At 72.7% G+C, this 56,638-nt stretch carries 51 protein-coding genes and 1 pseudogene (1 of these 52 cut by a window edge); 32 read left to right on the top strand and 20 right to left on the bottom strand.

The genetic code is table 11. The features are described 5' to 3' along the window. The 4 genes in view from pcaB to E1211_RS00245 are tightly spaced (at most 3 nt apart) and all read left to right on the top strand, a layout consistent with a single transcriptional unit that may run on beyond the window. Window positions 1-386, top strand: the end of a protein-coding gene (gene pcaB / locus E1211_RS00260; RefSeq protein WP_132344079.1) for a 3-carboxy-cis,cis-muconate cycloisomerase. Its footprint begins 955 nt before the window's first position; only the last 386 of its 1,341 coding nucleotides appear in the window; its start codon lies off the left edge, out of view; the stop codon is at window positions 384-386. After that, window positions 383-1,153: a 3-oxoadipate enol-lactonase gene (gene pcaD / locus E1211_RS00255; RefSeq protein WP_132344077.1), complete on the top strand. Its 771-nt coding sequence runs from the start codon at window positions 383-385 to the stop codon at window positions 1,151-1,153. Before pcaB ends, pcaD begins: the two co-directional genes overlap by 4 nt. Window positions 1,154-1,156: 3 nt before the next feature. Further along, on the top strand, window positions 1,157-1,537 hold the full coding sequence (gene pcaC / locus E1211_RS00250) for a 4-carboxymuconolactone decarboxylase (RefSeq protein ID WP_132344075.1): 381 nt from the start codon (window positions 1,157-1,159) through the stop codon (window positions 1,535-1,537). After that, a complete protein-coding gene (locus tag E1211_RS00245) occupies window positions 1,534-2,319 on the top strand; it encodes an IclR family transcriptional regulator (protein ID WP_132344073.1) in 786 nt (261 codons plus the stop codon). The genes pcaC and E1211_RS00245 overlap by 4 nt, the downstream gene beginning before the upstream one ends. 38 nt (window positions 2,320-2,357) lie before the next feature. Here E1211_RS00245 and E1211_RS00240 read toward each other — a convergent pair whose 3' ends face one another. Beyond that, entirely contained in the window at window positions 2,358-3,110 is a 753-nt protein-coding gene (locus tag E1211_RS00240) for an aspartyl/asparaginyl beta-hydroxylase domain-containing protein (RefSeq protein ID WP_132344071.1), read from the bottom strand. 330 nt (window positions 3,111-3,440) lie between these two features. On the opposite strand from E1211_RS00240, the gene E1211_RS00235 reads away from it, so the two are divergent. The 3 genes from E1211_RS00235 to E1211_RS00225 are packed head-to-tail and all read left to right on the top strand — an operon-like array spanning window position 3,441 to window position 12,315. Continuing rightward, complete coding sequence (locus E1211_RS00235; RefSeq protein ID WP_207915109.1) at window positions 3,441-10,448, top strand: non-ribosomal peptide synthetase/MFS transporter; 7,008 nt, start codon at window positions 3,441-3,443, stop codon at window positions 10,446-10,448. A gap of 8 nt (window positions 10,449-10,456) precedes the next feature. Further along, entirely contained in the window at window positions 10,457-11,368 is a 912-nt protein-coding gene (locus E1211_RS00230) for a pyridoxal-phosphate dependent enzyme (RefSeq protein ID WP_207915107.1), read from the top strand. A gap of 38 nt (window positions 11,369-11,406) precedes the next feature. After that, window positions 11,407-12,315, top strand: a complete 909-nt coding sequence (locus tag E1211_RS00225) for a fatty acid desaturase (RefSeq protein ID WP_132344067.1) — start codon at window positions 11,407-11,409, stop codon at window positions 12,313-12,315. 11 nt (window positions 12,316-12,326) lie between these two features. On the opposite strand, the gene E1211_RS00220 is transcribed toward E1211_RS00225, so the two are convergent. After that, window positions 12,327-12,743 carry a hypothetical protein gene (locus tag E1211_RS00220; protein ID WP_132344065.1) on the bottom strand — a complete coding sequence of 139 codons (417 nt, stop codon included), beginning with the start codon at window positions 12,741-12,743 and terminating at the stop codon, window positions 12,327-12,329. Next, on the bottom strand, window positions 12,667-13,554 hold the full coding sequence (locus E1211_RS00215) for a hypothetical protein (protein ID WP_132344063.1): 888 nt from the start codon (window positions 13,552-13,554) through the stop codon (window positions 12,667-12,669). Before E1211_RS00215 ends, E1211_RS00220 begins: the two co-directional genes overlap by 77 nt. A 146-nt stretch (window positions 13,555-13,700) precedes the next feature. Between E1211_RS00215 and E1211_RS00210 the strand changes: the two genes are divergently transcribed. Together E1211_RS00210 and E1211_RS00205 are read left to right on the top strand one after the other, a co-directional pair. After that, the gene (locus E1211_RS00210; RefSeq protein ID WP_243709238.1) at window positions 13,701-14,834 is read left to right on the top strand and encodes an aldo/keto reductase; all 1,134 of its coding nucleotides are present in this window, start codon (window positions 13,701-13,703) and stop codon (window positions 14,832-14,834) included. Between the two features lie 98 nt (window positions 14,835-14,932). Next, window positions 14,933-15,535 (top strand): TetR/AcrR family transcriptional regulator, encoded by a 603-nt coding sequence (locus E1211_RS00205; protein ID WP_132344061.1) that lies wholly within the window; start codon window positions 14,933-14,935, stop codon window positions 15,533-15,535. Window positions 15,536-15,552: 17 nt separating this feature from the next. On the opposite strand, the gene E1211_RS00200 is transcribed toward E1211_RS00205, so the two are convergent. Beyond that, the gene (locus E1211_RS00200) at window positions 15,553-16,215 is read right to left on the bottom strand and encodes a TetR/AcrR family transcriptional regulator (RefSeq protein WP_132344059.1); all 663 of its coding nucleotides are present in this window, start codon (window positions 16,213-16,215) and stop codon (window positions 15,553-15,555) included. A 186-nt stretch (window positions 16,216-16,401) separates the two neighbouring features. On the opposite strand from E1211_RS00200, the gene E1211_RS00195 reads away from it, so the two are divergent. Next, complete coding sequence (locus E1211_RS00195) at window positions 16,402-16,998, top strand: DsbA family protein (protein WP_165947115.1); 597 nt, start codon at window positions 16,402-16,404, stop codon at window positions 16,996-16,998. A gap of 55 nt (window positions 16,999-17,053) precedes the next feature. Further along, the gene (locus E1211_RS00190) at window positions 17,054-17,596 is read left to right on the top strand and encodes a cupin domain-containing protein (RefSeq protein WP_132344055.1); all 543 of its coding nucleotides are present in this window, start codon (window positions 17,054-17,056) and stop codon (window positions 17,594-17,596) included. Window positions 17,597-17,602: 6 nt separating this feature from the next. Here E1211_RS00190 and E1211_RS00185 read toward each other — a convergent pair whose 3' ends face one another. Together E1211_RS00185 and E1211_RS00180 are read right to left on the bottom strand one after the other, a co-directional pair. Next, window positions 17,603-18,337, bottom strand: coding sequence for an ATP-binding protein (locus E1211_RS00185; RefSeq protein ID WP_132344053.1), 735 nt, complete (start codon window positions 18,335-18,337; stop codon window positions 17,603-17,605). Between the two features lie 157 nt (window positions 18,338-18,494). After that, window positions 18,495-19,025 carry a MarR family winged helix-turn-helix transcriptional regulator gene (locus E1211_RS00180; protein ID WP_132344051.1) on the bottom strand — a complete coding sequence of 177 codons (531 nt, stop codon included), beginning with the start codon at window positions 19,023-19,025 and terminating at the stop codon, window positions 18,495-18,497. A gap of 162 nt (window positions 19,026-19,187) precedes the next feature. Here E1211_RS00180 and E1211_RS00175 point away from each other — a divergent pair, with 162 nt between their 5' ends. The 3 genes and pseudogenes from E1211_RS00175 to E1211_RS00165 form a co-directional block, all read left to right on the top strand. After that, window positions 19,188-19,670 (top strand): phage holin family protein, encoded by a 483-nt coding sequence (locus E1211_RS00175; protein WP_132344049.1) that lies wholly within the window; start codon window positions 19,188-19,190, stop codon window positions 19,668-19,670. Between the two features lie 32 nt (window positions 19,671-19,702). After that, window positions 19,703-20,107, top strand: a complete 405-nt coding sequence (locus E1211_RS00170) for a ChaB family protein (protein WP_132344293.1) — start codon at window positions 19,703-19,705, stop codon at window positions 20,105-20,107. Window positions 20,108-20,322: 215 nt separating this feature from the next. Continuing rightward, window positions 20,323-21,849 (top strand): annotated as a pseudogene (locus tag E1211_RS00165) (metallophosphoesterase); the annotation flags it as partial. Window positions 21,850-21,969: 120 nt separating this feature from the next. Here E1211_RS00165 and E1211_RS00160 read toward each other — a convergent pair. From E1211_RS00160 to ccsA, 5 genes are read right to left on the bottom strand one after another with little or no spacing between them, the layout of a single operon-like run. Beyond that, window positions 21,970-22,860, bottom strand: a complete 891-nt coding sequence (locus E1211_RS00160; protein WP_132344047.1) for a cytochrome c-type biogenesis protein CcmH — start codon at window positions 22,858-22,860, stop codon at window positions 21,970-21,972. Beyond that, window positions 22,857-23,399, bottom strand: coding sequence for a TlpA disulfide reductase family protein (locus E1211_RS00155; RefSeq protein ID WP_165947114.1), 543 nt, complete (start codon window positions 23,397-23,399; stop codon window positions 22,857-22,859). The genes E1211_RS00160 and E1211_RS00155 overlap by 4 nt, the downstream gene beginning before the upstream one ends. Further along, window positions 23,396-25,330: a cytochrome c-type biogenesis CcmF C-terminal domain-containing protein gene (locus E1211_RS00150; RefSeq protein ID WP_132344045.1), complete on the bottom strand. Its 1,935-nt coding sequence runs from the start codon at window positions 25,328-25,330 to the stop codon at window positions 23,396-23,398. The genes E1211_RS00155 and E1211_RS00150 overlap by 4 nt, the downstream gene beginning before the upstream one ends. Further along, the gene (locus tag E1211_RS00145; RefSeq protein WP_132344043.1) at window positions 25,320-25,721 is read right to left on the bottom strand and encodes a cytochrome c maturation protein CcmE; all 402 of its coding nucleotides are present in this window, start codon (window positions 25,719-25,721) and stop codon (window positions 25,320-25,322) included. Before E1211_RS00145 ends, E1211_RS00150 begins: the two co-directional genes overlap by 11 nt. Next, window positions 25,718-26,473 (bottom strand): cytochrome c biogenesis protein CcsA, encoded by a 756-nt coding sequence (ccsA, locus tag E1211_RS00140; protein ID WP_132344041.1) that lies wholly within the window; start codon window positions 26,471-26,473, stop codon window positions 25,718-25,720. The genes E1211_RS00145 and ccsA overlap by 4 nt, the downstream gene beginning before the upstream one ends. A 134-nt stretch (window positions 26,474-26,607) precedes the next feature. On the opposite strand from ccsA, the gene E1211_RS00135 reads away from it, so the two are divergent. The 9 genes from E1211_RS00135 to E1211_RS00095 are packed head-to-tail and all read left to right on the top strand — an operon-like array spanning window position 26,608 to window position 35,309. Further along, window positions 26,608-27,639, top strand: a complete 1,032-nt coding sequence (locus E1211_RS00135) for a cytochrome c oxidase subunit II (RefSeq protein WP_132344039.1) — start codon at window positions 26,608-26,610, stop codon at window positions 27,637-27,639. Between the two features lie 15 nt (window positions 27,640-27,654). After that, the gene (ctaD, locus tag E1211_RS00130; RefSeq protein WP_132344037.1) at window positions 27,655-29,583 is read left to right on the top strand and encodes a cytochrome c oxidase subunit I; all 1,929 of its coding nucleotides are present in this window, start codon (window positions 27,655-27,657) and stop codon (window positions 29,581-29,583) included. 49 nt (window positions 29,584-29,632) lie between these two features. After that, window positions 29,633-30,256: a cytochrome c oxidase subunit 3 gene (locus E1211_RS00125; RefSeq protein ID WP_132344035.1), complete on the top strand. Its 624-nt coding sequence runs from the start codon at window positions 29,633-29,635 to the stop codon at window positions 30,254-30,256. A 1-nt stretch (window position 30,257) separates the two neighbouring features. Next, window positions 30,258-30,659 carry a hypothetical protein gene (locus tag E1211_RS00120; RefSeq protein WP_132344033.1) on the top strand — a complete coding sequence of 134 codons (402 nt, stop codon included), beginning with the start codon at window positions 30,258-30,260 and terminating at the stop codon, window positions 30,657-30,659. After that, the gene (locus tag E1211_RS00115) at window positions 30,656-31,516 is read left to right on the top strand and encodes a cytochrome c oxidase assembly protein (protein WP_165947113.1); all 861 of its coding nucleotides are present in this window, start codon (window positions 30,656-30,658) and stop codon (window positions 31,514-31,516) included. The genes E1211_RS00120 and E1211_RS00115 overlap by 4 nt, the downstream gene beginning before the upstream one ends. Next, window positions 31,513-31,902 (top strand): cytochrome c family protein, encoded by a 390-nt coding sequence (locus tag E1211_RS00110; RefSeq protein WP_132344029.1) that lies wholly within the window; start codon window positions 31,513-31,515, stop codon window positions 31,900-31,902. The genes E1211_RS00115 and E1211_RS00110 overlap by 4 nt, the downstream gene beginning before the upstream one ends. A gap of 4 nt (window positions 31,903-31,906) precedes the next feature. Continuing rightward, window positions 31,907-32,707 (top strand): c-type cytochrome, encoded by an 801-nt coding sequence (locus E1211_RS00105; protein WP_132344027.1) that lies wholly within the window; start codon window positions 31,907-31,909, stop codon window positions 32,705-32,707. 35 nt (window positions 32,708-32,742) lie between these two features. Then, on the top strand, window positions 32,743-33,570 hold the full coding sequence (locus tag E1211_RS00100) for a ubiquinol-cytochrome c reductase iron-sulfur subunit (protein ID WP_165947112.1): 828 nt from the start codon (window positions 32,743-32,745) through the stop codon (window positions 33,568-33,570). After that, the gene (locus E1211_RS00095; protein WP_132344023.1) at window positions 33,567-35,309 is read left to right on the top strand and encodes a cytochrome bc complex cytochrome b subunit; all 1,743 of its coding nucleotides are present in this window, start codon (window positions 33,567-33,569) and stop codon (window positions 35,307-35,309) included. Before E1211_RS00100 ends, E1211_RS00095 begins: the two co-directional genes overlap by 4 nt. Window positions 35,310-35,415: 106 nt before the next feature. Here E1211_RS00095 and E1211_RS00090 read toward each other — a convergent pair whose 3' ends face one another. After that, entirely contained in the window at window positions 35,416-37,032 is a 1,617-nt protein-coding gene (locus E1211_RS00090; protein WP_132344021.1) for an ADP-ribosyltransferase domain-containing protein, read from the bottom strand. Window positions 37,033-37,240: 208 nt separating this feature from the next. Between E1211_RS00090 and E1211_RS00085 the strand changes: the two genes are divergently transcribed. Together E1211_RS00085 and E1211_RS00080 are read left to right on the top strand one after the other, a co-directional pair. Continuing rightward, the gene (locus tag E1211_RS00085) at window positions 37,241-37,912 is read left to right on the top strand and encodes a macro domain-containing protein (protein ID WP_132344019.1); all 672 of its coding nucleotides are present in this window, start codon (window positions 37,241-37,243) and stop codon (window positions 37,910-37,912) included. Window positions 37,913-38,042: 130 nt separating this feature from the next. Then, window positions 38,043-38,624 carry a DinB family protein gene (locus E1211_RS00080; protein WP_132344017.1) on the top strand — a complete coding sequence of 194 codons (582 nt, stop codon included), beginning with the start codon at window positions 38,043-38,045 and terminating at the stop codon, window positions 38,622-38,624. A gap of 34 nt (window positions 38,625-38,658) precedes the next feature. Here the strand turns inward: E1211_RS00080 and E1211_RS00075 are convergent, their stop codons facing one another. The 4 genes from E1211_RS00075 to E1211_RS00060 form a co-directional block, all read right to left on the bottom strand. Next, entirely contained in the window at window positions 38,659-39,957 is a 1,299-nt protein-coding gene (locus E1211_RS00075; protein ID WP_132344015.1) for a vanadium-dependent haloperoxidase, read from the bottom strand. Window positions 39,958-40,135: 178 nt separating this feature from the next. Further along, entirely contained in the window at window positions 40,136-40,498 is a 363-nt protein-coding gene (locus E1211_RS00070; RefSeq protein ID WP_132344013.1) for a hypothetical protein, read from the bottom strand. Between the two features lie 105 nt (window positions 40,499-40,603). Then, a complete protein-coding gene (prfH, locus tag E1211_RS00065) occupies window positions 40,604-41,275 on the bottom strand; it encodes a peptide chain release factor H (RefSeq protein WP_132344011.1) in 672 nt (223 codons plus the stop codon). Continuing rightward, complete coding sequence (locus E1211_RS00060; protein ID WP_132344009.1) at window positions 41,272-42,459, bottom strand: RNA ligase RtcB family protein; 1,188 nt, start codon at window positions 42,457-42,459, stop codon at window positions 41,272-41,274. Before E1211_RS00060 ends, prfH begins: the two co-directional genes overlap by 4 nt. Window positions 42,460-42,727: 268 nt before the next feature. On the opposite strand from E1211_RS00060, the gene E1211_RS00055 reads away from it, so the two are divergent. The 4 genes from E1211_RS00055 (at window position 42,728) to E1211_RS00040 (ending at window position 48,080) form a co-directional block, all read left to right on the top strand. Further along, window positions 42,728-43,795, top strand: coding sequence for a hypothetical protein (locus tag E1211_RS00055; protein ID WP_243709237.1), 1,068 nt, complete (start codon window positions 42,728-42,730; stop codon window positions 43,793-43,795). A 355-nt stretch (window positions 43,796-44,150) separates the two neighbouring features. Next, complete coding sequence (locus E1211_RS00050; RefSeq protein ID WP_207915103.1) at window positions 44,151-44,885, top strand: alpha/beta hydrolase; 735 nt, start codon at window positions 44,151-44,153, stop codon at window positions 44,883-44,885. Window positions 44,886-45,102: 217 nt separating this feature from the next. Next, window positions 45,103-47,070, top strand: a complete 1,968-nt coding sequence (locus tag E1211_RS00045; RefSeq protein ID WP_243709236.1) for a potassium transporter Kup — start codon at window positions 45,103-45,105, stop codon at window positions 47,068-47,070. 92 nt (window positions 47,071-47,162) lie between these two features. Next, window positions 47,163-48,080: a siderophore-interacting protein gene (locus E1211_RS00040; protein WP_132344002.1), complete on the top strand. Its 918-nt coding sequence runs from the start codon at window positions 47,163-47,165 to the stop codon at window positions 48,078-48,080. 66 nt (window positions 48,081-48,146) lie between these two features. Here E1211_RS00040 and E1211_RS00035 read toward each other — a convergent pair whose 3' ends face one another. Together E1211_RS00035 and E1211_RS00030 are read right to left on the bottom strand one after the other, a co-directional pair. Beyond that, window positions 48,147-48,722: a Dps family protein gene (locus E1211_RS00035; protein ID WP_132344000.1), complete on the bottom strand. Its 576-nt coding sequence runs from the start codon at window positions 48,720-48,722 to the stop codon at window positions 48,147-48,149. A gap of 288 nt (window positions 48,723-49,010) precedes the next feature. Further along, complete coding sequence (locus E1211_RS00030; protein WP_132343998.1) at window positions 49,011-49,928, bottom strand: manganese catalase family protein; 918 nt, start codon at window positions 49,926-49,928, stop codon at window positions 49,011-49,013. A gap of 237 nt (window positions 49,929-50,165) precedes the next feature. Here E1211_RS00030 and E1211_RS00025 point away from each other — a divergent pair, with 237 nt between their 5' ends. Continuing rightward, window positions 50,166-50,756, top strand: a complete 591-nt coding sequence (locus tag E1211_RS00025) for a hypothetical protein (protein WP_132343996.1) — start codon at window positions 50,166-50,168, stop codon at window positions 50,754-50,756. 55 nt (window positions 50,757-50,811) lie between these two features. Here the strand turns inward: E1211_RS00025 and E1211_RS00020 are convergent, their stop codons facing one another. Continuing rightward, window positions 50,812-51,552 carry a hypothetical protein gene (locus tag E1211_RS00020; RefSeq protein ID WP_132343994.1) on the bottom strand — a complete coding sequence of 247 codons (741 nt, stop codon included), beginning with the start codon at window positions 51,550-51,552 and terminating at the stop codon, window positions 50,812-50,814. Window positions 51,553-51,701: 149 nt separating this feature from the next. Next, a complete protein-coding gene (locus E1211_RS00015; protein ID WP_132343992.1) occupies window positions 51,702-54,140 on the bottom strand; it encodes a hypothetical protein in 2,439 nt (812 codons plus the stop codon). Window positions 54,141-54,767: 627 nt separating this feature from the next. Here E1211_RS00015 and E1211_RS00010 point away from each other — a divergent pair. Continuing rightward, complete coding sequence (locus E1211_RS00010) at window positions 54,768-55,949, top strand: low temperature requirement protein A (RefSeq protein ID WP_132343990.1); 1,182 nt, start codon at window positions 54,768-54,770, stop codon at window positions 55,947-55,949. A 204-nt stretch (window positions 55,950-56,153) separates the two neighbouring features. Continuing rightward, a partial coding sequence (locus tag E1211_RS00005; RefSeq protein WP_132343988.1) for an NYN domain-containing protein occupies window positions 56,154-56,638 on the top strand: 485 nt, incomplete at its 3' end.

The raw sequence follows: 56,638 nt of genomic DNA, 5'->3' as shown, positions 1-56,638 counted from the left end.
GCGCCTGGCACGCCGAGTGGGAGCCGCTGCTCGACCTGCTGCACGTGGCCGGTGGCGCCGCCGCCCGGTGCGCCCGCATGCTGAGCGGGCTGCAGGTGCGCCCGCAGCGGATGCGGGCCAACCTCGACGCGACCGGCGGGCTGCTGCTGGCCGAGGCCGTCGCCGCGCGCCTGGCACCGCTGCTCGGTCGCGGCGCGGCGCACGACCTCGTCAGCCGCGCCGCGTCCCGCCCGCCGTTGAGGGCCGCACTGCTCGCCGACCCCGAGGTACGCGCCCACCTCGGCGAGCAGGAGATCGACGAGGCCCTCGACCCGTACGGCTGGCTCGGGTCGGCCGACCGGTTCGTCGACCGGGCCCTCGCCGCCCACCGGAGGACGCAGCCGTGAGAAGTCGCCTCTACGTCACGGTGGACGGGGCGCCCGACGCGCCCGCGCTGCTGCTCGGCGGCTCGCTCGGCACCACCGGCGCCATGTGGGCGCCGCAGGTTCCCGGGCTCGCCGAACGGTTCCGGGTCCTCCGCTACGACCACCTCGGCCACGGTCGCTCGGCGGTGCCGGACGGGCCGTACACGGTGGAGATGCTCGGCCGTGAGGTGCTGCGACTCCTCGACGACCTCGACGTGCCGGACGTCCACTACGCGGGACTCTCCCTCGGTGGCATGGTCGGCATGTGGCTCGCTGCGCACGCGCCCGATCGGGTGCGGCGGCTGGCGCTGCTCTGCACCTCGGCGTCGCTCGGCCCGGCGCAGGGGTGGCGGGACCGGGCGGCGACGGTCCGCGCCGGCGGCGTCGGGACGGTCGCCGAGCTGGTGGTCGCCCGCTGGTTCACCCCGACCTTCGCCGCGGCCACCCCCGCGGTGGTGGCCCGGCACCGGGTCGCGCTGACCGCGACACCCGCCACCGGTTACGCCGCGTGTTGCGAGGCGATCGCCAGGATGGACCTCCGGGACGACCTGCGCGCGATCACGGCACCGACCCTGGTGATCGCGGGAGCGGACGATCCGGCCACTCCGGTGGAGCACGCCCACGCGATCGTCGAGCGGATCCCGCAGGCGCGCCTGGCCGTGGTGGAACGGGCGGCACACCTGGCCAACGTCGAGCAACCCGAGCAGGTGTCCCGGCTGCTGCTGGAGCACTTCGACGAGGAGTGGTGAACGGTGGACGACCGCGAGCGGCACGAGGCAGGCATGACGGTACGCCGGCAGGTGCTCGGCGACGCGCACGTCGACCGCGCGATCGCCGGCACGGACGAGCTGACCGCCGACTTCCAGGACCTCATCACCCGGTACGCCTGGGGCGAGATCTGGACCCGCCCCGGTCTCGATCGGCGTACCCGCAGCTGCGTCACGCTCGCCGTGCTCGCGACCCTGCACCACGACGAGGAGCTCGCCATGCACGTGCGTGCCGCGCTGCGTAACGGGCTGACCTCGCACGAGGTCAGTGAGGTCCTGCTCCAGGTCGGCGTCTACGCTGGCGTACCAGCGGCCAACCGGGCGTTCAAGGTGGCCCGGGAGGCCCTGCGGCAGGAGGACCAGTGACCGAGGAGACGACACGATCTCCGGAGTTCGTCCAGTCGCTGGAACGAGGGCTCGCGGTGATCCGGGCCTTCGACGCCGAACGCCCGCAGCTCACCCTGAGTGACGTGGCGCGGATGACCGGGCTGACCCGGGCCGCCGCGCGGCGGTTCCTGCTCACCCTGGTCGAGTTGGGGTACGTGCACACCGACGGCCGGCTCTTCTCGCTGCGGCCCCGGATCCTCGAACTCGGCTACGCCTACCTGTCCGGCCTGAGCCTTCCCGAGGTCGCGCAGCCGCACATGGAGGCACTGGTCGGGCAGGTCCACGAATCCTGCTCGGTCTCCGTGCTCGACGGCCGCGAGGTGGTCTACGTCGCCCGCGTCCCCACCAAGCGGATCATGACGGTGGGGATCAGCGTCGGTACGAGGTTCCCCGCCTACGCCACGTCCATGGGGCGGGTGCTGCTCGCCGCGCAGCCTGCGGAGTGGCTGGACGACTACCTCGCCAAGGCGGACCTGCGCCCACTGACCCGACGCACCATCACCGACCCGGGGAAGCTGCGTACCGTTCTGAAGAAAATCGCCGCGCAGGGGTACGCGATCGTCGACCAGGAGCTGGAGGAGGGTCTTCGCTCCCTCGCCGCGCCGATCCACGGCGACAACGGGACGGTGGTCGCGGCGGTGAACGTCTCGGCCCACGCCAGCCGCGGCTCCTCGGAGACGATCCGCAAGGAGCTGCTGCCGCCGCTGCTCGCGACCGCCGAGCGCATCGAGGAGGACCTGCGCGCCGCGCCCCACCGGTAGCGGTCGGCCCGGGTGCCCCGGCGCGAGCAGGGGTGATCTCACCCCATCATCTTGCGGATCTCGGTCATCAGCGTGGTCAGCGCCGCCCGCTCCGGCGCCGTGGTGTCCGGGTGCCAGAGGTCGACGAGCAGGCAGGTGCGGGTCCGGATCCCCTTGTTCCACGCCTCGTGCTCGAAGGAGTAGTCGAAGAGCAGGCAGCGTCCCTCCTGCCAGTGCCGGGTCTCGCCGGCCACCCGGATGCCCGCGCCGTCGGGGATGTCGATGGCCAGGTGCAGGTTGATGCTGAAGTTCCAGAGATCGCAGTGCGGCGCGATCGTCGCCCCCGGCAGCAGCGTCGAGAAATGTGACTCCAGCAGGGGACAGATGATCCCCGGTTCGACAGCGCTCTCCCTCAGCACCCGGTACGCCGTGGGGGCGAGGGCCGCGGACTCCTCGACGAGCGCCCCGCCGCGGTAGAGGTAGAGAGCCTGCCAGTTCTGCTGCCGGACGAGGTAGTGCTCGTAGTCCGAGAACCGATCCCGCCGGCTCGCCCAGGCACCCTCCAGCTCGGCCTTGATCCGTGCGTGCTCGGCCTCCAACTCCCGGACCAGCGGCAACAGTTCCGGATATGCGTACGGGTCGTGCCACGGAATCTGCGGGATGCCCGGCAGGACCCATTTCGCCGCCCGCTGGAGCGGATGGCGCTGGTCGATGAGGCTCTTCGGTTCCAGCATTTCCTCCACCCGGGCGAGCGAATCACGGCCGTACTCCGCCCGCAGTAGCGCGAATTGCTGGTCGATCTCCGGAGTCATGCCTTCTCCTTGGTGCTGACCCGCGATCCGATGATGAGTTGCGGGTCCGGGCGGGTACCGGACCGTACGGGATTATGCGCACCCGTCCGCCCGGCGTCCCCGCTCGCCTGATGAACAGCGAGTGTTCATCAGATGTCCGGCACGGGAAGTCCGGTGAGCTGGCCGTGCGGCCGGGCGACCGTTGCGGAGCTGCGGGTTCGCGATTCATCGATGAAACTTCCCGAAATTCCGGGGCGGTTGGTGCGGGTCATCGTTGGGTCATCGTTCACTTCTGTCGGGAGCGATTCCATCTAGCCTTTCAGCGTCCAATCGCTCGAAGCTGGGAGTGTCGTGAGTCAGGCAATCGACGGTCGCCCGACCGTGCGGGACGACGAGGGCCTGGGTGATGTCTGGTCGGCGATCGCCGAGCAGGCGCAGCGCCTTCCCGCCGCCCTCGCGCTCGTCGAGAATTCGCACGAACTCAGCTACGCGGAACTGGTGGAGCAGGTCGACGCCCTCGCCGCCGAGCTCGCCGCGGCCGGTGTCGGGAATGGGGACCTCGTCGGCATCCGTCTGCCCCGGGGCCGGCGCGCGATCATCGCCATCCTCGCGACCATCCGCGCCGGAGCGGGTTACGTGCCGCTCGACCCGGCCTACCCGGCCGAACGGATCCGGGCGATGATCGACGACGCCCGGCCGCGCGCGGTGATCGACGAGCGGGGGATCTCCGCGACCACGGACGGCGGCGGGGAACACCCGGACACCGCGTACGTCATCTTCACCTCCGGATCGACCGGACGGCCCAAGGGTGTGCTGGTGCCGCGGACGGCCCTGAACGCCTTCTGCCGCGCCGCCGTCGGCCGCTACGACCTGAGCAGCGCGGACCGGGTGCTGCAGTTCGCCTCGCTGAGCTTCGACGCCAGCATCGAGGAGCTCTTCCCGCCGCTGGTGGCCGGGGCCACCATCGTGCTGCGCGACGAGGACATGATCAGCCGGGCGGACCTGTTCCTGGACCGCTGCGCCGCACTCGGCATCACCGTGCTCGACCTGCCCACCGCCTACTGGCACGAACTGGTGGACGCGCTGGCGCGTGGCGAGGCGACGCTCCCGCCGGCGCTCCGGCTGGTGATCATCGGTGGCGAGGCCGCCCGACCGGACCGGGTCGGTGCTTGGCAGCGGGTCGCCGGCCCCACCGTGCGGCTGCTCAACACCTACGGCCCGACCGAGACCACAGTGGTCGCCACGGTGGCGGACCTGACCGCGTGGAGCGGCGAGGTCGTGCCGATCGGGCACCCCCTGCCCGGCGTGACCTGCCGGGTTGTCGACCCCGCCGGCGCGGAGTCCGACGTCGGAGAACTGCTCATCGGTGGGTGCGGCGTGGCGACTGGTTACCTCCACCGGCCCGAGCTGACCGCCGACCGGTTCCGTCCCGGCCCCGACGGCCGGCTGGAGTACCGCACCGGCGACCGGGTCCGGCGCCGCGCCGACGGCGCACTCGACTTCCTCGGCCGCCTCGACGACCAGGTGAAGATCCGTGGCTTCCGGGTCGAGCCGGGCGAGATCGAGACCGCGCTGCGGGCGCACCGGGGCGTCACCGACGCCGTCGTTCGGGCCGAGGAGCACGACGGGCAGCAGCGGCTGATCGGGCACGTCGTGGCCGAGCCCGACACCGACCTCGCGGCGGTGCGCGCGAGCCTCGCCGACCGGCTGCCGCACTACCTGATCCCCGCCGCGCTGGTGGGGCACGCCGCGTTCCCGCTCACCCCACAGGGCAAGATCGATCGAGCGGCGCTGGCGGCGCGGACCGGGCGGGCGCCGGCGACGCCCACCACGTTGACGCCCGCACAGGCCGAGATCGCCGCGCTCTGGCGCACCCTGCTGGGCGTCGGCGAGGTACGCCCCGACGACGACTTCGTCGCCCTCGGCGGCAACTCGCTCGCCGCCGTACGGCTGATCGGCGCCCTGCGGCAGCGCCACGGCGTGGACCTCACGCTCAGCCGGCTCTACGCCGCCCCGACGCTCGCCGCCGTCGCCGCGCTGCTCGACACGACCCCCGGTCCGGCCGAGCCCGACACCGACGACCTGCCCCAGGGCACGCCGCTGCCCCTGAGCCCGCTGCAACGAGACTTCTGGGTGGCCGAACAGGTCTGCGCCGGCCTGCCCGCGCACACGCTGGGCGTCCGGTTCCGGCTCGACGGCCGGGCCGACCTCACCGCACTGGCCCGGAGCCTGCGCGAGCTGACCCGGCGTCATCCCCTGCTGCGCGCCCGGTTCCCCGACGAGCAGGACGAGCCGCGCATGGTCGTCGACGCGGAAGCCGTGATCCCGCTCGTCGAGCAGACCCGGCCCGGCGGCGCCGTCGAGAAGCTCGACCTCACCACCGGTCCACTGGCCCGAGCCGTCCTGGTCCGCACCGGCGGGGACGACGAACTCGTGCTCCTCGTGCATCACCTGATCTACGACGGCTGGTCCGGCAGCGTCATCGGCACCGAGCTGGCCGCGCTCTACCGGGCCGCCGTCGGCCGACCGGAGAGCGTGGACCTCAGCGCCGCCGCCGGCCTGCCCCGGCCGCCGGCCGTACCCGACCTGGCCGCCCGCCACGCCGCGGCGAAGGCCGATCCGGAGCTTGTGGACTACTGGCGCCGCCGCTTCGACGGCGCCGACCTGAATCTCGAACTGCCCGCGGACCGACCGCGACCCGCGGCCCGCTCCTTCGCCTCCGCGCGCGTCAGCCGTCCGCTCGACCCCGCCCTGCTGCGACGGTTGACCGACCAGGGCCACTCGCGGCGCGCCAGCCTCTTCATGGTGGTGCTCGCCGGCCTGCAGGCCGTGCTGGCCCGCTACACCGGGCGGACGGACGTCACCGTCCTGTCGCCGGTGGCCGGCCGGACCAGCCCCGAGCTGGAGGGCGTCGTCGGGCCGCTGCTGAACATCCTCCCGCTGCGCGGCGACCTGTCCGGCGACCCGTCCTTCGCCGAGCTGCTCGACCGGGTCCGGTCCGCCGTCCTCGCCGACCTGGACCACCAGCAGCTCGCCCTGCCCGACCTCGTCGACGCCCTGCGCCGGCCCGGCAGCGGCAACCGGAACCGGCTCAGCCCGGTCGTGCTGACCGTGCACAACGTGCCGCCCGGCGAGGACGCGGCCGTGCGGTACGCCGGCGAGCTTCCCCCGGCCGCGACCCTGGTCGACCTCTCCGTCAGCCTCGACTTCCCGGCCGACGGCCCGGTGCTGCACGTCGACTACGCCACCGAGCTGTTCGCACCGGCCCGGATCGAAGCCCTCGTGGGTCACCTGCTCACGGTGCTCGACGCCGGCGTCACCGACCCGGAGCAGCCGGTGAGCCGGCTGGCGCTGCTCACCGCCGACGAGCAGCGGCGGATCCTGCACGACTGGAACGACAGCGCTATCGACCTGCCCGAGGCGACCGCCCTGCACCAGCTCTTCGAGCGCCGGGCGGCGGCCACCCCCGAGGCGCCCGCCCTGACCTTCCGGGACACCACGATCAGCTACGGCGAGCTCAACGGCCGCGCCAACCAGGTGGCCCGGCGACTGCGCGACGAGGGCGTCCGGCCGGGGGACCGGGTGGCGATCTGCCTGGACCGGGGCATCGACCTCTTCGTCGCCATGTGGGCCGTCCTGAAGGCCGGCGGGGCGTACGTCCCGCTCGACCCCGCGTACCCACCGGACCGCCTCGACTACATGCGTCAGGACAGCCGGTCCGCGATCGTCGTCGACGAGGAGTACCTGCGCGGCCCCATGCCCGCCGAGCGCGGCGACCTGCCGCTGGTCACCAGCGCGGACGACCCGGCGTACGTCATCTACACCTCCGGCTCGTCCGGCAAGGCCAAGGGCGTCGTGGTCGACCACGGCAACCTGGTCCACGCGGTGGCGATGTGGCAGCACGCCTACCACCTGGAGGCCGGGTGGACGTACCAGCAGGCGGCCAGCTTCTCCTTCGACATGTTCGTGGGGGAGACCCTGCGCGCCCTCTGCACGGGCGGCCGGCTGGTCGTGGTGCCGCGGGAGACCCTCCTCGACCCGGCCGACCTGTACGCGCTGATGGTCACCGAGCAGGTCCAGTGCACCGAGCTGGTCCCGGCGGTGCTGCGCACCCTGCTCGGGCACGTCGAACGGACCGGGCAGCGCCTCGACTTCGTCCGGCTGCTCATCGGCGGCGGCGAGAAGTGGCACGTGCAGGAGTACGAGCTGGCCCGGCGGCTGGTCGGCCCGGACAACCGCGTCGTCAACGCGTACGGCGTCACCGAGGTCACCGTCGACAACGTGTACTTCGACGGCCCGGTGGACCACCTCGCCGACGAGGCGCCGCTGCCGATCGGCCGGCCGTTCCCGAACAACCGGGTCTACGTGCTCGACGCGCACCGCCAGCCGGTACCGCCCGGTGTCGTGGGTGAGCTGTACCTCGGCGGCCTGGGCGTGGCGCCGGGCTACCACGACCGTCCCGAGCTGACCGCCGACCGCTTCGTGCCCGACCCGTACGCGCCCGAACCGGGCGCCCGGATGTACCGCACCGGGGACTCCGCCCGCTACCACCTCGACGGCGACGTCGACTTCCTGGGCCGGCTCGACGACCAGGTCAAGGTCAACGGTTACCGGGTGGAGCTGGGCGAGGTCGAGGCGGCCCTCGGCGCCCTGCCGGACGTGGTGGCCTGCGCGGTCGCCGTGCACCCGCTGCCGTCCGGGGTCGCCCAGCTCGTCGGCTACGTGGTGCCCCGCCCCGGCGCGACAGTCGACGAGACGGCGGTCCGCGACGCCCTCGCCGCCACGCTGCCCGTCCACATGGTCCCGGCCCGGCTGCTGAACCTGCCGGCGCTGCCGTTGACGCCCAACGGGAAGCTCGACCGACGCCGGCTGCCGGCACCGTCCGGAGCGGCCACCGACGTCGCCGGCACCGCCCCGCGTACCCCGCTGGAGCGACAGATCGCGACGGCGTGGGCCGAGGTGCTCGGCGTCGACGGCATCGGCATCGACGACAGCTTCTTCGCCCTCGGCGGCGACTCGTTCGCCGCGCTGCGGGTCATCCGGCGCATCGAACCCGCCCCCGCCCTGCTCGACCTCTACCAGCATCCGACCGTCCGCCGCCTCGCGGCGGCCCTCGAAAAGCGGGACGCCTCCACCACCGGGGACCGCAGGCTGCTGCACCGGATGACCCCGTCGGACGCCGACCTCGCCACCGGCGGCGTCACGGTGGTGGCCGTGCCCTACTCCGGGGGCAGTGCGGTCGCCTACCAACCGCTCGCCGCCGCTCTCCCGGCGAACTGGGCGTTGCAGGCGGTCGAGCTGCCCGGCCACGACCAGTCCCGGCCGGACGAGGAGCTGCTGCCCGCCACCGCCGTGGCGGACCTCGTCCTCGCCGAGCTGCGGGAGATCGAGGGACCGATCCTGCTCTACGGGCACTGCCTCGGCGTCGCCGTCACCGTCGAGATCGCCCGGCGGATGGAGGAGGTCGGCGTGCCGCTGGTCGGGGTGGCGCTCGGCGCCGGCTTCCCCACGGCCCGGCTCCCCGGCCGCTTCTTCGACTGGTTCTACCGGCTCGTGCCCACCGACCGGTTCACCTCCGACCGCGAGTACCTCGCCTACCTGCGCGGCCGGGGCGGCTTCACCGACGTGGACGACCCGGCCCAGGAGGCGTTCGTGCTGCGCAACGTGCGCCACGACGCCCGCGACGCCGAGGAGTACTTCACCTCGGCGTACCAGCACCCGGTCGAGCCGTTGCAGGCCCCGGTGCTGGCCGTCGTCGGGGCCCGGGACCGGGTGACCGAGCACTACCAGGAACGCCACCAGGAGTGGCGGCACTTCGCCGAGGACGTGGACCTGGCGATCCTGCCCAAGGCCGGCCACTTCTTCGTCAAGAGCCACGCGGAGCCACTGGCCCGGACCCTCGTGTCGTTCGCGGAGCGGGGCACGACCGACCCGGTCGCGGACGAGCCACCGGCGGAGCAGGTGGCCGCGGTCGATCCCGCGCCGCCGGCCACCCGTACGCGGGATCGCGCGCCCCGGCCGAGCCTGGCGCGGTTCGCGCTGGTCGCCCTCGGCCAGTTCGTCTCCATGGTGGGCAGTGGACTCAGCGCGCTCGTGCTCAGCATCTGGGTGTTCCAGCAGACCGGATCGATCACCGATTTCGCCATGGTCAACGCGGTCGGTCTGCTGCCCGGCATCCTCGCCGGGCCGGTCGCCGGCGCCGTCGCCGACCGGTGGGACCGCCGCACCGTCATGCTCGTCAGCGACGCCGCCTCCGCGGCGGCCATGGGCGCGCTCGCCGTCGTCGTCTTCGCCGGCGGCGGCCTGCACCTCTGGCAGGTCTACCTCACGGTGTCGGTGACCTCGCTGGCCGGCGCCTTCCAACGACCGGCCTACCTCGCGGCGGTGGCCCAACTCGTGCCGAAGCGGTACCTGGGCCACGCGAACGGCCTCACCCAACTCGGGGTCAGCGCCGGGCTGGTCTTCGCGCCCCTGCTCGGCGCCGGACTGGTGGGCCTGATCGGCGTCTCCGGCGTGATCGTGATCGACATGCTCACCTTCGCCGTCGGCGTGCTCACCCTGCTCGCGGTCCGCTTCCCGGACCTGATGTTCCGCCGCCGTGAGGAGACGTTCCGGGACGAGGTCGCCGCCGGCTGGCGGTACATCACGCTCCGGCCGGGACTACGGGCCGCGTTGCGCTTCTTCGTCATCGACCACGCCTTCTACACCCTCGGCTTCGCGGTGATCACGCCGATGCTGCTGATCGAGCAGAGCCCCGCCGTCCTCGGCCTCGCCCTGGGCGCCAGCGGCCTCGGTGGACTCGCCGGCAGCCTGACGATGGGCCTCTGGGGCGGCACCACCCGGCGAGCGAACGGCCTCATCTTCTTCATGGGCGTCGGCAGCCTGGCCATGTCCGTGGTGGGCCTCGGCAGCGCGCCCGCCCTCGTGATCGTCGGCATGTTCCTGGTGACCTTCGGCGAATCGCTCGCCGAGGGGCACTGGATCGCCCTCGTGCAGACCAAGGTCGGCTTCGAACTCCAGGGCCGCGTCCTGTCGATCTTCATCACGGTGATGATGCTGACGATGCCGATCGGCTACCTGATCGTCGGGCCGCTCGCCGAGCACCACGTGAAGCCGCTGCTCGCGCCGGGCGGAGCGCTCGCCGGTTCCGTGGGGCAGCTGATCGGCACCGGACCCGGGCGGGGACTCGCCCTGCTCGTCGCCGTCAGCGGTCTGCTCCAACTGGCCTGGGCGGTACGCGGATGGTTCACCCCCCGGCTGAGGCTGCTCGAAGACCACCTGCCCGACTCCGTCCCGCCCGCCCAGATCGGATCCCGCGACGACCTCCAGCGCGAGGCCGACGCCCTGCTCACCCGTTGAGGAAACCCGTGCCCGCAGAACTGTTGTCCGAGGCGCCCGTCGACGCCTACGGCACTCCGCTCATCGATGCCGGGGAGCTCGTACCCGGCGCCCGGGTCCTGATCAAGGACGAGACCCGGTACGCCTCCGGCAGCCACAAGGAGCCCGCGGCCCGCGCCGTCGTGAGCCGGGCGGCGGCCGACGGTCACCGCCGGGTGGTCATCGCCACCTGCGGCAACTACGGCCGCGCCATGGCGATGGCCTGTGCCGCCGCGGGGATGGCCTGCACTGTGGTGCTGCCCACCGGGTGGAGTGACGGCGGCGCCTTCATGCGCGCCGCCGGGGCCGACGTGCACCTCGTGCCCGGCAGCTACGAGGACGCCGTCGACGAGTCCCGCCGGCTCGCCCTCGACGAGGGATCGATCGACGGCAACGTCGACGGCCCGTACGTGGACGCCGTCTTCGCCGGTCACGGCGTCGTCGCGCACGCCCTGCACCGGGTGCTCCCGGAGCCGCCCGCGGCACTGTGGATCCCCGTCGGCAACGGCACCACGATCATCGCGATCCACCGGCAGCTGACGGCGCTCGGCTGGTCCGTCCCCATCCACGGCGTCGGCTCCGCCGGCAACAACCCGGTCGTCACCAGCTGGCCGGGCCCGTACCGGATGCTCCCGCCCGACGGGGTGGTCACCACCGACCACAACCAGCCGCTGGTCAACTGGCACGCCCTGCAGGGGCCCGAGGCGATGGCCGCCGTCGCCGCCACCGGCGGTCAGGTCCACGGGGTCGACGACGACGGGCTGCGCGCGGCGCAGGCGATCCTCACCGGCCACGGGGCGCACCCCACGGCCGCCGGATCGGTGGCCCTGGCCGGGCTGCTCCAGCACGCCCGCACCACCGCGCTCACCGGTACCCACGTCGTGCTGCTCAGCGGCCGCTGAGCCGACCCTCACCCCCGCCCATCCCGGAGACGACCCTCATGACGACGACCGCGGCTCCCCCCACGCTGCTGTTCGCCCGGGCCAGGACGTCGGCCCACGACGAACGGGTCTTCATCGCCAAGCTGGCCGTGCTGGCCGGCCTCACCACCGTCGGTGTCGTGCTCGCGCTGCGCACCGAACCGCTCGCCGCGGTCGCCGGTGTGGTGTTGCTCGCGGCCATGTACACCCACGCCGTCGAACTGCAACACCAGGCCCTGCACCACTCGGCGTTCCGGGCGGCCTGGCCGCACCGCCTCGTCGGCGTGCCCCTGGGTCTGCCGCTGCTCGTCGTCTACACCCACTACCGGGTCCGGCACCTGCAGCACCACCGTCACCTCGGCACCCCGCAGGACACGGAGTTCTTCGGCTTCGACACCCGCAAGCCGCTGACGAGGGGCGCGCTCCTGCGTGGCCTGTTCGACTATCCGCGATTCGGCGTCGTCGTCCGCGACGTCGCCCGCGCGGCGACCGGCCGGTGGCGGTACGAGTTCGGCGACCTCAGCGCCACGATGCGCCGCCGGGTGGTCACCGAGTACCTGCTCCTCGGTGCCGTCATCCTCCTCGCGGCAGCCGTGGCCGCCGCCGGACACCACGAGCTGGTCCTGCGGTTGTGGCTGCTGCCCCTGGTCCTCGCGGTGCCGATGCACTTCCTGGTCGAGCTCCCCGAACACGTGCTCTGCGACACCGACAGCACGGACGTGCTCCGTAACACCCGTTCCATCCGGGGCAGCTGGTTCAGCACCTGGTTCACCAACGGCAACAACCTGCACATCGAGCACCACGCCGCGATGAACGTCCCGATCAACCAGCTGCCCGCGCGGCACCCGGAGACGGTCCGCCACGCCGCGCACGTCGAAGCGACGTACCTCGACTTCTACCGGAGGCTGTGGCGTGCCGTGAGCCGCTGACCCGGCGACCGTCACGCCGCCAGGTACGCGCTCAGGGCCGCCCGGTCGTCCGGCAGCCCGTACTCCCCGACCAGCATGGCGACGTTGCCGAACGGCTCCCCGTCGATGAGCCAGGGCTCGGGGGAGTGGCTCAGCACCTCGGCGAGCCGTCGTTGCCGGGGAGTCAACGACGCCGCGGGTGTCCCCGACGCCAACGGTCCGTCGGGGAACGCCAGCCGGAGCGTCTCGCCCAGCACGGTCAGCGACTGGTCTCCGCTGACCGCGGGCAGCCGGTCGGTCAGCGCGTCGAAGGCGCGGTCCGCGTGCCGGGGGCCGAGCTGACGCAGGGTGAGGCCCGCGTATCCGCTCAGGTCACCGTTGAGGAACGGCAGCCAGCCGCCGTCCGTCGGGTCGTCCGTCCCGGCGGGCGGGGCGGCGGTCCAGGTCATCAGCTCCTCGACCGTCGTGGGGTCGGCCGCCGGGCCCAGCACCCGTGCCCGTCCGACGGCGGCGGCGCACCGGACCACCGGCCGGGGGGTCCGCGAGCCACCGGTGGTCCGGCGCCGCGTTGAGCAGCCCGGAGGCGACGAGCATGGTGGCGACCTCGACCGCCCCCGCGCCGGTCACCTGCGAGACGTCGGTGGCTCGGGCCAGCGCGGCCACGCTGCCGGCGGCCTCCTCGGGAAACCACGCGAGGGCGTACGCCGCCCCGGTCCGCACCCACGGATCGGGGTCCGCCAGCAGGTGGCGGAAGAGCGGAACCCCGGCCCGCGCGGCGTCGTAGACCGCCACGTCGACGTACGCCCACAGCCGCGCCTGATCGGCCGCGTCGAGGGACTCGACGTACGTGTACTCCACGTACTCCTTGGTGGCCTGGTGCTCACCGCTCCACGGGGCGGGTTTGGCGGCGAGCAGGTCCCGCCCGCCCTCGGCCGCCCGGCGGTAGGAGCCGATCGGGAACCCGTCGGGCAGGACGGCCTCGTCGTAGCCGATCGCCAGCGAGGTCACCAGGGCGAGGATCGCGGGCCGGTCGGGGGTGGCCGGGTCGCTGAGCAGTTCGAGCAGGAACGGCACCGCGTAGGCGCTCGCCTCGTACCGGCTGCCCTGGTGGAACACGGTGGTGTAGAGGGTGCCGAGCGCGTCGTCCCGGGCCGCCGGGTCGGCCGATCTCAGGGCGCGGATCAGGTCGGGAACGTCGTCGGCCGCCCCGTAGGCGTGACCGAGTCGCCGCCACCCGATGTCGTCGAGTCCGTCGAGCATGTGCCATCTTCTCCCACCGTCTCCGGGTGCCCGGCAGCAGGAGGAGAGCCGTACGGGTCGGCTGATCAGACCCGGTTTCTGGACTTGCCGGTCCAATTTTGCCGAGTCAGAGTGTGCTCCGGCGGCCCGTCCCGGGCCGACGACGAATGCGGCAGAGAAGGCAACTGGAGTACCAGACGATGCACTACTACCTGCTCGGCCGGTCCGGGCTGCGGGTCAGCCGGCTCGCCCTCGGCACCATGAACTTCGGCACCGCCGGGTTCCACGCCGCCTACGGCAAGACCGAGGCGGAGGCGGAACCGATCTTCCGGCGCTACCTGGAGGCGGGCGGCAACTTCATCGACACCGCCGACTTCTACACCGCCGGCGAGAGCGAGCGGATCCTCGGCCGGCTGATCAATTCCGCCGGGGCGCGTGACCGGCTGGTGCTGACCAGCAAGTTCACCAACAGCACCGACCCCGCGGACCCCAACGCCGGCGGCAACGGCCGCAAACACATGATCCGGGCGGTGGAGGCGTCGCTGCGCCGGCTCGGCACCGACTACCTGGACCTCTACCTGCTGCACACCTGGGACCGGATCACCCCGGTCGAGGAGGTCGTGCGGACCTTCGACGACCTGGCGCGCGCCGGCAAGATCCGCTATGCCGGGCTCTCCGACGTGCCGGCCTGGTACGCCGCCCGGGCACAGAGCCACGCCGAGGCGCACGGTCTGACCCCGATGATCAATCTGCAGCTGCCGTACTCCCTGATCGCCCGCGGGATCGAGCCGGAGTTCCTGCCGATGGCGCAGTCCCTGGGCATGGGCCTCACCGCGTGGAGCCCGATCGCCGGCGGCCTGCTCAGCGGCAAGTACCGGCGGACGGCCGACGGCCTGACCGGCACCGGCCGACTCGGCGGCGACGGCGCGAACGGCCGTCCGGTCGGCGACCGTGACTGGCGGGTGATCGACGCGCTCGACGGCGTCGCCACCGAGCTGGGCCGGAGCATGGCCCAGGTGGCGATCAACTGGGTGGCCACCCAGCCCGCCGTCGGCTCCGTGATCATCGGCGCGAGCAGCCCGGATCAGGTGGACGGCAACGTGGCCGCGCTCGACTTCGAGATCCCGCGCGAGTTGCGGGCCCGGCTCGACGCGGCCAGCGCCGAGCCGCTGCCCGCCCCGTACTCGATGTTCACGCCGGAGTACCAGTCCTGGATCGTCAGCCCGGGTCTGGACATCGGCGACAAGCCGGCCGGTTACGCGCCGCCGGTCTTCAACGGCACCACCGGGGCAGCCGCCTGACGACCGCTCCACGGCGGGGCGGCCGGACGTTTGGGCCGCCCCGCCGCCGGGGTCCGGCGTGACCTACCGTTGACCTGCGGATCCTTCGAGGAGGCCAGATGACGCGCTCGCTGACCAGCAAGGGCGAGGCGACCCGCGCCCGGATCGTGGCCGGCGCGGCCGCCGAGGTGCGCGAACGCGGCGTCGACGAGGTCCGTCTCGAGGACGTGATGGCGCGTACCGCCGTCAGCAAGAGCCAGCTCTTCCACTACTTCCCGGCAGGGAAGGAGGAGCTGCTGCTCGCGGTGGCCGAACACGAGGCCGACCAGGTGCTCGCCGACCAGCAGCCGATGCTCGGCGACCTCACGTCCTGGGACGCCTGGCAGGCGTGGCGGGATCGGCTGATCTCGCGTTACCGCGAGCAGGGTGACACCTGCCCGCTCAACGGGCTGCTGGGCCAGACGGGCCGTCGGGCGCCGGCCGCCCGGGCGGTGATCGTGGGGCTGATGCGGCGCTGGGAGGACGCGATCGCCGTCGGCGTCCGGCACATGCAGTCGACAGGTGAGATGACCGCCGAGGTCGACGCCGACCGGGCGGCCGCCGCGCTGCTGGCCGGCATCCAGGGTGGCGTACTGCTGCTGCTCTCGACCGGGCGGATCGACCACCTCCAGGCCGCCCTCGACCTCGGCATCGACGCCCTGCGGCGCCAGCCCGCCTCGTGACGCGCCGGACGCGGCCGTCAGCCGCCCGCGGGTGAGGCGGAGGCGATGACCGGCCACAACACGGCCACCACGCGCTCGGGGAGCTGCTCCGTCGGCTCTCCGGCGTAGAACGCGGCGAAGTAGCTGCCGAAGCACATCATCGCGATGATGCGGGTGTCGATGTCGACGCCGATCGCGCCACGCTCCTGCAACTGCTTCAGCACCTCCGCGACGAGGGCGACGCGGGGTTCGACGGCGTGCTGTCGCAGGATCTCGAGCAGCTCCGGGGTACGACTCGCCTCGCCGGCGAAGTTGCCCATCAGCACCATCGCGTCCGGGTTGAAGTAGGCGGGGTCGAGCCGGCGGACCGCCTCGACGAGCGCGTCACGCGGCGCCAACTCCGACAGGTCGACGGTGTACATGTCGCGTTGCCGGCGGAATCCGTAGTCCAGCGCGTCGACCACCAGCTCGAACTTGTTGCGCCAGCGGCGGTAGAGCGTGGGTCTGGTGACCTTGGCGTCGGCGACGATGTCGCCGATCGTCATCCTCCCGTAGCCGTCCCGCACCAGACGCTCGCGGGTGGCCAGGATGATCGCCTCGTCGATGGCGGCGTCCCGGGGGCGGCCACCGGGATGCGTCGGCTCGCCGCCGGCCGGCCGCTCGTCGTGGGCCGGTTCACCCGCCGGTCGTCGTCGAGCCATGGTTCACCTCGGGGCAGCGGCCGTCATCGCTGAGCGCGGGATCCGTTACAGCCAGCGACTGTAACACGGAACACCGGACCGGCCGGCCGCCTCGCCTGGGCGAGCGGGCGGAGACTAGTTACAGTCAACTGCTGTAACGAAACATGCGTGAGGGCTGGCCGGCTCGCGGCGGCAAGGGGGGTCGACGTGAAACCGGGCGTTTCCGTCCTGCACTGGTTCGATTTCATCTGCCCGTTCTGCTACGTCGGGCAGCAGCGCAACGAGATCCTCGAAGGACGCGGCCTGGACGTCGTGCACCTGCCGTTCCAGATCCATCCCGAGATCCCCGACGGTGGCGTCGAGGCCGGGCCGCGGACCGGACCGATGTACGCGGCCCTCGAACGCGAGGCGGCGGAGGCCGGCCTCACCTTGAACTGGCCGAGGCGGCTGCCCAACACCCGGCGGGCGCTGGCCGCCGCGGCGTGGATCCGCCTCAACCAGCCGGCCGTGTCGGAAGACTTCCACAAGGCGTTGTTCGCCGCGCGCTTCGTGCACGGCGAGGACATCGGCGACCGGGCGGTCGTCGAGCAGCAGGCGGGTCGGGTCGGCGTCGACCTCGACCCGCTGCGCGCCGCACTGGACGACGGCACCGCGCTGGCCGCCCTCGTCGAGGCCGAGTCGTTGGGCGTCCGCCTCGGCGTACGGGCGACGCCCACCTGGCTCATCGGAGGAGAGGTGATCTCCGGCCTGCTGCCGCGATCGGAGTTCGAACGTCTCGCCGACGAGGCGACGCATCGTGCCTGACACCCACCAGCCGCTCCGCCAGGCATCGGTGCGCGACGCGGGAGAGGAGACAGCCATGGACCCGAGCGACATCCCCGAGGTGAAGGTGGTGCCACCCGGCGGCGGCGAGTCCGTCGGCATTCCGGGCTTCGGCGCCGTCTTCAAGCTCCACAGCCGCGACAACGGCGCTCGGGTGGCCATCGTCGAACATCCGTTCGCCGTCGGCACGATCACCATGCCGCACCGCCACACCCGGGAGGACGAGCACTCCATCGTGCTCGACGGTGAGATCGGGTTCCGCTCCGACGCCGAAGAGGTCGTCCTCGGCCCGGGTGGGTACATCACCAAACCGCGCGGTCAGATGCACGCGATGTGGAACGCGGGCACCGTACCCGGCCGCATCATCGAGGTGATCGCGCCCGGCGGCTTCGAGAGCTACTTCCGGGAGCTCAGCGAACTCTTCACCAGCGTCAAGCCGCCGCCCGGCACGAGCCTCCGCGACACCACCGAGTTCGGCGAACTCGCTGCGAGGTACGGCTTGACCTACGGCACGCCCGACTGGCTCGACGACGTCGTCACGCGCTACGGACTGCGCCACCCGCGCGCGACCGCGGACTGACGCGCCTCACTCCGGCCCGGCGGCCACGGTGGCCCAGACGGTCTTGCCGTCGGCGAAGGTGAGGAAACCCCAGCTCGCGGCGAGAGCCTGAACGATGGGGAGACCCCGGCCGCGCTCGCCGAGGATTCCCTCGATCCTCGCGGCCGCCGCGAGCGGAGGATGCGTCGTCCGGTCCCGGACGCTCAGCCGGAGCACCCCGTCGACATGGGCGACGGTGAGATCCAGGTCGCTGCCCGCGTGCTGGACCGCGTTGCTGACCAACTCGGAGACGACCACCGCCGCCTGGTCGGCGATCGCGTCGAGCCCCCAGGAACGGCAGCAGTCGGTCACGAGGCGGCGGCCCGCGGCCGGTGAGCGCAGGTCGTTGGCCAGGTAGCGGTGTGCCCGGCCCGGGGTCGCTCGACCGCGGGCCACCGCCGCCGTCACCTCGGAGAGGATGGCCTGCCGCCCCAGCAGGGACGACAGGAGCCGGCCGGCGGGGGTGTGTGGATTCACCGCCAGCAGCAGCTCCGGCCCGACCCGGCGCGCCGCCGCCCAGCTCGCCAGCAGCGACGACGCCGTCTCCAACGCGCTCTCCGGTACGTCCGCGAAGTCGACGATGAGGCTCAGCGGGGCGTCGAGGTTGGCGTCGTCCAGCAGCGCGATCAGCCCCTGATCGGGCCGGCCGGCGCCGGGGCGGACGGTGGTGGAGCCGGCGGCGAAGTCCCGGCGCACCGACCAGGGGAGCGCGACGTCGGTCATGCGCGCGACCGCGTTCGGCGTTCGCCGGCCCGTGGCGAGGACGCCGTGGCGGTGGAGCCGGACACCGTGCCTCCCGATCGAATCCGCGACGTTCTGCGAGCGAACGATGCCCGTACGATACCTGTACCCGTGCAGGTAACTGAGGCGCGAGGTCGGCTCAACAGCCCGTCGCGCCGTCCACCGCTTCGGTGCAGCGTTCCCACCGTTGCCACCACTGCCGCTCGGTCGGCTCGCCGGCGGCGACGGCCAGCGCCTCGACCAGTTCGGCGAGATTGCCGGCGGCTCCGGTCTCCGGGCTGTCGACCAGCTCGCGGATCTGCGCGGCCCGTCGCCGCATCACCTCGCCCACGAGCTCCTTCCCGCCCGGGGTGAGGCCCAGCCAGGAGACCCGGCGATCGGTCTCCTTCTGGTGACGGGCCACGAGGCCCCGGCGTACCAGCCGGTCGCAGGTGCGGGTTGCGGTCGACGGGTGCACGTGCAGGGCCGCGGCGAGATCGACGGTCCGTAGCGGCCCGTGGGAGGCGAGCACGACGATCGCCCGGTACTGCGACAGCGTGAGGTCCGCGTCGAGCGAGGCGAGGGTGCGGGTGGTGATGCCGACGAGGGCCCGACTCAGGGCCGACAGGCTCTCGACGAGCCCGGTCTCGGGGCCCGCGGACGCAGTCGCGGGGAGCACGTCCGAGGCCATGCGGCCAATGATTGCACGGAGGCAAGAAACGGGACGACGGGGATTCACCGGTCCGGACCGCCCGGGCGGGGACAGCGTCGCGCCCTCCGGACGGGCTGCCCGGTGTGCCGCCGGGGAACCGGGGTACGAAGCCGCGTCGGCAGCGAGCAGCGGGAGGACACCATGACAGGCGCGGCTTCTGATCAACCCGGCCGGGGCGACCGGACCGGCAACCCCGCCGGACGCTTCACCGAGGAGATCGCCGAGGTCGTCCGGGCGGAGATGAGCTCCGTCCGGCACCAGCTCACCGAGGCCGCCCGGCCGGCCGGCGCCGGCATCGTCCTGCTCGCGGCGGCCGGCGGCTGCCTCATGCTGGGCGTCGGCGCGGCGTCGACCACCGTGCTGCGCGCGCTGGAGACGTTCCTGCCCCGGCGGCTGGCCGTGGCCGGGCTGGCCTCCGGCTACCTCGCCGCGGCGGTCGTCCTGGGCCGGCTCGGGCTGCAGCAGTTGAGCGCGGCCGGCGACAGCTCGGCCCGGGTCGCCGACGAGATGCGCGAGGCGGTCTCGGCGACGGCCGGTGCGGTGGTGCCGGCCGGCTCCGCGGCGGCCCGCCAGGCCCTGGGCGGCGCTCGCGGCCCCGAGGCCGACGGGCGGAACGGGGGCTGATCGTGCCGGACAAGCACGAACAGGCCGAGGAGATGCGCGACGAGGTGCCGTCGACGATCGCCCGCTCCGACGACAAGGCGGTGCGCACCTACAAGAAGACCCTGGAGTCGGCCGAGGAGACCTACGGCGACGGCGAGCGGGCGCACCGCACCGCGTACGCCTCGCTGAAGCACACCCACGAGAAGGTGGGCGACCACTGGGAGCCCAAGGAGCGCGCCGGCCCCTCGGATCCGCAGGCCGAGTTGGGTACGCCGGCGTCCCGCGACCGGGCCCGTCCCACCGCGCAGGGGGTGGACGCGAACGCGAGCGTCGACCACCTCGAGGACGTCGCTCGCCGGGTGGGGGTCGAGGATCCGGAGCAGCTGGAGAAGGAGGAGCTGGTCCAGGCGATCGAGAAGGCGAACGCGCGGGCCACCGCGCGGGCCCGGAAGCGGTGAACACGCCCGCCGTCGTGGCCTGCGGATAGCCGGTCGGCCCGCGGCCCGAGCGCCGGGACCGGTCGCCGGCTTGCGTCAGGGAGGCGGTGATCCGGAGACCGTCGGCCCCGCCACCTGACGTTCGTCAGTCGCCGGTCACGCGGCGTACCCTTGGGCGCCACGAATACGTGCATCCTTGCACGTTTCGGTCCGGGGGAGGGGTGGGGGCCGTGACGGGAAGCGCTGCCCGCTGGGCGCGGCGAGGTGTGGTCGCCCTCGCCATGATCATCGTTACGCTCGCCGGCGTGGTCGGCGGCACCATGCTGGGCGGCCGGGTCACCGGGGACGTGGGGCCACTGCGGGTGCAGTTCCAGCTGAGCCCGTCGACCGACGGCGGCAGCGAGATCGCCGTACCCCCGCTCGGCTCGCTCTTCCTGGACACCCACGCGGGCCCGGCCCGGCTCACCGCCCGCCTCGACTCCCTCGACCAGAAGCGCGCCGAGGCGTTGATCGACGAGCCCGGCGGGCTGGCCGCGGCCGGCGCCTCCGCGCCGAACGACATCCGGGACGCCCTGGTCCGGCTGAGCCTGCGCACCGTCGCCGCGTCCGTGCTGATCACGCTGCTGCTCGCGGCGCTGACCTTCCGATCCACCCGGCGAACGGCCTGGGCGGGCACCCTCGCCCTGGCCGTCACCGGCGGCGCGCTGGGCGCCGCCGCGCTCACCGTACGACCCGCGGCGGTCGCCGAGCCACGCTACGAGGGGCTCCTCGTCAACGCGCCGGCGCTGGTCGGCGACGCCCGCCGGATCGCCGACGACTACACCCGCTACGCCGACCAGCTGCAACGGCTCGTCGGCAACGTCAGCAAGCTCTACGGCACCATGTCCAGCCTGCCCGTCTACGAGGCGTCCCCGGACACCACCCGGATCCTGCACGTCTCCGACCTGCACCTCAACCCGGCCGTCTGGCCGGTGATCAAGACAGTGGTCGAGCAGTTCGACATCGACCTCGTCATCGACACCGGCGACATCACCGACTGGGGCAGCGAGCCGGAGACCTCCTACGTGTCGATGATCGGCCAGCTCAAGGTGCCCTACGTCTACATCCGCGGTAACCACGACTCGCCCCGTACCGCGCAGGCCGTCGCCGGGCAGCCGAACGCCGTCGTCCTGGACAACTCGATCACCAGCGTGTCGAGCGTGCGCATCGCCGGGATCGGTGACCCACGGTTCACCCCGGACAAGCAGGAGCAGGAGGCCGGCCCCTGGGACGAGGGACCGACGAGTCTGCCGGGCTCCGGACAGCGGCTCGCCGACACCATCCGGGCCGCCGGCGTCCCGGTCGACATCGCCCTCGTGCACGACCCGGCCTCCGCCGACCCGCTCGCCGGGACGGCTCCGCTGATCCTCGCCGGGCACACCCACCAACGGGAGGTCCGCATGCTGCCCGGGCCCGAGGGCGGGCCCGGAAGCCGGCTCGCGGTACAGGGCTCCACCGGCGGGGCGGGCCTGCGCGGGCTGCAGGGCGAGGAGCCCACCCCGCTGGCCATGTCCGTCCTCTACCTCGGTCCGAACCACCGTCTCGAGGCGTACGACGACATCCGCGTGGGCGGCACCGGCCTGGCGCAGGTGAGCCTGAACCGGCAGGTGATCGATCCGGACGCGCCGGCGGACGTGACCGGCGCGGGCGCCGGCGTCGGCGAGCCCACCGCGGGGGCACCCGATCCGTCGGCGGAGCCGGCCCCGCTCCCCGTCGGCCGCTGACCGTTCGACCGCCGGCGGCGCCGGCGGTCGCCACCCGTTGCCGCACCGTTCGACCGCGCCGGGGCGGGTAGCACCGGCGAGGTCCGAGCGGGTCTCATCCCGTCGCCCACACGGTTGCGATCAGCCGTCGACCAATCGGCTGATCTCTTCGGCGGCCGGGTGCCGCGGTGCCACGGTGAGGAACCGGCGCAGGGTCTGCGGCGCCTCCTCCGGCCTGGTGCTGCGCTGCGCGAGGCCGAGTACGAGCAGCCCGTCCGGCGAATCGGGTGAGCGGGTCAGCACCTCCCGTGCCGTCCGCTCCGCACCGGCGGCATCGCCCGCACGTAGCAGCGCGAAGGCGAGCCGGAGCTGGACGCCGTCGTCCGGAAGTTCCCGCAGCGCGTCCCGGTAGAGCTCGGCGGCGGCGTCGTACCGCTGCTGCTGCTCCAGCTCGCGGGCCAGCTGAAGGGTGACGGCGACCGGGTCGGCGGGTGGCGCCTGCGGCTGCGCGTCCTCCAGGCGGCCGGCGACCACCGCCACCGCGGCCACCAGGGCCACCACCGCGGCGCAGGACAGCCACCAGACGCGGCGCGCGGCGACGCCCGCGGGAGCGCTGCCGACCGCGGCCGCGGCGGAGGCCCGTCGCCGCGGCGGACGCAGCGTGCGTACGGCGGCCGCGCCGGCGCCCAGCAGGGCCAGCGCGGGTACGGCCCAGAGCAGCAGCGGCAGCCCTCGGGCAGGCGGGTCGGCGAGCACCTCGTCGCCGTAGCGCTCCACGAACCAGCGACGGATCTCCGCCGGGCTGCGTCCCCGGGCCAGCTGGTCGGCCACCGCCTGCCGCATCGCGGCGGCGATCGGCGACTGCGAGTCCGCCACCGACTCACCCTGGCAGGCCGGGCAGCGCAGCCCCGCGGCGATCGTCCGGACGGGGTCGGTGTCCGGGTCCGGTGCCGACGAGCGGAGCAGGCCTGTACCTGCCCCGGCGAGCAGCGCAGCGACCGCCAGCACGCCGAGTAGTCGTCGCCAGCTCATGCCGCCCTCAGCAACGGCGTCACCCGCTGGTCGAGCCACTCCTGGGTGACCACGCCAGGCCGGCGGGCGACGATCCGCCCGTCCCGGTCCACCACGAAGGTTTCGGGCACGCCGCGTACGCCCCACCTGACGGCCTGCGTGCCGTCCGGGTCCGGCAGCACGGTGAGGCCCGTCGTCCCGGTCTCGGACAGCAGCGCCCGCACGGCCTCCGGTCCGTCGCGTAGGTTCAGACCGACGACCCGCAGTCCGTACGGGGACCAGCGTCGCGCGATGTCGTCGAGCAGCGGCAGCTCGTCACGGCAGGGCCCGCACCAGGAGGCGAAGACGTTCACGACGACCACCTGCCCGCGCGCCTCGGCCAGGTCGAACCGTCCGCCGTCGAGCGTGGTGCCGTGCAGTGCCGGCGCAGGGATCGGGTCGCCGGCCGCACCGGTGGTCGAGGCCGGGCCACCGTGCAACCCGGCCGCCAGCACGGCGGCGACCGCGACGACCAGCAGCAGCACGGTCGCCCTCGCCGCCGGCAGCCGGCGGGTCGTCACGCCGCGACCCTCAGGGCGGTGGGCGGGTCGACCGGAACCGACGGCGGCGGCCGCCGCCGGACTCGCCGCGCGCTCGCGGCGAACGCGAGGAGCCCGCCGCCGACGATCAGGGCCGCGCCGAGCCAGAGGACGCCCACCAGCGGGTTCACCGCGAGCCGTACCGTCGCGGTGCTGCCGTCCGCCGCGACGGCGAGCAGCGTGACGTAGGTGTCCCGCAGCACGCCGGTGTCTATCCGCGGAACGGTGACGGCGGTGTCCCGGGCGGTGTCGTACCAGAGTCGCGGAGCGACGGTGCGGTCGCTGCCGTCGCCGGTCAGTGCGAGTCGGGCCTGCACCACCATCCGCCCGTTGCCCGCCGACCGATCCACCGCCACCAGTCGCACCGACACGTCCGACACCCGCACCGTCTCCCCGGTACGCACGGTCCGCTCCTGCGCCTGGCCGTACGCCGAGGACCCGGCGACGCCGACCGCGACCAACGCGAGGCCGGCGTGCGCCAACACGGCCGCCAGGCGTACCGTCCGCACACCCCGGCGGCGGCGCTGCATCGACCCGAGCTGACCGGCGAGCCCGGTCAGCGTGAACGCCGCGGCCCCGAACGCGACAAGCGCGGGCAGCCCCGGCCGGCTGATCAGCCCCACCGCCGCCACGGTCGCCAGCGCTGCCACTGCGGGTAGCACCAGCCGCCGCGCCACCGCCCGGTCGCCGGCGCGCCGTACGGCCGGTGCCACTCCCGCGAGCAGGAGCACCGCGACCGCCAGCGGCACCGCGGTGCGCTGGTAGTAGCCGGGTCCGACATTGGTTCGGGCCCCGGTCAGCGGCTCGGTCAGCAGCGGGAAGATGGTGCCGATCAGCACCGCCGCGGCGATCGTCACCAGCAGCACGCCGTTGACCAGGACGGCGGTGGCGCGCGACAGCAGGGGAGGCGTGCGGGGGCTGGGCGGCGCCGGGTCCCCGCGGGCGGCGAGCAGGGTCGATGCCAGGACCGCCAGCAGCACGAGGCCGAGCAGCAGCGGCCCGAGTGGCGATTCGGTGAACGCGTGCACGCTGGCGACCGCGCCGGAGCGGGTGAGGAACGTGCCCAGCAGCACCAGTACGAAGCTGGCGCACGCGAGGACGGTGTTCCAGCGGGCGTGCCGGACGGCACCGGACAGCATGGTGTGCAGGAACGCTGTCGCGGTCAACCAGGGCAGCAGGGAGGCGTTCTCCACCGGATCCCAGGCCCAGTAGCCACCCCAGCCCAGCACCGCGTACGACCACCAGGCGCCCAGGGCGATCCCGGCGGTCAGCGCCGACCAGGCGGCCAGGGTCCACGGGCGGGCGATGCGGAGCCAGTCCCGGCCTTCGACGCCGGCGAGCGGGGCGGCGAGCGCGAGGGCGAACGGCACCACCAGGCCGAGGTAGCCGAGGTAGAGCAGGGGCGGGTGCACGCCCATCGCCGGGTGCTGCTGGAGCAGGGGGTTCGGCCCGGGCCCGTCGACCGGCACCGGGTGCACCGCCCGGAACGGGTTCGCCGCGAGCGTCGACAGCGCGAAGAAGAACGTCGTCACCACGCCGACGACCGCCATCGCGTACGCGTGCAGCCGTCGCGGGTGACGCCGGCGGGCCAGCAGTGCGGCGTACCCGCAGAGCACCAGCAGCCACAGCAGCAGCGAACCGTCGAGCGCCGACCAGAGACTGGTGACCGTGTCGTAGACCGACACGTGCCGGCCACCGTTCTCGGCGACGAAACGGACGCTGAAGTCGCGCCGGAGCAGCGCTGCCTCCAGCGCCCCGCACGCCAGGGCGGCGGCCAGCAGGGTCACCACGGTGGCCACCCGCGCCGCCCGCGCGGGCGCGCCGAGCAGTGCGACCCGCAGCCAGAGCAGAACGGTGAGCGAGGCGCTGGTCAGCCCGGCCGTCAGGCCGGCGGTGCCCAGGTCACCGAGCATCCGACGGCTCCGCCTCGGCCGGCCGGTACTCGTTGCCGTGCCGGACCTCCACGTGGTCCGCGCGGAACACGCCGTCGGTGGCGAGGCGGCCCTCGACGACGGCGCCCTCGCCCTCGCGGAACGTTTCCGGTGGGGCGCCGCGCTGATGCACCACGATCTCGTGTCCCGCCTCGGCGAGCTTGAACACCACCAGGTCGCCCTCGCGGCGCAGCGAGCCGGGCACGACATCGCCTCCGAGCCGTACGCGTTCCCGCGCCACCTCCGGATCGGCAAGCACCTCGCCCGGCGTCCGGTAGTAGGTGAGGGTGTCGCGCAGGGCGCTGGTGATCAGCAGGCCTCCGCCGGCGAGCAGCACGCCGACCAGCGCGAGCCGACCGGGGCGCCGGATCATCCGACCCGGGCCGGGGTGCGTCGGGCCGGGTCGGTGGGCGTGGCCGCCGGCCCGGTCTGCCGGCGTTCGAGCCGGACCACGCGGTGCAGCAGGACGCAGAGCGCGACGACGCTGGCCGCCGCCACGGCGAGCAGCAGCGCGAGGCCCATCCGCGGGTCGATCGGCGGGCGTTCCGGGGCGAGCATCGTGGCCTGCTGGTGCAGCGACCGCCACCAGACCACCGAGAAGTGCGCCACGGGGACCAGCAGGAAGCCGATCACGCCGACCGTCGCCACGGTGCGGCTAGCGGTGTCGCGGGCTCCGGTGTGTTCGGCGATCGAGTGTCGTAGCGCCAGGTAGCCGGTGTAGGTCAGCAGCAGTAGCGCCGTACTGACCAGCCGGGGATCCCACGCCCACCAGGTGCCCCAGACCAGGTGCCCCCAGTAGGACCCGGTGCCGATGGCGAACGCGGTCAGCGCGACCCCGATCTCGGCGCCGGCCCGGGCGAAGTGGTCCCAGCGCGGATCGCCACCGATCAGGTGTGCCACGCTGGCCGCCAGCACGACTCCGAACGCGAGGTACGCCACCCAGGCGGCCGGCACGTGCAGGTACATGAGTCGTTGTGCCGGGCCCTGCGCGGCGTCCGTCGGGGCCAGGAACCCACCCGCGAGAACCGCGGCCGCGGACAGGCCGCCGGCCGTCCAGGCCAACGTGCGCCGGCCGGCAGCACCGCCGCGAGTGTCGAGGGCGAGGTCCACGGTGGTCGCTCGCATGATCTCCCTGTCCGCGCCGTCGGCGCTTGCCCGGGCTGTTCCTGCGTGCCGACTCTATTCCGGGCAAATGATCTATTCATCGCATTTGCCTATATAAGGCGCAGAAGCGGGCAACATGGCTAGGGTCGGTGCCGGTGGACAGGGCACACGACCTCGAGCGTCCCGGGCGACGCCGGCCGAGCCGGCGCGTCGGCCGGGCGACCGCGCTCGCCGCGGTGCTGCCACTTGCCGCGTGTTCGGCCGGCTCACCCTCCACGCTCGACCCGGCGGGTACCGGCGCCGCTCGGATCGCCGACCTGTGGTGGGTGCTCTTCTGGATCTCCGCAGCGGTCTTCGCCGAGGTCATGGTGCTTCTGGTGTGGGCCCTGGTGTTCCGCCGGGGCCGCCGCACCCGGGTGCGGCACGGCCAACCACTGCGGTTCGTGGTGATCGCCGGCGCCGGGGTGCCACTGGTGATCCTGGTGGTGGTCTACGCCCTCGGCCTCCGCGACCTGGCCGCGCTCGGCGCCGGACCCGGACGGGACGCGCACACCATCGAGGTCACCGGCCACAAGTGGTGGTGGGAGGTGCGGGTGCCGGGCATCGACGGCGCCACCGCGAACGAGCTGCACATCCCGGTCGGGGAACGGGTCCGGGTGCGGCTGCGCACGGCGGACGTCCTGCACAGCTTCTGGGTGCCGCAACTGATGCCGAAGACCGACCTGATCGCGGGCGAGGTGCGCGAGACCTGGCTGCACGCCGAGCGGGCGGGCAGCTACCGCGGGCAGTGCGCCGAGTACTGCGGCACCCAGCACGCGCACATGGCGTTCCGGGTGATCGCCGAACCGCGCCCACAGTTCGAGGCCTGGTTGGCCCGCCTCGGGTCGCCGGCGCGCCAACCGGCGACCGAAGCCGAACGGCGCGGGCAGCAGGCCTTCGTCCAGGGCACCTGCGCCGGCTGTCACGCGATTCGCGGCACCGGTGCCGACGCCCGGATCGGCCCGGACCTCTCCGACGTCGGCTCGCGCTGGAGCATCGGCGCCGGCGCCGTGCCCAACGACGCCGGACACCTGGGCGGGTGGATCGTGAACCCCCAGACCGTCAAGCCCGGCAGCTACATGCCGCCGCAACCGGTCGACGCGCAACGACTGCCCGACCTCATCGCCTACCTGCGGTCACTCGAGTAGAGCGGGAGGGAGGAGATGTCGACGACGACCGCGCCACCGCCCGGCGCCAGCCAGGAGGACCTGGCCCGCCTCGAAGCACACTGGGGGGAGCGGGCCTCACTACGCTCCTGGTTCGGCACCGTCGACCACAAGCGGATCGGGCGACGCTACCTGGTGACCGCCTCGCTCTTCTTCGTCCTGGCCGGGATCAGCGCCCTGGCCATGCGCACCCAGCTCGCCCGGCCCGAGTCGAGCCTGCTCTCCCCGGAGGAGTACAACCAGCTGTTCACCATGCACGGCACGGCGATGATCTTCCTGTTCGCCACCCCGATGCTGTTCGGCTTCGGCAACTTCCTGGTTCCGCTGATGATCGGGTCGCGGGACATGGCGTTCCCGAAGCTGAACGCGCTCGGCTACTGGGTGTTCCTCTTCGCCGGGTTGTTCATGTGGGCCAGCCTGCCCTTCGGCGCGGCGCCCAACGGGGGATGGTTCGCGTATGTGCCGTTGACCGACGACCGGAACACCCCCGGGCTGCACATGGACGTCTACACCCTGGGGTTGCTCTTCCTCGGCATCGCCACCACCGCAGGCTCGATCAACTTCATCGTCACCGCGCTCAAACTGCGGGCGCCCGGCATGTCGCTCAACCGTGTCCCGCTCTTCGTCTGGGCGATCGTCGCGACCGCCTTCATGGTGATCTTCGCGTTGCCGGCGCTGAATCTCGACAACGCGATGCTCTTCCTCGACCGCCGGTTCGGCACCCACTTCTTCGACCCGGAGGCCGCCGGCAACGTGCTGCTCTGGCAGCACCTGTTCTGGATCTTCGGCCACCCGGACGTGTACATCATCGTCATGCCGGCGCTCGGCATCGTCTCGGCGGTGCTGCCCGCCTTCACCCGCCGCGGCGTGGTCGGCTACGTCCTGATCGTGCTCGCCATCGTGTCCATCGCGATCATCTCGTTCGGCGTCTGGGTGCACCACATGTTCGCCACCGGCCTGCCGCACCTGTCCTACAGCTTCTTCAGCGCCGCCAGCACGATCATCACGATCCCCTCGGGCATCCAGATCTTCGCCTGGCTGGCGACCATGCTGCTCGGCCGCCTGGTCGTACGGGTGCCGCTGCTGTTCCTCATCGGGTTCATCGTGACCTTCGTACTCGGCGGTTTCACCGGCGCCATGTTCGCGCTCACCGCCTTCGACCAGCAGGTCACCGACTCGTACTTCGTGGTCGCCCACTTCCACTACGTGCTCATCGGCGGCGCGGTGTTCCCGATCCTCGCCGGCATCTACTACTGGCTGCCGAAGATGACCGGACGGATGTACCACGAGGGGCTCGGCAAGTGGGCGTTCTGGCTGTTCTTCACGGGCATGCAGGTCGCCTTCTTCCCGATGCACCTCTCCGGCCTGTTCGGCATGCCGCGTCGGGTCTACACCTACCGGGACGAGCCCGGCTGGGACGTGTGGAACCTGGTCAGCACCATCGGGGCGTACATCCTCGCGGTCGGCCTGCTGCTCGTGCTGATCGGCGTGGTGCACGCCATCCGTCGCGGCCGTCCCGCACCACCCGACCCGTGGGGCGGCGACACCCTGGAATGGTCCACCGACTCACCACCGAGACCGTACAACTTCCCCGTCCTGCCACAGGTGCACAGCCTGCACCCCACCTGGGACCAGCCGAGCCGGTCCTCCATGGCGGAGGACGCGACAGCCGACCGGATCCTCGCCGACGGCCGCCGGACGTTGTTCACCAGTGAGCTGGACGGCCGCCGCGAACGTGTGGTGGAGATGCCCGAGGCCTCCGTGCAACCCCTGCTGCTCGCCCTGGCCATGCTCGTGTTCTTCACCGCGATGCTCTTCGCCTGGTACCCGTTCGCCGCAGCGGCGGCCGTCGCGGTGGCCGTGACCATCGCGGTGTGGCTCTGGCCGCCGCGCCGGCCTGAGGAGGAGCTGGGGGTGGTCCGATGAGCGGGTGCCGCTCGGCCGCGCCGCGCGCCGATGGCAAGCAGGTGCCGGCATGAGCAACCGCAGCCTCGCCGCGGCGACCAGCACCGAGGCGCTCACCACCGAGCTGCCGGCCGGCCGCTCCACCGGCTGGTGGGGCATGGTCATGTTCGTCACCACCGAGGCGACCCTCTTCGCCTGCCTGCTCGGCAGCTACTTCTACCTGCGTTTCCAGCACGGCGGCGAATGGCCGCCCGGCGGCATCGAGCAGCCCAAGCTGCTCCGCCCGTTGGTGATGACGGCCGTGCTGCTGCCCAGCAGCCTGCCGATGATCTGGGCGGAACGCGGCATCCGCCGCGGCGACCGCCGGCGGCTGCGGTACGGCCTCGCCACCACCCTCCTGCTCGGAAGCGCCTTCCTGGCCCTGCAGGCCACCGAGTACGCCGAGCTGTTCCACGAGTTCACCCTCACCACCAACGCCTACGGCTCGCTCTTCTTCGTCATCACCGGCTTCCACGGCCTGCACGTGCTCATCGGCCTCACCATGCTGAGCTGGCTGCTCGCCGCCGCCCTGCGCGGCGGGAGCTTCGGTGCACACCGCCACGACCGCGTCCGCAACGCCGCCATCTACTGGCACTTCGTCGACGCGGTCTGGGCCGCCATCCTGTTCACCATCTATCTCTCGCCGAGGCTGTGACATGAGCGCACAACCCGGCCCGCGTACCCGCCTCGCCGGTGGGCTGTTGCTCTGGTACGCGGTGCTGGGTGGCGCGCTCGCGTGGGCGATCCACCTGATGGTGGCCTGGGGCGCCGACGAACTCACCTGCGCCAGCGGCTCGGATCGCATCGGCGCGGTACCGCTGCGGCTGGTCGTCGCGCTCGCGGTGGTCCTCCCGGCGCTCGCCACCATCGGTGCGCTTCTCGCCGCCACGCTCGCCTGGCGGCGGACCGCTCACACCCGACCCGACGGGATCGCCGAGGCGACCCTCGGCCGCACCCGGATGCTCGCCGCGCTCGGTCTCTGGGCGAACCTGCTGTTCCTGGCGATCATTCTGCTCGGCGGCGTCGCCCTGCTGGTGTTCCCGCCATGCCAGCGATGAGCGCGGCCGGCTCCGTCGAGGCCGGGCTGCTCACCATCCTGCTCGCCGTGGCGGTCGCCCTGCTGGCCGCCGGCTACGGACGGGGCGTCCACGAGCTGTGGGCGCGCCGGGGAGCCGGTGAGGTGCTGCCGGGCTGGCGAGTCGTCGCCTTCGCCGGCGGCGTGCTGGTCGTGCTCGCCGCCGACAGCGGTCCGCTGGCCGGGCTGGCGCAGCGGTCCTTCGCGGGACACATGACCCAGCACATGGTTCTGCTGCTGGTGGCCGGGCCGCTGCTCGCCGCCGGTGCCGCCGGGTTGCCGCTCAGCCTGGCCTGCCCGCTGCCGCTGCGCCGACGACTGGCCCGGCTCCGCTCCGCCCGCGGCACGCGCTGGCTGCGCCGGCCGGTGTGCACCGCTCTACTGGCCGGCGCGGCCCAGACCCTGGTGCTGTGGGTTTGGCATCTGCCGACGCCGTACGTCGCGGCGCTGGACCGGCCCGCCGTACACGCCCTGGAACACGTCTGTTTCGTCGCCGGATCCTGGCTGCTCTGGGCGCCGATTCTCGGTGTGGCCCGGCACCGGCTGCCCGCACCCGTCGCGTTGCTGCTGCTGGTCGGGACGATGCTGCCGGCCTCCGCGCTGGGCGCCGCCCTCACCTTCGCGCCACGACCGGTCTACCCGCTGCGGGCGCTCGGCCCCGACCCCCTCGCCGACCAGCAACTCGCCGGCCTGCTCATGTGGGCACCGATGGACGTGGCCGTCCTCGTCGCGGCGCTGACAGTGTTCCTGCGCTGGCTGCTGCGGCTGCAGCGGCAACATCCGGACGAGGTGGGCCCGCCCGAGCCGGCTGCCGCCCGATCAGAGGGAGCACTGCGATGACCACACCGCCGCGTGCCCGGTGGCTCGCGCTGTTGGTACCGGTGGCGGTGCTCGCCGCCACCTCCTGCGCCCGTGCCGACCGGCCGCCGCCCCCGGAGGTCCGCGCCGGTCAACCGGACCGCGGAGCGGCCCTCATCGCACGGTACGGCTGCGGCTCCTGCCACACCATCCCCGGCATCGACCGCGCCGACGGGCTGGTCGGGCCGCCGCTGACCCGGTTCGGCGCGCGCTCGTACATCGCGGGAGCGCTGGTGAACAACGCCGACAACCTCCAGCACTGGATCGCCGACCCGCAGGCCGTCGAGCCGGGAACCGCCATGCCGGATCTCGGCGTCACCCCGATCGACGCGCAGGACATCGCCGCCTACCTCTACACCCTGGACTGACGGGATGCGGGAGCACGCGTCGAACGGTGTGGCGCACCGGCCCAGGCTCCGCCGGAACCTCGCCGTCGGGGCTGCCCTGGTGCTCGCCACCGGGCCGGCGACGCTGGCCGCCCAACCCGATCCCGGCCCGACACCGACGGCCACGCCCACCACCGCCGCCCCGACCGGCGAGCGCGGCGTGGAGCTGTACCGCCAGCACTGCGCGAGCTGCCACGGCGAGCAGGGCCAGGGCAGTCAGCGCGGCCCCTCCCTGGTCGGTGTCGGCCCCGCCTCGGTGGACTTCCAGGTCGGCACCGGCCGGATGCCCCTCCCGGCAGAGATGCCGCAGCCCCGGCGCGACGAGCCGGTCTTCTCGGCCGACGAGATCGCCGCGTTGGTCGACCACGTGGCCAGCTTCGGCGGGGGCGGACCGCAGATTCCTCGGGTCGTCCCCGGTGATCTCCCTGCCGGCCGGGAGGTCTTCGCCGCGAACTGCGCGCCCTGCCACGGCGCGACCGGCGCGGGTGCCGCGCTGACCGACGGCCGCGACGCCCCACCCCTGTACGAGGCCACGGCTGTGCAGATCGCCGAGGCGGTGCGGGTCGGACCGGGGCTCATGCCGGTCTTCCCCAGCCAGGTGCTCACCGACCAACAGGTCAACGACCTCACCACCTACGTGCGGCGGCTGCAGAACGAGCGGCTGGACCGGGGCGGGAACCCGCTGGGCCGGCTCGGCCCGCTCGCCGAGGGCCTCGTCGCCTGGGTCGCCACCCTCGGGCTGCTCGTCGCGGCGGCGCGCTGGCTGGGCAGGAGGGCGGAGGGATGAGCAGGCGTCCGCCGGTACCACCTGCCCCGCCCGGCGTGAACCGCCGTATCGTGTTGTCCTTCCTGGCCAGCGCCGCGGGCGCGACCGGCTTCGCGGTGACCTACGGCCTCGGTGGACAGACGCAGTGGGAGGGCGTGTGCCTCGCCGTCGCCTTCGCCGGCCTGGCGACCGGCCTCGCCATCTGGGGAAGACGGCTGGTACCGGTCGGCGGGTACGTCGAGGAACACGAGGGGCTCACGCCGCCGCCGGTGGTGCAGGCGATGACCGGCGAAGCGCTCGTCGCTCCGGACAGCCCGATCCGCCGCCGTGGCCTGCTCGGCGCCCTCGCCCTCGCCCTCACCGCGCTCGGCGCGGCCGTCCTGTTCCCGCTCCGCTCACTACTGCCGTGGGACCGCACCCGCCCGGAGGAGGCGCTCAGGGACACCCCGTGGCGGCCGGGAGTCCGGCTGGTCACGGCCGACGGCAGGCCGCTGCGTCCCGCGGACGTACCGACCGGGGCGGTGGTCGCGGTGTTCCCCGAGGGCGACATCGAGGCGGGAGACGCCCCCGCATTCGCGGTCCGGCTGCAACCGGAACGCTTCACCCGACCGCCCGCCGGCGGCCACCTCGACGGGCTGGTCGTCTACTCCCTGCTCTGCACCCATGCCGGCTGCCCGGTCCGGCTCTACCTGCACGGGACCGGCCGGGTGCTCTGCCCCTGCCACCAGTCCTCCTTCGACCTGTTCGCCGGAGCCGAGCCCGTCGCCGGTCCGGCCGCCCGGCCACTGCCCGGTCTGCCGATCGAGGTGAGCTCCGACGGGTTCCTCCGCGCCACCGCGGACTTCACCACCCCGCCCGGCGCGGGCTTCTGGAGTCGGCCATGATCCTCGATCGGCTCGCGCGCGCGGTCGACGACCGGCTGCGGCTCTCGCCGATCACCCGGAGAGCGCTCGCCAAGGTCTTTCCGGACCACTGGTCGTTCATGCTCGGCGAGATCGCCCTCTACTCGTTCATCGCCCTGATCCTCACCGGCGTCTACCTCACCTTCTTCTTCGATGCCAGCTCCGCCGACCGCGTCTACCGCGGCTCGTACGCGCCGCTGGACGGCAGCACCACCTCCGCCGCCTACGCCTCCACCGTCCGGTTGAGCTGGGACGTCCGCGCGGGGCTGCTGATCCGGCAGACCCACCACTGGGCGGCGGTGGTCTTCGTCGCCGCGATCGTGGTGCACCTGATCCGGATCTTCTTCACCGGCGCGTTCCGCAAGCCCCGCGAGCTCAACTGGTTGGTCGGGGTCACCATGCTGACCCTGGCCCTGGCCAACGGCTTCACGGGCTACTCGATGCCCGATGATCTGCTCTCCGGCGTCGGATTACGGATCATCGTCTCGGTCGTGCAGTCGATCCCGCTGGTCGGATCCTGGCTGGCGTTCCTCGGCCTCGGCGGCGAGTTCCCCTCCGACGAGATGATCCCGCGGCTCTTCGTCAGCCACGTGCTGCTGGTGCCGGCCGTCCTGGTCGCCCTCATCAGCGTGCACCTGGCCATGGTCGTACGGCAGAAACACAGCCAGTTCCCCGGCCCGGGGCGCACCGAGCACAACGTGGTCGGCTCGGTCTTCTGGCCCAGCTACACCCTCCGCTCACTGGCACTCTTCGCCTGGGTGCTCGCGGTGCTCTTCGCGCTCGGCGGGCTGGTGCAGATCAACCCGGTCTGGCTCTACGGCCCGTTCTCCCCGGCCGAGGCCACCTCGCCCGCCCAGCCCGACTGGTACGTGGCCTGGGGCGACGGGGCGCTGCGGCTCTTCCCCGCGTGGGAGGTGCGCATCGGCGGGTACCTGGTGCCCGCACCGTTCATACCCGGCGTGGTGATCGGCGGCGTGACGTTCCTGGCCCTGTACGCCTGGCCGTTCCTCGAACGGCTGCGCAGCCGCGATCGCCGGCAGCATCACCTGCTGGACCGTCCACGGGATCATCCGGTCCGGATGGGCGTCGGAGTCGCCGCGCTGACCTTCTACGGGGTACTGGTCGTCGCGGCCGGTGACGACATCATCGCCCGGCTGCTGCGGGTCTCCGTCTACGACGTGCTCTCGGTGCTGCGTGTCGTGGTGCTCGTCCTGCCACTGCTCACCGGGCTGCTGGCGTTCCTGCTGGCTCGGGCGCTGAGTCGCGGCGACGCCGCGCGCCTCGGCGAGCTGACCCGCGCCGACCTGGCGACCGTCCGGGGCCCGGGACGGCCGCCCGCCGGTCGCGGCGCCCACGGGGAAGAGGACGTGGACGAACCGGAGCAGCCGGCCCGGGACCGCCCCGGCGAGCGGATCGAGCTGTGGCCGGACGGCGAGGTCTGGCGTTGGCGATACCGGGGCGGCCCGGGCGGGGTCGCGATCCTGGGCAACCGTGCGGCGCTGACCGAGCAGGAGGCGTCCGCCGCCGCCCAGCTCGCCTATCCCGGCGTCGACCGGGTCGTCGTCCCCGGGCCGCCGCGGCCACGACAGGTGGGAAAGGTCCGCACCCTGCTCCGCCGCGGCGCCGACCTCGCGATGGGCGCTTCACTGCTGGTCGCGGCGCTGCGGCAGCGGCGCGCCCCCAGGAGGGGAGCGGACCGGCCGGGCCGACCGCCCCCGTGACCGCCGGCCGGGGTGGTGGGTTCCGCCACCAGACGGGGATCCACCACCCCGGAACACGACACCCACCACCGACGGCGGTGCGGGAGGCTGCCGGGACCGGGAACGCTCACCCCACCAGCCGCTGCTCGGCGAGCTCGGTCAGCCGTACCGTGCAGAGGCCACCGCGCTCCGCCCTCACCTCGGTCACGGTCAACTGCGTGCCCGGCGCGAGGATGAACTCCTCCTCACCCGTGAACGCCGAGAACCGCCGGATGCCGACGGCCCGTGCGGGCGTCACCTCGAACAGGGTCCGCTTGCCCCGGCCGCCGAGGAACGCCTGGGCCACACCGAGTTTCGCCGTGCACGACGACACGCCCCACCACGTCACGGTGCGGCCGAGCGGGTACTGGGCGCGCAGGTCCAGGGCCACCCCGCGCCAGAGCGGCTCACGCCGCGCCGGAAGCTGCGCCACCGCCGAGAAGAGCAGGCGCAGGTACGGCAGGTACGGGACGATCCGGCCGCGATCCGGATCGCGCAGTGCGGCGTTGATCTGCCGGTAGAACGCCGACTCGCACGTGTAGAGGTAGAGCGCCGCGATCTCGTCGGTGGAGAGGGCGCCGACGCCACCCTCGTTCTGCTTCTCACCGAACCGGTACGACTGCGCCACATGCCAGTCGAGTCCGGGCAGCAGCTTCGCGACCGGGGCGACCGCCTCGCGGAAGTCCATGAGCGGGGTGTCGGACACACCGGTGATGGCCGGGAGGAGCAGCCCCTCGTCCTTGACGCTGGCGAGGCGGTCGAGGTAGAGCTTGTGCAGCTCCATCGTGGAGGCGATGAACGCACCCATCCGGTCGGCGGTCCCCGCGTCCGCGCCGCCGGCCCCGCTCGCCGCCGCGCTCCACCCGACGCTGGGGAGCCAGTCGATCTCGTCCGCGCCCAACGCGCGCAGCGCCTCGTTCACCTCGCCGAAGTGGTCGCCGTCGCAGAACACGTCGCCCTGCGCCGCCGGGTTCGGGTGGTCGATGTGCCGCACCTCCACCTCGGGGTACTTCTTCTCCAGCCGGAGCACGAGCCGCTTCAGGTTGCGGGCGTGCGCTCCCCACCAGGCGAACACGACGCCCCGGTCGGCCTCGTCGGCGTGCTGCTTGGCCCGCAGGATCTCCTCGACGACCTTCTCGACGACCGGCTGCCAGAACGCCGTGTGGCCCGCGGTGGCGATCGCGCCGTCCCCGCTGGCGGTCAGCGCCGCGTTCAGCAGCAGCACGCCCTGCGTGAGCATCGCCTGGAACCACTCCGGCGGGGGCACGGTGTCGTGCTCGCGCAGAAGGGTCCGGATGTCGGCGATCGGCGTCTTCTTGGGGATGCCGTACTTCCACATCGCCGCCGCCTTGATGATGCAGCGGATGCTCACCACCCGGCCGAACTGGCTGTCGGCCCAGTCGTGGAAGGTGTTGTCGAACATGGCGATGCCGGTGGCGCTCTCCGGGCGCGGGTACGGGTTCTGCCCGAAGACGACCACCTTCCACTTCTGCGGAGGGTTGGGCTTCAACGCCTGGAAAGTCAGCTCCCGAACGGGCACGACGCGCGGGCCACGGCTCGGGCCGATGAAGGTGGCGGCGCCCGGCTGCGCCTCGATGACCGGTTTCAGCAGCGGCAGCCACGGCTCGCCGCCGCCGGTGAACAGCTCGGCCAGGGCGAGCGGGTCGTTCGGGTCGGCCGGGGTGGGAGTGGGGGCGTCGCTCATCGTCGGACTCCGAGTGGTGACGCGCCGGCGCGGCGCGGGCGATCAAGGCGCGGGCATTGTGTCGTACGGCACCGACACCGCGGCGGCCCGACGCCACGCGCCTCCGACGCGCGGCCGACCGCCGACCCGACACGGCGTCCACGGTGTCGGTGGGCTCGGTTACCTTGATCGCCGTCTCCGACACCCCCCTCTCGAAGCTGGAGCCCCCATGCCCCTCGAAACCGGGAAGCCGCTGCTCAAGGTGGTCCTGACCGACGTCAACGCGAAGGTGGTGCAGGCGTGGCAGGCCGCGTTCGCCGACACCCCCGAGGTGGAGATCCACAAGGGCTCGCTCCTCACCCGGCGCGTCGACGCCTGGGTCAGCCCCACCAACTCGCGGGGGTTGATGGACGGTGGTGTCGACGCGGCTGTCAAGCGGCACCTGGGCGCGGGCATCCAGCTGCGCGTCCAGCGGGCGATCCGTGACCAGTTCGCCGGGTCGCTGCCGGTGGGCAGCGCCGTCTGCGTGCCGTCCGGGGCCACCAACCCGAAGTTCCTGATCTCGACGCCGACCATGGAGCGCTCGGTGCAGAACGTGAGCGAGACCTTGAACGTCGCGCTGGCGTGCGCCGCCGCGTTCCAGGCCGTCCACCTGCACAACGCCGGGAGTCCGGGCAGCATCAGGTCGGTGGCGCTGGTGGGCATGGGCGCGGCGACCGGTCGGGTGCCCGCCCGGGTCTGCGCCAACCTGATGTGGACCGGCTACACCCTCTTCAACGACTACCACTTCGAGGACTACGACGAGCTGCGCACGACGATCCACGCCCAGCTGCGCGACATCGACAGCCAGCCGGAGGACGTACGGGTGCGCATCGAACCGCCGACCCGTACCCGCGGCTGACGGCAGCCCCACCACGCCTCGCCCGCCGGTCGGGGAGAGCCCGTCGGCGGGCGCCGGGTGCTGGAGCGCGTGCGCCGCCGGGCGGGAAATCCGTGGCCGGCGGGGTGCTGCTTCACCGATGATGTCGGGCATGGCCACGACTCGACGCGCCGACATGTTCACCGCGGACGGCAAACCGTCCGACGACGACCCGCGGGAGAACGGACCGACGTTGGGCGACGAGCGCACCACGCTTGTCGAGACCCTCCGCTTCGCCCGGCTCACGCTGGAGATGAAGTGCGCGGGTCTCGACGCGGAGGCCATGGCCCGGCGATCCGTGGAGCCGTCGACGATGTCGCTGCTCGGGCTGGTGCGACACCTGGCCGAGGTGGAACGCGCGACGTTCCGGGTGCTGATGGCGGGTCAGGACGTTCCCAAGCTGTACTGCTCCGACACCGACCGTGACGGCGACTTCGACGGCGCCGTTCCCGACCCCCGGGTCGTCGCCGAGGCGTGGGAGGCGTGGCGTGCGGAGGTGGACTTCGCGAACCGGTTCGTGGCCGAGGCCCCGAGCCTCGACATCACCGCCGACGATCCCCAGAACCAGCACGGCAGTGGTGGAGGGGCGACGTCGCTGCGCGAGATGCTGGTCGGAATGATCTGGGAGTACGGCCGCCACATGGGGCACGTCGACCTGCTGCGCGAGCGGATCGACGGACGCATCGGTCAGTGAACCACCCCGGACGTTCCTGCCTGGGCCACCCGGGTCACCGCAGCGGACGGAAGTGGTGCCGCACCGCGTAACGGAAGACGGCCGCACCGAGCGCCGCGCCGTCGACGTCGGCGCTGCGGAAGTGGACGCCACCCCAGACGCGCGCGCCGATGAGCTCGTCGAGCGCCTCGGAGAAGCTGCCGAAGTGCCGCGTCGTGCCGGAGTCCGCGCTGGACCCGCTGAACGGCACGTCGTCCCTGCCGAAGAAGTGCCGGTACAGCGACATCCGCGCGCCGGTGCCGCAGGCGTGCCCGGACGGGTATTCCGGGAAGGGCGGCGTGACGAGCAGTGGCGTCCAGTCCGGATCCGCAGTCGTCGCCGGGTTGCCGTCGCTGTCGGCCAGCGGGATGGCGGTGACCGGACGCCAGTAGCTCCAGTGCTCCTTCTGGCTGAAACAGGCCACCCCCGAGTCGGCCACGACGAGGTCGGTCATCGCGAAGAAGCGCGCGGTCTGCAGGGGGTTCAGTCGCTGGGTGGTGGCGAGTTGACGCTTGATCCCCCAGTTGGCGGAGCGCCGGTCGTGCCACCAGAGCGCGGCCTCGGTCTGGTCCTGGGTGCGTACCGTGCTCGACGCCGAGCCGAGCTCCTCGACCTCGGCGACGTCGCGAGCGTACGCCCTGCTGGTCAGCGGCGGCGGGCCCGGCGTGCGGAACAGCGACGCGCGGGGGAGCAGGAACGGGCGCATGTGCCCCGTCCACGCCCCCTGGGACAGGAACAGCGGGGGCGTGGGACGCCACTGGCCGGGCTCGGTCCCGCTCGTCCACTGCTGGTCGCCGAACGCGCCGTCGTCCTGCCGCGCGGCGACCATCGCCTCCGCCGCCCGGGCCCCGACCCGGACGCCGCCGCGCTTCGGCGGACCCTGCGGGATCGCGGCCAGCGCCTCGTCGTACTGCGTCCGGAGCCGTTCCCGTTGGGCCGGGAAGAGGGCGGCGAGCACGCCGTGGGCGGCGGTGGCGACGGCGGCGTCCACCGACTCGGTGCCCCGGGCCGCCGGCGCGACCAGGTACGGCTGATAGGGGGTGCCCGCGATCGCGTTGACCGCGTCGTAGACGGCGCCGTTCACCATCGCGAAGCTGCGTACCTGCTCGTTCGGCTGCTGCGCCGCGACGTCCCAGATCGCGGTCTGCGCGTGGAGGTCCCAGGCGACTACCGGGTTGGTCGGGCCGGTGCCGGACGCTCCCGGCGAGGCGATCGCCGCCGGCCCGGACGCGGTGGACGCGATCAGCGCACCGAGGACGACGAATGTCTGGATGAGGCGGGACCAGGGGTTCCGGCGGGGCGGGCGGCTCGACATGGGCACTCCCGGGCTGGGTGCTGCGGTCGGTGTGGCCGCCGGCGGACGACAGTCGTCGGCGGGCGACCTCAACCATCGATAGCTGTCGACTTTAGCACCGGAATCCACTGTGGCCGGCCCGTCGGCGCGTGCCCGTTCCGACCCCGGACCGGCGGCGCCGCAGGCCCGCGAGCGGGGATCAGCCGGCGGCGGCGTGCTCCTTGACCGGGCCGCGGGTGATGGCCGCCTGCTGGACCGGCGTGTGCCGCAGCAGGCCGGAGTAGAAGACGACCGCCAGGCCGAAGTTCACCACCACCGCGTACGCCGTCTCCCCGACGTTGAAGCCGCTGTCCGCCTCGACGGCGACCAGCCAGGCCTCGAGGAAGGTCTTCACGGCCGAGACGAGGAGCAGCACCAGGCCCTTGCGGAACGCCGACCAGGAGGTGCCCATGAACAGGGCGGCGACCAGCGGCAGCAGGAAGGTGACCGCCAAGGACAGGACGCCGGCCAGGTTGGGGGCGAAGAGGTAGGTGGGCAGCTCGGGCAGGATGACGGAGTCCATCGTTCCTCCTGAGGGGCGGAGGGGCTGTGTCCGAATGGTCCCCGGCCGCCGTCTCTGTGGCGTCACCGTGCCGTCGCCGAGCGGCCGGCGCCCGCCGCCGCGAGGTCAGCGCGGGGAGCGCCCCCGCACCGGCCGTGACCGCCGAGGGGCCGGGTCGCGCCCCGCCGGCTCCGGGCGCTCGACCCGGGTGGGGTCGCCGCGTACCAGCTCGTCGTGGATCCGCCACCGGTCGGTGACGACGTCGCGCCGGGCCGCCTCGTCGCCGTCCTCGACGCGCTGCCGCAGCCGTCGCAGCGCGATCCGGCGGTTGAGGCTGAACTGCCGCTCGGTGTCGACCACGACGACGATGCCGGTCGGGCGGTGGGTGGCCCGCACCGCGGTGCTGGCCTTGTTCCGGTGCTGGCCACCCCGGCCGCCGGTCCGGCAGGCGACGACGTCGACGTCGTCCGCCGAGAAACTCGTCGTCGGGCCGTCGAGCCGGCAGGGCCGGGCGACCACGTACCAGTTCTTCCGACCGGTGCTCGCCCGGTACGGGCTGGGCGCCTGCCAGCAGAGCGTGCCGGTCCACCCGGCGGTGAACTCCTCGGCGTCGCCGCCGTCGATCCGGAGCAACGCCGACCGGTGGGTGTCGGGCCGTTCACCGGGCACGGTCTGGATCCGCCGGGTGGTCAGGCCCCGCCGGGTGGCGTCGGCCTCCAGCCGGCGCAGCAGCCGGGTGAGCGCCCAGGCGCACTCCTGCGGGCCGCGGCCGGCGGAGAGGAACAGGTGGACGGTCACGCGCGCCGCCGCCCCCGGTTGCCGGCCCGGCGGTCGGATCGCGTCGCCGCGTCGACCTCGGGCGTCTTGTAGGTGACCAGCGGCACGGTGGTGGCCACGGGGGTGGCGAGCTCATGGTCGACGAGGTCGGCGACGACCCGCTCGATGCGCTTGTAGGCCGAGGGCGCCTCCTCGAAGAGCAACTGCCGCTCGCCGCAGACCACCACCGAGCCGACCGGGGTGCGGCGCAGCTCCTCGACGGTGTGCTTGGCCCGGCCGCGGCGCAGGGCGTCGGCACGGGACATCTTCCGACCCGCGCCGTGGGCCACCGAGTGGTTGGCGGCCGGGCCGGCGTGCGCGGCCACGAGGTAGGACGGGGTGCCGCGGGTACCGGCGATCAGCACGTCGCGGCCGTCACCCGGCGCCGCCCCCTTGCGGTGCAGGTAGCGCCCGTCGCGGATCTCGACGAGGTTGTGGCACTGGTCGACGAGCGGCTCGCTGGGCTCGGCCCCGAGGGCGTGGGCGACCCGCGCGGCGAGCAGCCGCCGGTTGAGCGATCCCCACCGGACGGCCTCGTCGTGCGACGTCAGGTAGGCGGCGGCGTCCGGAGCGGGACCGGCGCCGTGGATCTCGGTGTGCGCCCGCAGGATCCGCTCGCCGAGCCCGCGGGAGCCGCTGTGCACGACGAGCACGAGGTCTCCGGCGTCGAGCCCGATCCTCGTGGCGTGGCCCGGCTCGAAGACCGTGCCGATCCGGGCCAGCTCCACGAAGTGGTTGCCCCGGCCGACCGTCCCGAGCCCGTCGAGGTGGCCGGCGGGAAGGTCGTCCTCGACGACGGCCCAGGCGGGGTCGTCGGCGTCCCGTTCGGGATCCAGCGGCCAATCGAGGTCGGGGAACCGGGCGGCGAGCCTCTCGGGTACGGCGCGCTTGAGCCTGATCGGGAAGACCGCGATGCCGCACCCGATGTCGGAGCCGACCAGGAACGGGTACAGCACGGTGGAGGACATGGCCGCGCCGATGGGGGCGCCCTTGCCCGGATGCAGGTCCGGCATGGCGGCGACGTGGACCATGCCGTCGAGGGCGGCCACCTGCTGGCACTGCCGGAGGGCGTCCGACTCGATCCAGCTCTCGGCCGAGGCGAAGACGGTGACGGTGGCGGGGGTGGACTGCGGGCGGAACTCCGAGGCGGAGGCGTACGGGGACAAGGAGGCTCACTTCTCGCTGAGGGGAGGGTGGACGACAACGCGGCGCCGGCCGGTGTCACGGCGCCTCGGAGAAGACGTGGGTGTTGTCCGTCAGAACCTCATGGGCACCACCCTCGTGGAACGAGTGGCGTCCGGCAATCGAATTTCGCCGGGGCGGTGGCTATCCCGGGCTCGTACACCGGATCGCCGTGAAGCGGACAGCGTCGTGTCACTCCGGATTCCGGGTCGAAACGCCCGCCGTTCATCGACGTTCTCGAAAGTGCTCGCCATGACAAGGCTGAGCCGTCGCATATTCGTCCTCGGTGGACTGACCGCCGCGGGAGCCGCGTTGACGCCCCTGCGGGGTGCCCGAGCCGCGGTGCCGTACCCCTTCAAACTCGGTGTGGCGTCCGGTGACCCGGCGCCCGACAGCGTCCGCCTCCGGCTCCGTCGTCTCCCGCCACGCCGACGCGCGCTCGGTGCACGTCATCGCCGGTGTGCGAGCGACGCCGGGCAGCAGATCTGGCCGAAGGTGGGTGTGGACCCGGACGGCGCGCCCAACAACGCCGCCGCCACCGGATTCACCGTGGTCTGGGAGGACATCCAGGGCACCACGCCCGCCACCGTCCGGGCCGCCGGGTTCACCGCCGCCACCACCAAGGCGTACGAGGTGACCGCGTCACAGTCGACGGGCGCACACCACCGTCCCGACGTGGCGGTCTCCGCCTCCGGCGAGGCGCTGGTGGTCTGGGACGAGGACGCCGACGCCAACGGCTTCTACAACGTCGGCCTCACCCGGCTGGCGCGTTCCAACGGATCCGTGGTGCTGTCGCGGCGTACGGCCAACGCGCAGAGCGACGGGCAGCAGCGGCGCGCCTTGGTCGCCGCGAACGTCACCGGTGACTTCACGGTGGCGTGGGAATCCGACCACACCGGCACTCGCGGCGTCTGGCAGCGCTCGTTCACCGCCGCCGGCGCCGCACGGCACCCCGAGGTCGAGGTCTCCACCGGTGCCGGCGCCACCACACCCGGCGTCGGCATCGACGACCAGGACAACGTCGTCGTGGGTTGGACGGTCGCCGGCGCCGATGTCTGGGCGCGGGGACTCAACCCGGACGGTACGGCGACCGGCCGGCTCCCGGCCCAGGCGCTGAGCCAGACCACCACCGGTCGCCAGGACCAGATGGCGGTCGCCGCCTCGCCGTGGGGCGAGGTGAGCGTCTGCTACACCGACGACACCGACGGGAACTCCTTCGACCAGGTGCTCCTCGGCCTCGGCGCGACGAACTCCACCTGGCAGGTCTCGGCGGAGGAGCTGCGCCGGCGCAAGGCCCGCGCCGCGAACCCGGCGGGCTGACCGGTACGGATCCCCGTGCGACGGGCTCGGTGACCTCAGCACCGCGACGAGGTCACCGAGCCCACCACGGAACGCCCCGGTCGTTCGTGCGGAACGCGCGCCCACCGGACATCTTCATGGGTTGTCCCGGTCGTACGAGCGCCGGGGCCGACGGGCGTTAGAGTCTGACTCGCCGCCGGCGTCGCCCGATGCGCCGCGGCCCGCCGCGCCGGTCGCGAGGGCGGCCGGGACCCGGCGTCCCGGCGTTGATCATTCCGGAGGAGAGAGTCCCATGGCTTCCTTCGATGCGTCGGAACTCCGCGAAGGGTCACGTCGCCGCGCTGCCGCGCGTCCCCAGGGGCCCGGGCTGGCTCACGTGCGGGACGTCGAGGGGCCCGACGGCCTCCGGCTGCGCCACTACCGCCCGGCCGAGCAGGCGCGGCCGCGGGTGGTCTTCGCCCATGGCGGCGGCTTCGTCCTGGGTGACCTGGACACCCACGACCGCATCTGCCGGCGCCTCGCCGACGCCTGCGACGTCGAGGTGCTGGCCGTGGAGTACCGGCTCGCCCCCGAACACCCGTATCCCGCGGCCATCGACGACGTGGCGGCGGTCCTGCGCTGGGCCCGGCCGGTCGCGGTGGCCGGCGACAGCGCCGGCGGCTACCTCGCCACCATGGCCTGCCTTCGATTGCGCGACGCGGGGGAGCAGCTTCCCGAAGCGCAGGTCCTGATGTTCCCCAACACGGACCTGACGCTCGCGCAGCCGAGCGTCGTCGACGAGGGGTCGGGCCACGCCTTGGACACCGACTTCCTCACCTGGGCCGTCGCGCAGTGGACGCCTCGCGCCGCCGACCGTGTCCCCGCCAGTCCGCTGCTGGTGGCGGACCTGCACGGCATGCCGGCCACCGTCATCGTGACCGCGGAGCACGACGCGCTGCGCGACGAGGGGAACGCTTACGCCCGCCGGCTGGCCGAGGCCGGGGTCCGGGTGCTGCACCGGCAGGAGCCCGGGCTGGAGCACAACTTCATCCAGCAGGACGCGACCTCCGAGGAGGCCGCCGCCGCGGACGAGCGGCTCTTCGCGGACATCAGGACGCTGCTGCGCGGCTGAGCGCACCGGCGGGGCGGACGGCCCGGTCACCGGCGGGAGCCGGCCGCGCCCCCGACGCGCACGTCCGGGGCGTTGATCGGTGTTCCGGCACCCGCGACTGTCCATGACCGGCCGCCGAGGGCTTCGTTCTGCCGGTAATGTGCCGATATGCCGACGTCGGGCATCCGGTGCCCCAGGCGTCCAGCCGGTGCCGTCGCCGGCTACAGGGGGGATGGCCGTGACCGAGCGCCAGCAACCGGGCACGCCCGAGGCCGGACCGGCGTCGCGTCCGTTGGGGGCCAGCAGCTCGGTCGCCCGGGACAGCGTGCGACTCGCACTGGTCGTCGGCGCCTTGGGCGTCGTCTTCGGCGACATCGGCACCAGCCCGATCTACGCGATGCAGACGGTGTTCAACCCGAGCGATCCGCATCCCGTCCCGGTCAGTACCGAGAACGTGTTCGGCGTGGTGTCGCTGGTGTTCTGGACCGTGATGATCATCGTGACGGTCACCTACGTGCTGCTGGCGCTGCGCGCCGACAACGACGGCGAGGGGGGCATCATGGCCCTCATCACCCTGCTGCGCCGCAACGTCCGGCGCGGTGGGCGAGCGGTGCCGCTGCTCGTGGCGCTCGGCATCTTCGGCGCGGCGCTCTTCTTCGGCGACAGCATGATCACGCCGGCGATCTCGGTGCTCTCCGCCGTCGAGGGGCTCAAGGTCGTCGAACCTTCGCTCGAGGATCTCGTCGTCCCCATCACCGTGGTGATCATCGCGCTACTCTTCGTCGCCCAACGCCGGGGGAGCGCGGCGGTCGGCCGCCTCTTCGGGCCCATCATGATCGTCTGGTTCCTCACCGTCGCCGTCTGCGGAGTGCGGGGCATCGCCGCGCACCCGGACATCCTCAAGGCGCTGTCGCCGACCTACGCGCTGGGATTCCTGGCCGGCCGCTTCGAGGTCGCGTTCTTCGCCCTCGCCGCAGTGGTGCTCGCCGTGACCGGCGCCGAGGCGCTCTACGCCGACCTGGGGCACTTCGGTCGCCGGTCGATCACCCGAGCCTGGCTGGTCCTGGTGTTTCCCGCGTTGGCGCTGAGCTATCTCGGCCAGGGCGCGCTGATCCTGAAGGACCCGAGCAACATCAGCAGTCCGTTCTTCCTGCTCGCGCCCGACTGGGGTCGGCTCCCGCTGACCCTGCTCGCCACCGCTGCGACGGTCATCGCCTCCCAGTCCGTGATCACCGGCGCCTTCTCGGTCGCCTCACAGGCCGCGGAGCTCGGCTACCTGCCCCGGCTGCGGATCCTGCACACCTCGGAGTCCACCATCGGGCAGGTCTACGTCCCGTGGGTCAACTGGCTGCTGATGGTGGCGGTGCTCACCCTCGTTCTCGCCTACGGCAGCTCGACCGGGCTGGCGTTCGCGTACGGCATGGCGGTGACCGCGACGATCACGATCAGCACCTTCCTCCTGTTCTACCTCGGCCGTTGGAAGTGGAAGGTCCCGCTGTGGCTGCTCGCGCTGGGCGCGGTGCCGCTGCTGGTGTGGGACCTGCTGCTCCTGGGGGCCAACGCGACGAAGCTGCTGCACGGCGCGTGGGTGCCGTTGTTGATCGGCCTCGCCGCCTTCACGGTCATGACGACCTGGAAACGCGGACGCGAGATCGTCACCAGCGAACGCCAGCGGCACGAGGGCTCGCTGCGGGAGTTCGTCGAGGAGCTGCGCGAGGACGGCAAGCTCGCCCGGCGCGTCCCCGGCACGGCCATCTTCCTCAACCGGGGTAAGCAGACAGTGCCGCTCGCGATGCGCGCCAACGTCGAGCACAACCACGTACGCCACGAGCACGTGGTGATCCTCTCGATCGAGACCAAGCCGGTGCCCCGGGTCTCCGCGGACCAGCGGATCGTCGTCGACGACCTCGGTTACTCCGACGACGGCATCACCCACGTGAGCGCCTACTTCGGCTACATGGAGAGCCCGGACGTGCCCGAGACGCTGCGGAGGTTGAACGCGGGCGATGTCGAGGGGCGGATCGACGCCGGCGAGGCGTCCTACTTCCTCTCCAAGATCGAGCTGCGCGCCGGCGACCGGCCGACCATGCCGCGCTGGCGCAAGCGGCTCTTCATCACGACCTCGTTCATCACCGCCGACGCCGCCGAACACTTCTGCCTGCCCCGCGATCGCACGGTCATCATGGGCTCGTACATCGAGGTGTGAACTCCGGGCCCGGCGGCGGACTTCCGCTCACCGGGAATGCTGGTTAGGGTAGCCTAACCTTCGACCGGCGCCGCCCGACCCAGAGAGGCACCATGACCGAGACCCTGCCTATCGCGCCCTGGCGCGTCTTCACCGTCGAGGTCCGGGCCGTGCACCGGCTGAGCCCGTCGTTCCTCCGGGTCACCTTCACCGGCCCCGACCTGGACCGGTTCGCCGACAACGGCTGGGACCAGCGGATCAAGCTCGCGCTGCCGCTGCCCGGCGAGCACGGGGTGCGGCTGTCGGACGGCCCGGACTGGTACGCGCAGTGGCGGGCCCTGCCCGAGGAGCAACGCAACCCCATCCGCACCTACACCGTGCGCGCCGTCCGTCCGCACCTCGCCGAGGTCGACGTCGACCTGGTCCTGCACGGTGACGGCGGCCCGGCGACCCGATGGGCGCGGCGGGCCCGGCCCGGCGACGAGATCGCCCTCGTGGGCCCGGACGCCGGCTACCCCGGTGACCACGGCGGCATCGAGTTCCGGCTGCCGTCGACGGGTCGGCTGCTGCTCGCCGGGGACGAGACCGCCACCCCGGCGATCGCCGCCATCCTGGAACGTCTGCCGCTGGACGCGGCCGGCCGGGCGCTGATCGAGGTACCGGAGGCCGGGGACGCGCTCCCGCTGGTGACGCCCCCCGGCGTCGAGCTGACCTGGCTTGCCCGGGGCTCCGGCGAGTGCGGCAGCCTCCTCGTCCCGGCCGTCGCCGCCGCGGCCGGGGAGCTGATCGCGGCCCGTGTCGAGCCCGCCACCGCCCCCGTCACCGACGACGACGTGGACGTGGACACCGAGATCCTCTGGGAGGTGCCCACCGAGGTCGACACGCCCTCGTCGCCGCTGTACGCGTGGCTCGCGGGGGAGGCGGGCGTCATCCGCACACTGCGCCGGCACCTGGTGGGGGAGCGGGGCATCGACCGGCACGCCGTCGCGTTCATGGGCTACTGGCGGCTCGGGCGCGCCGACGTCGCCTGACGCGCGCGTGGCCCGCCCGCCGACAGGGCGGGCGGGCCACCGGCGCGCCGGAGGACGGGTAGCGGATCAGGCGCGTACGACCGGCGTGTCGACGAGGTGCTCGGCGATGAACCACGCCTGGAGCTCGTTGGTGCGGATCAGGTCCGACACCAGCAGATCGTTGCTGCCGTCGTCACCGGCCTCGGCGACCCGGGCCGCCGCGTCGTGCGCGTCGGTCAGGATCGTCTCGTGCGCCTCCAGCAGGCGCGACAGCATGCCGGGCACCTCCTCCACGCCGTCGGGCGGGCGGGGGATCCGGGTCAGTTCGGCGACGTGGCGCGGGTCGCCGACCGCGACACCGCCGAGCGTCTGCACCCGCTCGGCGAGCGTGTCGACAAGGGCGAGCTGCTCGTCGGCGTGCTTGTCGAGCAGGAGGTGCAGCTGGTAGAACGTGTGCCCCCGCATGAGCCAGTGGTACTTCTTGTAGAGCGCGTGCAGGATGCGGGTGTCGGCGAGGAGCCGGTTCAACCGCTCGCACGAGTACAACCGCGCCTCGTACGCCAGGGCGACCGGCAGCTGACGGACACTCCCGAAGGCCTGGATCTCCCGCCCGTGCTGATGAAGACGGGGCTGGCTGTCCGCGGTGTTCGGCTCTCCGGTCACGTCGTCTCCTCGATGCTCATCGGCCTGCCGGTCGTGCGCGGATGCCGCCGTCGACCACGGCTCCGGCAGGCCCGGCCCGGCGCGTCGATCGTCACGGGGACGCGCCGGGCGGCCGTGGCCTGGAGGCGATGGGGACCCCGGTGGCGTGCAGCCGCCGAGGGTGCGTGACGCGAGGCGGACATCGGCTCCGCCAACACTCTCTCGCGGCGGGCGTGGCCGGGGCTTCCCCTGCGCCCTGTCACTCGTCCGAGCTACCCGCGAACAGCTCGAACCTGGCGGGCGCGCCGGTCAGTCGAGGGCGTCCTTGACCTTGCGGGCGACGTTGGCGAGCCCCTGGGCGTGTGCGCCGGAGGCGTCACCGGGCTTACCCGGACCACGAGAGCCGTCGTAGGTGGCGTAGAGCTTCGGGTCCGGCGGCGGGGGCAGGGCGGTGTCGTCGGTGAGCGCGACCGGTTCGGGCAGGTACGTCAGGTCGGGCCCGCCGATGAGGCTCGGGCCCTGCGCCCACCGGCCCTCGCCCGCCTGGCTGTCGGTGCCGAAGCTCCAGAACGTGTGGTTGTGGTCCTTGTTCTCGATGTCGCCGTTGGAGTTCTCGATGCCGTGCTCGGTGTACCCGTCCTCGATGAGCTGCTCGATACCGAGCAGCCACTGCTGCTGGTGGTAGGTGTCGCGGGCCAGGTTGAACCGGAGCATCTCCTTGACGCCGGGGTCGTCGGTCATGTTCATGACCCGGCTGGTCTGCAACCGGCTCTGCGCCTCCGCGGCGACGTTCGAGCGGAAGTCGGCGAGGAGGTTGCCGCTGGCGACGATGTAGCTCGCGTTCCAGGGCACCCCCTGGCTGTCGCGCGGCAGGGGCGAACCGCCGCCGACGATGGCGTGCTGCGGGTTCATGCCGCCGATGACGGCCGCGAGCACGGGGTTGGCGGCGACCGCCTTCTCCGTCGTCTCGGCCGGGGCGCCTTCGAGCAGTCGGGCCAGCATGGTGGTGAGCATCTCGACGTGACCGATCTCCTCGGTCCCGATGTCCATGATCATGTCCTTGTACTTGCCGGGAACCCGGCACGTCCAGCCCTGCCAGAGGTACTGCATCATCACGGTCATCTCACCGAACTGGCCGCCGAGCACCTCCTGCAGCTTCATCGCGAACAGGGCGTCGGGCTTCTCGGGCCGGGCTTGGAACTGCAGGTGTTTGTCGTGGCGGAACACGTCGTGCCTCCCAACGCAGCGGATGGATGACCGCCTGGTTCGGCGGCGCCCCTACTCCTTCCCCGGGGGCACGGCCCCGGCGGGCCAAACCGTGTCCCCGTCGGGCCGTACGCCGGGGCCCGCCGGTGCGGACGACGGAGTGGCGGGTCAGCGGGATCCGCCGGTGCGGTGCCCCTGAAGATGCTTGACTCACTGCAGGAAGAGCAGGCGATCACATGTCCCGCCGAGGAGCTCGAGATGCAGCTGACCGCCACTGACAACCACGCCGTCGCCCAGGCGGTGCACGACATCGGGTCCGCCCTGTGGTTCGGCGGGACGGTGATGGGGGTGGCCGGCGTGAACAAGTCCGGCAGCGACCTGCGCGACGGCCTCGACCGGATCCGGGTGGCCGAGTCGGCCTGGGGTCGGTTCACGCCGGCGCAGTGGGTCGGCATCGGCGCGACGCTGGTCGCCGGCGCCCAGCTGGCCCGGGTCGGTGGCCGGCGGATGGCCCTGCAGAAGGGCTTCGGGACGGTGGGGGCGCTCAAGGCCGGCTTCGCCGTCGCCGGCGCGGCGGCCACCGCGTACGCCGCCTACTGCGGGAGCCGGATCGGCCGGCTCGCCGAGGAGGCGCACCGGCGCGGCGACAAGGTCGAGGTCCGCGACGCGACGCTGCCGACCGCGGAGACCCCGGCCGACATCGCCACCTGGCAGCGCCGGCAACGGCTGGTGCAGTACCTGGTGCCGGTACTCGCCGGCGCGAACATCGTCTGCGGCTCGTACCTGGTGCAGTCGTACCGGATGGGTGCCACCGGCAAGGGAGTTCTCCGGCGCCTGCTGCCCGACTGACCGGCGGGCCGGCGACTCCGCGCCGGCGATCTCCGCCCGGCAGGGCGGTGATGGGTCAGAGGTCCGCGCACCCGGTCTCGTCGGGCAGGAGCGGCCGCGGCGCCACCTGCCACACCCGGCCCGCACTGCGCCACCGCGCGGCGGCGTCGGCGGGTCCCACCGCGCGCCGCGCGGTGTCCAGATCCGCGCCGCGCAGCACGAGGCAGGTGGAGCCGGCCGACGTGCCGTCCAGCGGCTCGCCGGCCAGGGTCGGCAGCGGCCACGGCCGGGCCGGTTCGGCGGGGTCGGCGGGCGTGGCGACGATCGCGACGACCGTCGGATCGTACGGCGTCGGCGGCCCGCCGGCGTGCCGCGCGAGATCGGCCCGGAGCCGGGTGGCGGCGGCGTCGTCGCGGGCCAGGGTGACGGTGCGCCGCCCGCCGGCCGCACCCACGACCACCTGGACGACGGGCCCGTCCGGGGTGCCCGCCGCGGGTCCGTCCGGCAGCGCGGCGGCCGTACGGAACAGCTCGCGTACGTCGTCGGCCGATACGGTGTCCTCGCGTAACTGCGGCCATCCCCCCGCCGCGGTCGGGGCGCTGATCAGTCGGCCGTCACCGAAGAGCGAGTAGCGCGGGGCGAGCGCCGCCGCGCCGCCGGGAGGCAGCAGGCCGGGCAGCTCGCTCAGCCGCAGCACCAGCGTCGTGCCGCCGGTCGGCGGCTCCGGCTCGGTGCGGTCGCCGCCCGCGCAGCCCGTGACGGTCACCGCCGCGGCCAGCACGGCCGGCGCGGCCAGCAGGGCCGGCAGTCGGTGCATCTCTCGCCTCCCGCGTCAGGTTACGTCGGTCCGACGTGGCGGCAGGTCCGCCGGTTCCGTGCGATTCGCCGACGGATCGGCTCCTGCCCTCGGGCAGCGGTCCGGGAGCGCCGCGGCGGGCGCTCCCGGACCGGTGAGGAGGTGAGCGGTCAGGACCGGCTCAGGGTGTAGCTCCCCGAACCCGCCTTGTTGATCACCACGACGCCGTACCAGCCGCTCAGGGCCGGGGTGAAGGTGATCGTCTCGGTCGCGCCGGCCCCGCCACCCGTGGCGGCGGCCGCCGCACCCGAGCGGGGACGGATCCAGGTGGCCGCGTTCGCGTCGCTGCTCATCAGGAACAGCTCGGCGTCCTGGCCGGCGTTGGTGGTCGCCACCGAGATGGTGACCGGTACCCCGGCGGTGAGGTACGTGTCCCGGACGGTGACCACGTTGTTCGTACCCATCGTGATCGTGCTGCTGCCGCCGTTGAGCACGCTGGTGCCCTGGGCGAGCTCGACGCGGTAGCCACCGCCGCCGGACCAGTTCGTCACCCGCGGGTAGTAGTCACCCAACGCCCGGCGGTTGGAGTCCACAGCGACGAAGTCGACGGTGGTGCCGCCGGCCGCGCTGCCGCTCAGGTACGCGCCCTGCGCCCGGTCGTCGTAGAGCTGCAGGTCCAGGTCGCCGGAGTTGGGCTTGAGCGCGACCACCGACCAGTAGACCGACGAGGTCGAGTAGCCGAAGTTGTGCGGCGGCGTCGGCGTCGGGCGGGTCAGCGGGGCGTAGTTGCCCAGCGGGTCCCGGAACTGGTAGTCGATGGTGTTCTGGTACACCGAGGCGAGCGCCCCCGAGTCGGCCACGTTGAAGCCGTCGGCGGTGCGGTGCGACCAGAAGTTCGCGAAGGTGGTCGAGTTGTGCAGCCGGGACGTCGTCCAGATGTTCCACGGCCCCTCGCCGTACCGGTCCCACGTCGCCTCGTTCGCGGAGTCGGTGATGTCGATCAACGCGGCGGCGACCCGGCCCTCGGTGGTGTCGCCCTCGCCCCAGCCGTTGCCCCAGCTCGTGTTCTCCAGGTTGAGCGAGGCGCCGCTGGGCCAGCGGAAGAACGGGTCGTTGTAGACGGTGGCCGGGAACCACTCCGCCCAGCCCTCCGTCCAGGCGCACCCCGCCGAGCTGGTGCCGGTGACGCTGTGCGGGTTGCAGTTCGGCGCGGCGGGGAAGTTGTCGTTGTACAGGTCGTCCATCACCGCGTGGCCGATCTCGTGCACCACGGTGACCGGCGCGTTCGGGTCGTCGGCGGCCAGGTGCACCTGGTTGCTGCCCAGGTTGTAGTACGTGCCGTCGGTCGAGTCCGGCGCCCAGTTGATGACCACCTGGCGGCAGCTCGCGTCGTCCTGATCCCAGCACAGGTTGTTCGGCTTCGGCACCCACAGCCACGCGTCGTTCGCGGAGTCGTAGGCGTGCAGCCCGCGCTGCAGCGCCCCGTCGGCGGCGGTGAGCGCACCGAGGTTCAGGGTGCTGCCGGTGGGCACGTCGTTGGTCGTTCCGGTCTGGAAGGAGAGCGGGTTGCCGCCGCGCTGCACCCGCCACAGCGAGTTCGACGTGATGAAGCGGACGTAGATGTCGGCGTTTCCGCTGTCCGGGAAGCCCTCGACCTTCGAGTCGAAGCAGATGTTGTAGTTGCCGGCGCCGTCCGTCACGCCGGTGGCGAGCAGCGAGTCACCGAAGACGTCGTCGTCCCAGACCTGAACCTGCATGTTCATCTGGTTGTGCCAGGTGCCGTTCTGGTCCTGGAAGCTCCAGTTCCCGGCCACCCGGGTGTCACACGGCGCCTGCGGGGCGATGACCTTCAGCCCCTTGGCCCGCGCCTCCGCCTGCGCCTCGCCCGCCACGCTCTGCGCACCCACGCTCTTCGGCTTCTCGCCGGACGGCCTCGCCGCCCGCTCGGTCGTGGGTACGCGCGTCGTGGAGCTGTCGCCGGCCGGCACCGAGTGTCCGAGCCGGGACGCCCCCGCCTTCTCCGCGATGGTCAGGAAGACGTCGTCCTGACCGGCCTGGACGTCCCGGCCGTACGGCGCGGTCGCCCGGGCCTGGATCTGCACCTGACCCGCCTTCACCGCCCGGACCACACCGCTGAACCCGAAGCTGTCGCCCGAGCGCAGCGCGCGGGTCGTCCGCGCCACCGAGATGGAACCCGACCGCTCGGGCTGCATGCTGCTGCGCTTCTGCACGCCCAGCTCGGCCGGCGCCTGCACCCACTCCAGCTCGGCCGGGAGGGCGACACTGATCTCGCTCGGTCCGATCTTCCCCGCGGCGCGGACGGTGACCCGCAGCGTCGCGTTCTCTCCCACCGCCGGTGTCCGGTCGAGCTTCGCCTCGACGCCCAGGCAGCTCAACGTCTCGTCCTTCGCGCTCTTGCCGGCTGACGGTCGCAGCCCGCACTCCTCGCCCTTGGCCAGCTGGTAGGCCGGCGTGGTGCGAGCCTTCGCGTCCTCGCCCGGATCCCCGGCGTACGCGGGACCAACGCCTCCCGCGAGCGTCACCAGAACACCCGGCACGATCACGGCGAGCGCCGTTCTCACGGGTCTGGTGGCCTTCCTACCGAACATCGATGCTCCTCCCCCCACGGGCGGACCGTATGCGGTCCGGTGGACTGGGCCGCGATTCGGGCCCGAAGAGAGCATCGGTATTGATGGACGTTCGGCAAAGCCTTTGACCGGTTAGCGACTCGGCGGCGAAACTTAATTGACTGAGCGGCACGAGCAGGGGATCCGAGCGGCCTGAAAGGCGACCCGTGTCGTCCGATCATCCAATTCTGCGAGTCAGGTCGGGGCGATCGTGTCGGATGTCATCTCTCCGACAACGCATCGTCGCATCGATGGCTGCCGCAGGTAGTCGCTGCTAGCGGTGGCGCAGGTGGATGTCGTGCGGGCTCCCGGCTCCGGATTGCCGTCGCTGGGATTCGCGCGGCACCGATTTCGCGGCGCCACGGAATGTGCACCGGAAAGCGAATGGGCTGCGGCTGCGGAGGTGAACGGAATTGACGGGAAGTCGACCTGCGGGAAACCGCGTTCGTCGTTCGGCTTCAGGTCGCGGCAGAGCCGGGCGACGTGCTGGCACGACATCCCCGACGCGCCGAGACGACTCGTCGACGAGTGCACCTGCGACTCCACCCGTTTGGGTGGTTTGCCGAGCTCCGGCCTCGACGCGGAGTCCGGAACGGTAGGACGCAGGTGATGGGGGACGAACAGCCTGGCGGGCTACTCAAAGCGCCCCGGGAACGGCAGCCGGTGGGGCTCCTGGAGCTCTTCTTCGACCTGGCGTTCGTCTTCGCCTTCACCCAACTCTCCCGAAAGCTGATCTCGGAGCTGACCTGGACGGGGGCGTACCAGACCCTCGTGCTGCTCCTCTCGGTGTGGTGGGTCTGGAGCCTCACGGCGTGGCTGACGAACCGGTTGGACCCTCGCCGCCCCACGGTCCAGGCGGTGGTCCTGGGCACCATGATCGCCAGTATCGCGATGGCGGCCGTTCTGGCCGACGCCTTCGACGAGCGCAGCGTGGTATTCGCGAGCGTTTACGCCGCCCTCCAGATCGCGATGGCGCTCTTCTTCGCCGTCGCCCTGCCTCAACCGGAGAGGCGCACCGGCTGGCGACTACTCATCTGGTCCACCGGCACCGGCGTGCTCTGGATCGTGGGCAGTGTCACCGGCGAATCCGCACGCGCCGTGCTCTGGACCCTCGGCGCGGCGATCAACTACGCCGCGTTCACCCTCCGGTTTCCCACCCCACGGCTCGGGCGGATAACCGCGCCCGAATGGCCCGTCGCCGCCGAGCATATGGCGGAGCGGCACCGCCAACTCTTCATCATCGCCCTCGGCGAACTGATCCTCGTCACGGGGCTCACCTTCACCCGGACGGACTTCACCGCCGACCGGACCGGCGCCTTCGCGGCCTCGGTCCTCACCACCGTGCTCCTCTGGAGGATCTACGTCTTCCGCGCCGGAGAACTGCTTGCCGAAGCCATCGACGTCGCCGCCGATCCGATACGGCTGGCCCGCCCCATGGCGCTCGCCCACCTGACAATGGTGGCCGGCGTGGTCGTCACCGCGGTCGGCGACGAACTCGTCATCACCCGACCGCTCGGTCACAACGACCCGGCGTGGGTCGCCGTCCTCGTCGGCGGACCCGCGCTGTTCATCGTGGGACGGGCCCTGCTGGAACACACGGTCTTCGGTCGGGTGTCGCCAGACCGACTGATCGCCCTGCTCACCCTGCTCGGGCTGGCGGCACCACTGCTGTTCGCCCCACCGCTGCTGGCCGCTGTCGCCATCGCGGTGGTCCTCGCCGCCGTCGTCCTCTCCGATGCGCGGGACGCCCGAAAGCATCCGCCAGCGGCACCACGGGGCAGGCGGCCGTAGCGGGATCCGGGACCCCGCGTGACGGGCCCCGGGCCCGGATGACCCGCTGCGACCGCTGACCCCCGGCCATCGACACCTGCCGGACGAACACCCCGGTCACCCGGCACCAGCCGGACGAGTGCGGGGAGACCGCCTGCCCGGTAGGTGCTCAGAACCGACGGAATACACGATCAACGTTCGAAGACGGGACGCTAAGCTGCCTCCGTGGATCAAGAAGACCGGATTGCCCTTTTCCTCGACTACGAGAACCTCGCACTGGGGTTCCGTGATCACCTCGGCGGGACGGCCTTCGACTTCCGTCCCATCGCCGACGCCCTCGCCGAGCGGGGCCGCGTGGTGGTACGCCGGGCGTACGCCGACTGGTCGTACTTCGACGAGGACCGGCGCATGCTCACCCGCAGCCATGTCGAACTCATCGAGATACCCCAGCGGATGGGGGCCTCCCGCAAGAACGCTGCCGACATCAAGATGGCCGTCGACGCGGTGGAGCTGGCCTTCGAACGGGACTACATCTCGACCTTCGTGATCTGCACCGGCGACAGCGATTTCACGCCACTGGTCCACAAGCTCCGGGAGCTCAACAAACGGGTCGTCGGTGTCGGGGTCGAGAAGTCCACCTCGGCGCTGCTGCCCCCCGCCTGCGACGAGTTCCTCTTCTACGACCGCCTCGAGGGCGTGGAGATCCCGCC

The organism is Micromonospora sp. 15K316 (assembly GCF_004348525.1).
Classification (GTDB): domain Bacteria; phylum Actinomycetota; class Actinomycetes; order Mycobacteriales; family Micromonosporaceae; genus Micromonospora.
The sequence above is the reverse complement of the archived record's forward strand: the minus strand, read 5'-3'. Positions and strand labels throughout refer to the sequence as shown.

Coding starts and splice junctions, on each gene's coding strand:
- E1211_RS00240 (WP_132344071.1), bottom strand. CDS start 3,110: ATGACTCCGGAGATCGACCAGCAATTCGCGCTACTGCGGGCGGAGTAC.
- E1211_RS00225 (WP_132344067.1), top strand. CDS start 11,407: ATGACGACGACCGCGGCTCCCCCCACGCTGCTGTTCGCCCGGGCCAGG.
- E1211_RS00220 (WP_132344065.1), bottom strand. CDS start 12,743: ATGACCTGGACCGCCGCCCCGCCCGCCGGGACGGACGACCCGACGGAC.
- E1211_RS00215 (WP_132344063.1), bottom strand. CDS start 13,554: ATGCTCGACGGACTCGACGACATCGGGTGGCGGCGACTCGGTCACGCC.
- E1211_RS00210 (WP_243709238.1), top strand. CDS start 13,701: ATGCGGCAGAGAAGGCAACTGGAGTACCAGACGATGCACTACTACCTG.
- E1211_RS00205 (WP_132344061.1), top strand. CDS start 14,933: ATGACGCGCTCGCTGACCAGCAAGGGCGAGGCGACCCGCGCCCGGATC.
- E1211_RS00200 (WP_132344059.1), bottom strand. CDS start 16,215: ATGGCTCGACGACGACCGGCGGGTGAACCGGCCCACGACGAGCGGCCG.
- E1211_RS00190 (WP_132344055.1), top strand. CDS start 17,054: ATGGACCCGAGCGACATCCCCGAGGTGAAGGTGGTGCCACCCGGCGGC.
- E1211_RS00185 (WP_132344053.1), bottom strand. CDS start 18,337: ATGACCGACGTCGCGCTCCCCTGGTCGGTGCGCCGGGACTTCGCCGCC.
- E1211_RS00180 (WP_132344051.1), bottom strand. CDS start 19,025: ATGGCCTCGGACGTGCTCCCCGCGACTGCGTCCGCGGGCCCCGAGACC.
- E1211_RS00175 (WP_132344049.1), top strand. CDS start 19,188: ATGACAGGCGCGGCTTCTGATCAACCCGGCCGGGGCGACCGGACCGGC.
- E1211_RS00170 (WP_132344293.1), top strand. CDS start 19,703: ATGCGCGACGAGGTGCCGTCGACGATCGCCCGCTCCGACGACAAGGCG.
- E1211_RS00160 (WP_132344047.1), bottom strand. CDS start 22,860: ATGAGCTGGCGACGACTACTCGGCGTGCTGGCGGTCGCTGCGCTGCTC.
- E1211_RS00150 (WP_132344045.1), bottom strand. CDS start 25,330: ATGCTCGGTGACCTGGGCACCGCCGGCCTGACGGCCGGGCTGACCAGC.
- E1211_RS00145 (WP_132344043.1), bottom strand. CDS start 25,721: ATGATCCGGCGCCCCGGTCGGCTCGCGCTGGTCGGCGTGCTGCTCGCC.
- ccsA (WP_132344041.1), bottom strand. CDS start 26,473: ATGCGAGCGACCACCGTGGACCTCGCCCTCGACACTCGCGGCGGTGCT.
- ctaD (WP_132344037.1), top strand. CDS start 27,655: ATGTCGACGACGACCGCGCCACCGCCCGGCGCCAGCCAGGAGGACCTG.
- E1211_RS00125 (WP_132344035.1), top strand. CDS start 29,633: ATGAGCAACCGCAGCCTCGCCGCGGCGACCAGCACCGAGGCGCTCACC.
- E1211_RS00120 (WP_132344033.1), top strand. CDS start 30,258: ATGAGCGCACAACCCGGCCCGCGTACCCGCCTCGCCGGTGGGCTGTTG.
- E1211_RS00115 (WP_165947113.1), top strand. CDS start 30,656: ATGAGCGCGGCCGGCTCCGTCGAGGCCGGGCTGCTCACCATCCTGCTC.
- E1211_RS00110 (WP_132344029.1), top strand. CDS start 31,513: ATGACCACACCGCCGCGTGCCCGGTGGCTCGCGCTGTTGGTACCGGTG.
- E1211_RS00105 (WP_132344027.1), top strand. CDS start 31,907: ATGCGGGAGCACGCGTCGAACGGTGTGGCGCACCGGCCCAGGCTCCGC.
- E1211_RS00095 (WP_132344023.1), top strand. CDS start 33,567: ATGATCCTCGATCGGCTCGCGCGCGCGGTCGACGACCGGCTGCGGCTC.
- E1211_RS00090 (WP_132344021.1), bottom strand. CDS start 37,032: ATGAGCGACGCCCCCACTCCCACCCCGGCCGACCCGAACGACCCGCTC.
- E1211_RS00085 (WP_132344019.1), top strand. CDS start 37,241: ATGCCCCTCGAAACCGGGAAGCCGCTGCTCAAGGTGGTCCTGACCGAC.
- E1211_RS00080 (WP_132344017.1), top strand. CDS start 38,043: ATGGCCACGACTCGACGCGCCGACATGTTCACCGCGGACGGCAAACCG.
- E1211_RS00075 (WP_132344015.1), bottom strand. CDS start 39,957: ATGTCGAGCCGCCCGCCCCGCCGGAACCCCTGGTCCCGCCTCATCCAG.
- E1211_RS00070 (WP_132344013.1), bottom strand. CDS start 40,498: ATGGACTCCGTCATCCTGCCCGAGCTGCCCACCTACCTCTTCGCCCCC.
- E1211_RS00055 (WP_243709237.1), top strand. CDS start 42,728: ATGACAAGGCTGAGCCGTCGCATATTCGTCCTCGGTGGACTGACCGCC.
- E1211_RS00040 (WP_132344002.1), top strand. CDS start 47,163: ATGACCGAGACCCTGCCTATCGCGCCCTGGCGCGTCTTCACCGTCGAG.
- E1211_RS00025 (WP_132343996.1), top strand. CDS start 50,166: ATGCAGCTGACCGCCACTGACAACCACGCCGTCGCCCAGGCGGTGCAC.
- E1211_RS00020 (WP_132343994.1), bottom strand. CDS start 51,552: ATGCACCGACTGCCGGCCCTGCTGGCCGCGCCGGCCGTGCTGGCCGCG.
- E1211_RS00015 (WP_132343992.1), bottom strand. CDS start 54,140: ATGTTCGGTAGGAAGGCCACCAGACCCGTGAGAACGGCGCTCGCCGTG.
- E1211_RS00010 (WP_132343990.1), top strand. CDS start 54,768: ATGGGGGACGAACAGCCTGGCGGGCTACTCAAAGCGCCCCGGGAACGG.